Origin of the sequence: Kitasatospora sp. NPDC001540, assembly GCF_042894345.1 — a bacterium.
GTDB lineage: Bacteria > Actinomycetota > Actinomycetes > Streptomycetales > Streptomycetaceae > Kitasatospora > Kitasatospora phosalacinea_C.
Map to the genome: position 1 here is coordinate 126486 of NZ_JBIAVO010000002.1, position 54772 is coordinate 181257.

52 protein-coding genes and 2 pseudogenes (1 of these 54 running past the window's edge) are annotated in these 54772 nt (G+C 74.7%); 29 read left to right on the forward strand and 25 right to left on the reverse strand.

What is annotated here, in order from left to right; translation table 11 throughout:
- Window positions 1–398: 398 nt before the first annotated feature.
- The 3 genes and pseudogenes from ACFY00_RS03500 to ACFY00_RS03510 form a co-directional block, all read right to left on the reverse strand.
- Window positions 399–1901, reverse strand: a complete 1503-nt coding sequence (locus ACFY00_RS03500; protein WP_388026733.1) for an aldehyde dehydrogenase family protein — start codon at window positions 1899–1901, stop codon at window positions 399–401.
- A 148-nt stretch (window positions 1902–2049) separates the two neighbouring features.
- Window positions 2050–2807, reverse strand: a pseudogene (locus ACFY00_RS03505) (chlorophyllase); the annotation flags it as partial.
- A gap of 603 nt (window positions 2808–3410) precedes the next feature.
- Window positions 3411–5900 (reverse strand): ATP-dependent Clp protease ATP-binding subunit, encoded by a 2490-nt coding sequence (locus ACFY00_RS03510; protein WP_388026734.1) that lies wholly within the window; start codon window positions 5898–5900, stop codon window positions 3411–3413.
- 244 nt (window positions 5901–6144) lie between these two features.
- Here ACFY00_RS03510 and ACFY00_RS03515 point away from each other — a divergent pair, with 244 nt between their 5' ends.
- Together ACFY00_RS03515 and ACFY00_RS03520 are read left to right on the forward strand one after the other, a co-directional pair.
- Entirely contained in the window at window positions 6145–7077 is a 933-nt protein-coding gene (locus ACFY00_RS03515; RefSeq protein ID WP_388026736.1) for a polysaccharide deacetylase family protein, read from the forward strand.
- Between the two features lie 26 nt (window positions 7078–7103).
- Window positions 7104–8135, forward strand: coding sequence for a GNAT family N-acetyltransferase (locus ACFY00_RS03520; protein ID WP_388026737.1), 1032 nt, complete (start codon window positions 7104–7106; stop codon window positions 8133–8135).
- A gap of 33 nt (window positions 8136–8168) precedes the next feature.
- On the opposite strand, the gene ACFY00_RS03525 is transcribed toward ACFY00_RS03520, so the two are convergent.
- Window positions 8169–8582: a YchJ family protein gene (locus ACFY00_RS03525; RefSeq protein WP_388026738.1), complete on the reverse strand. Its 414-nt coding sequence runs from the start codon at window positions 8580–8582 to the stop codon at window positions 8169–8171.
- Window positions 8583–8759: 177 nt separating this feature from the next.
- Here ACFY00_RS03525 and ACFY00_RS03530 point away from each other — a divergent pair, with 177 nt between their 5' ends.
- Complete coding sequence (locus ACFY00_RS03530; protein ID WP_388026740.1) at window positions 8760–9254, forward strand: hypothetical protein; 495 nt, start codon at window positions 8760–8762, stop codon at window positions 9252–9254.
- 27 nt (window positions 9255–9281) lie between these two features.
- Here ACFY00_RS03530 and ACFY00_RS03535 read toward each other — a convergent pair whose 3' ends face one another.
- Window positions 9282–9674 (reverse strand): RNA-binding S4 domain-containing protein, encoded by a 393-nt coding sequence (locus ACFY00_RS03535; protein ID WP_388026741.1) that lies wholly within the window; start codon window positions 9672–9674, stop codon window positions 9282–9284.
- Between the two features lie 97 nt (window positions 9675–9771).
- Between ACFY00_RS03535 and ACFY00_RS03540 the strand changes: the two genes are divergently transcribed.
- On the forward strand, window positions 9772–11778 hold the full coding sequence (locus tag ACFY00_RS03540; protein ID WP_388026743.1) for an FAD-dependent oxidoreductase: 2007 nt from the start codon (window positions 9772–9774) through the stop codon (window positions 11776–11778).
- Window positions 11779–11785: 7 nt separating this feature from the next.
- Here the strand turns inward: ACFY00_RS03540 and ACFY00_RS03545 are convergent, their stop codons facing one another.
- Window positions 11786–12376: a hypothetical protein gene (locus ACFY00_RS03545; RefSeq protein WP_388026745.1), complete on the reverse strand. Its 591-nt coding sequence runs from the start codon at window positions 12374–12376 to the stop codon at window positions 11786–11788.
- Between the two features lie 91 nt (window positions 12377–12467).
- Window positions 12468–13346 (reverse strand): S1 family peptidase, encoded by an 879-nt coding sequence (locus ACFY00_RS03550; RefSeq protein ID WP_388026747.1) that lies wholly within the window; start codon window positions 13344–13346, stop codon window positions 12468–12470.
- 273 nt (window positions 13347–13619) lie between these two features.
- On the opposite strand from ACFY00_RS03550, the gene ACFY00_RS03555 reads away from it, so the two are divergent.
- The 5 genes from ACFY00_RS03555 (at window position 13620) to ACFY00_RS03575 (ending at window position 17394) form a co-directional block, all read left to right on the forward strand.
- A complete protein-coding gene (locus ACFY00_RS03555; protein ID WP_388026749.1) occupies window positions 13620–14180 on the forward strand; it encodes a PadR family transcriptional regulator in 561 nt (186 codons plus the stop codon).
- A gap of 66 nt (window positions 14181–14246) precedes the next feature.
- A complete protein-coding gene (locus ACFY00_RS03560) occupies window positions 14247–15338 on the forward strand; it encodes an LLM class flavin-dependent oxidoreductase (RefSeq protein WP_388026751.1) in 1092 nt (363 codons plus the stop codon).
- Window positions 15335–15964 carry an FMN reductase gene (locus ACFY00_RS03565; RefSeq protein WP_388026753.1) on the forward strand — a complete coding sequence of 210 codons (630 nt, stop codon included), beginning with the start codon at window positions 15335–15337 and terminating at the stop codon, window positions 15962–15964. Before ACFY00_RS03560 ends, ACFY00_RS03565 begins: the two co-directional genes overlap by 4 nt.
- A 19-nt stretch (window positions 15965–15983) precedes the next feature.
- Complete coding sequence (locus tag ACFY00_RS03570; RefSeq protein WP_388026755.1) at window positions 15984–16295, forward strand: GNAT family N-acetyltransferase; 312 nt, start codon at window positions 15984–15986, stop codon at window positions 16293–16295.
- Window positions 16296–16578: 283 nt separating this feature from the next.
- Window positions 16579–17394 carry a DUF1028 domain-containing protein gene (locus tag ACFY00_RS03575; RefSeq protein WP_388026757.1) on the forward strand — a complete coding sequence of 272 codons (816 nt, stop codon included), beginning with the start codon at window positions 16579–16581 and terminating at the stop codon, window positions 17392–17394.
- 5 nt (window positions 17395–17399) lie between these two features.
- Here the strand turns inward: ACFY00_RS03575 and ACFY00_RS03580 are convergent, their stop codons facing one another.
- Complete coding sequence (locus ACFY00_RS03580) at window positions 17400–18551, reverse strand: trans-sulfuration enzyme family protein (RefSeq protein WP_388026759.1); 1152 nt, start codon at window positions 18549–18551, stop codon at window positions 17400–17402.
- Between the two features lie 111 nt (window positions 18552–18662).
- Between ACFY00_RS03580 and ACFY00_RS03585 the strand changes: the two genes are divergently transcribed.
- Window positions 18663–19145, forward strand: a complete 483-nt coding sequence (locus ACFY00_RS03585) for an Lrp/AsnC family transcriptional regulator (RefSeq protein WP_388026761.1) — start codon at window positions 18663–18665, stop codon at window positions 19143–19145.
- A 7-nt stretch (window positions 19146–19152) separates the two neighbouring features.
- Here the strand turns inward: ACFY00_RS03585 and ACFY00_RS03590 are convergent, their stop codons facing one another.
- The gene (locus ACFY00_RS03590; protein WP_388026762.1) at window positions 19153–19431 is read right to left on the reverse strand and encodes a hypothetical protein; all 279 of its coding nucleotides are present in this window, start codon (window positions 19429–19431) and stop codon (window positions 19153–19155) included.
- A gap of 207 nt (window positions 19432–19638) precedes the next feature.
- Here ACFY00_RS03590 and ACFY00_RS03595 point away from each other — a divergent pair, with 207 nt between their 5' ends.
- Window positions 19639–20076 (forward strand): ATP-binding protein, encoded by a 438-nt coding sequence (locus ACFY00_RS03595; protein WP_388026763.1) that lies wholly within the window; start codon window positions 19639–19641, stop codon window positions 20074–20076.
- Window positions 20077–20253: 177 nt separating this feature from the next.
- On the opposite strand, the gene ACFY00_RS03600 is transcribed toward ACFY00_RS03595, so the two are convergent.
- Entirely contained in the window at window positions 20254–21243 is a 990-nt protein-coding gene (locus ACFY00_RS03600; RefSeq protein ID WP_388026765.1) for a LacI family DNA-binding transcriptional regulator, read from the reverse strand.
- A gap of 91 nt (window positions 21244–21334) precedes the next feature.
- On the opposite strand from ACFY00_RS03600, the gene ACFY00_RS03605 reads away from it, so the two are divergent.
- The 4 genes from ACFY00_RS03605 (at window position 21335) to ACFY00_RS03620 (ending at window position 27585) form a co-directional block, all read left to right on the forward strand.
- Complete coding sequence (locus ACFY00_RS03605; RefSeq protein WP_388026766.1) at window positions 21335–22255, forward strand: helix-turn-helix domain-containing protein; 921 nt, start codon at window positions 21335–21337, stop codon at window positions 22253–22255.
- Window positions 22256–22586: 331 nt separating this feature from the next.
- Window positions 22587–24341 (forward strand): serine/threonine-protein kinase, encoded by a 1755-nt coding sequence (locus ACFY00_RS03610; RefSeq protein WP_388026768.1) that lies wholly within the window; start codon window positions 22587–22589, stop codon window positions 24339–24341.
- 116 nt (window positions 24342–24457) lie between these two features.
- Window positions 24458–26521 carry an MDR family MFS transporter gene (locus ACFY00_RS03615; protein ID WP_388026770.1) on the forward strand — a complete coding sequence of 688 codons (2064 nt, stop codon included), beginning with the start codon at window positions 24458–24460 and terminating at the stop codon, window positions 26519–26521.
- Window positions 26522–26592: 71 nt separating this feature from the next.
- On the forward strand, window positions 26593–27585 hold the full coding sequence (locus tag ACFY00_RS03620) for a YdcF family protein (protein ID WP_388026772.1): 993 nt from the start codon (window positions 26593–26595) through the stop codon (window positions 27583–27585).
- 79 nt (window positions 27586–27664) lie between these two features.
- On the opposite strand, the pseudogene ACFY00_RS03625 reads toward ACFY00_RS03620, so the two are convergent.
- A pseudogene (locus tag ACFY00_RS03625) lies at window positions 27665–27808 on the reverse strand (zinc-binding dehydrogenase); the annotation flags it as partial.
- A gap of 82 nt (window positions 27809–27890) precedes the next feature.
- On the opposite strand from ACFY00_RS03625, the gene ACFY00_RS03630 reads away from it, so the two are divergent.
- From ACFY00_RS03630 to ACFY00_RS03640, 3 genes are all read left to right on the forward strand, one after another.
- Complete coding sequence (locus ACFY00_RS03630) at window positions 27891–28805, forward strand: LysR family transcriptional regulator (RefSeq protein ID WP_388027352.1); 915 nt, start codon at window positions 27891–27893, stop codon at window positions 28803–28805.
- A gap of 465 nt (window positions 28806–29270) precedes the next feature.
- Complete coding sequence (locus ACFY00_RS03635; RefSeq protein ID WP_388026774.1) at window positions 29271–30104, forward strand: inositol monophosphatase family protein; 834 nt, start codon at window positions 29271–29273, stop codon at window positions 30102–30104.
- 43 nt (window positions 30105–30147) lie between these two features.
- Window positions 30148–30744, forward strand: a complete 597-nt coding sequence (locus ACFY00_RS03640) for an NADPH-dependent F420 reductase (protein ID WP_388026776.1) — start codon at window positions 30148–30150, stop codon at window positions 30742–30744.
- Here ACFY00_RS03640 and ACFY00_RS03645 read toward each other — a convergent pair.
- The 4 genes from ACFY00_RS03645 to ACFY00_RS03660 all read right to left on the reverse strand — a co-directional run bounded on the left by ACFY00_RS03645 (window position 30734) and on the right by ACFY00_RS03660 (window position 33689).
- A complete protein-coding gene (locus ACFY00_RS03645) occupies window positions 30734–31243 on the reverse strand; it encodes a hypothetical protein (protein ID WP_388026778.1) in 510 nt (169 codons plus the stop codon). The genes ACFY00_RS03640 and ACFY00_RS03645 overlap by 11 nt on opposite strands.
- Window positions 31244–31304: 61 nt before the next feature.
- Window positions 31305–32144 carry a helix-turn-helix domain-containing protein gene (locus ACFY00_RS03650; protein WP_388026780.1) on the reverse strand — a complete coding sequence of 280 codons (840 nt, stop codon included), beginning with the start codon at window positions 32142–32144 and terminating at the stop codon, window positions 31305–31307.
- A 253-nt stretch (window positions 32145–32397) separates the two neighbouring features.
- Window positions 32398–33360, reverse strand: a complete 963-nt coding sequence (locus tag ACFY00_RS03655; RefSeq protein ID WP_388026781.1) for an ROK family protein — start codon at window positions 33358–33360, stop codon at window positions 32398–32400.
- A gap of 110 nt (window positions 33361–33470) precedes the next feature.
- Window positions 33471–33689 (reverse strand): hypothetical protein, encoded by a 219-nt coding sequence (locus ACFY00_RS03660; protein WP_388026783.1) that lies wholly within the window; start codon window positions 33687–33689, stop codon window positions 33471–33473.
- 702 nt (window positions 33690–34391) lie between these two features.
- Here ACFY00_RS03660 and ACFY00_RS03665 point away from each other — a divergent pair.
- Window positions 34392–34673 (forward strand): MerR family transcriptional regulator, encoded by a 282-nt coding sequence (locus ACFY00_RS03665; RefSeq protein ID WP_388027354.1) that lies wholly within the window; start codon window positions 34392–34394, stop codon window positions 34671–34673.
- Between the two features lie 163 nt (window positions 34674–34836).
- Here the strand turns inward: ACFY00_RS03665 and ACFY00_RS03670 are convergent, their stop codons facing one another.
- Window positions 34837–35769, reverse strand: coding sequence for a 1-phosphofructokinase family hexose kinase (locus ACFY00_RS03670; RefSeq protein ID WP_388026785.1), 933 nt, complete (start codon window positions 35767–35769; stop codon window positions 34837–34839).
- Window positions 35770–36023: 254 nt separating this feature from the next.
- Here ACFY00_RS03670 and ACFY00_RS03675 point away from each other — a divergent pair, with 254 nt between their 5' ends.
- On the forward strand, window positions 36024–36872 hold the full coding sequence (locus ACFY00_RS03675) for an EamA family transporter (RefSeq protein WP_388026786.1): 849 nt from the start codon (window positions 36024–36026) through the stop codon (window positions 36870–36872).
- A gap of 8 nt (window positions 36873–36880) precedes the next feature.
- Here the strand turns inward: ACFY00_RS03675 and ACFY00_RS03680 are convergent, their stop codons facing one another.
- Window positions 36881–38296 carry a PLP-dependent aminotransferase family protein gene (locus ACFY00_RS03680; RefSeq protein ID WP_388026788.1) on the reverse strand — a complete coding sequence of 472 codons (1416 nt, stop codon included), beginning with the start codon at window positions 38294–38296 and terminating at the stop codon, window positions 36881–36883.
- Between the two features lie 44 nt (window positions 38297–38340).
- Between ACFY00_RS03680 and ACFY00_RS03685 the strand changes: the two genes are divergently transcribed.
- On the forward strand, window positions 38341–39252 hold the full coding sequence (locus ACFY00_RS03685) for a DMT family transporter (RefSeq protein ID WP_388026789.1): 912 nt from the start codon (window positions 38341–38343) through the stop codon (window positions 39250–39252).
- 137 nt (window positions 39253–39389) lie between these two features.
- Here the strand turns inward: ACFY00_RS03685 and ACFY00_RS03690 are convergent, their stop codons facing one another.
- Complete coding sequence (locus ACFY00_RS03690; RefSeq protein ID WP_388026791.1) at window positions 39390–39881, reverse strand: hypothetical protein; 492 nt, start codon at window positions 39879–39881, stop codon at window positions 39390–39392.
- Between the two features lie 217 nt (window positions 39882–40098).
- Between ACFY00_RS03690 and ACFY00_RS03695 the strand changes: the two genes are divergently transcribed.
- Window positions 40099–40650 carry a hypothetical protein gene (locus tag ACFY00_RS03695; RefSeq protein ID WP_388026792.1) on the forward strand — a complete coding sequence of 184 codons (552 nt, stop codon included), beginning with the start codon at window positions 40099–40101 and terminating at the stop codon, window positions 40648–40650.
- On the opposite strand, the gene ACFY00_RS03700 is transcribed toward ACFY00_RS03695, so the two are convergent.
- Complete coding sequence (locus tag ACFY00_RS03700) at window positions 40644–41732, reverse strand: sugar ABC transporter substrate-binding protein (RefSeq protein WP_388026793.1); 1089 nt, start codon at window positions 41730–41732, stop codon at window positions 40644–40646. The two genes, ACFY00_RS03695 and ACFY00_RS03700, sit on opposite strands and share 7 nt — an antisense overlap.
- A 160-nt stretch (window positions 41733–41892) precedes the next feature.
- Window positions 41893–42864 (reverse strand): EamA family transporter, encoded by a 972-nt coding sequence (locus ACFY00_RS03705; protein WP_388026794.1) that lies wholly within the window; start codon window positions 42862–42864, stop codon window positions 41893–41895.
- A 264-nt stretch (window positions 42865–43128) separates the two neighbouring features.
- Between ACFY00_RS03705 and ACFY00_RS03710 the strand changes: the two genes are divergently transcribed.
- The gene (locus tag ACFY00_RS03710; protein WP_388026796.1) at window positions 43129–44661 is read left to right on the forward strand and encodes a lipase maturation factor family protein; all 1533 of its coding nucleotides are present in this window, start codon (window positions 43129–43131) and stop codon (window positions 44659–44661) included.
- A 268-nt stretch (window positions 44662–44929) separates the two neighbouring features.
- Complete coding sequence (locus ACFY00_RS03715) at window positions 44930–46828, forward strand: hypothetical protein (RefSeq protein WP_388026798.1); 1899 nt, start codon at window positions 44930–44932, stop codon at window positions 46826–46828.
- A gap of 61 nt (window positions 46829–46889) precedes the next feature.
- Here the strand turns inward: ACFY00_RS03715 and ACFY00_RS03720 are convergent, their stop codons facing one another.
- Window positions 46890–47351 (reverse strand): nucleoside deaminase, encoded by a 462-nt coding sequence (locus tag ACFY00_RS03720; RefSeq protein WP_388026800.1) that lies wholly within the window; start codon window positions 47349–47351, stop codon window positions 46890–46892.
- Window positions 47352–47476: 125 nt separating this feature from the next.
- Between ACFY00_RS03720 and ACFY00_RS03725 the strand changes: the two genes are divergently transcribed.
- Together ACFY00_RS03725 and ACFY00_RS03730 are read left to right on the forward strand one after the other, a co-directional pair.
- A complete protein-coding gene (locus tag ACFY00_RS03725) occupies window positions 47477–48376 on the forward strand; it encodes an EI24 domain-containing protein (protein ID WP_388026802.1) in 900 nt (299 codons plus the stop codon).
- Between the two features lie 65 nt (window positions 48377–48441).
- Window positions 48442–49680 (forward strand): cytochrome P450, encoded by a 1239-nt coding sequence (locus tag ACFY00_RS03730; protein WP_388026804.1) that lies wholly within the window; start codon window positions 48442–48444, stop codon window positions 49678–49680.
- Between the two features lie 23 nt (window positions 49681–49703).
- Here the strand turns inward: ACFY00_RS03730 and ACFY00_RS03735 are convergent, their stop codons facing one another.
- On the reverse strand, window positions 49704–49961 hold the full coding sequence (locus ACFY00_RS03735) for a Prokaryotic metallothionein (protein WP_344550789.1): 258 nt from the start codon (window positions 49959–49961) through the stop codon (window positions 49704–49706).
- Window positions 49962–50139: 178 nt separating this feature from the next.
- Here ACFY00_RS03735 and ACFY00_RS03740 point away from each other — a divergent pair, with 178 nt between their 5' ends.
- Entirely contained in the window at window positions 50140–50514 is a 375-nt protein-coding gene (locus ACFY00_RS03740) for an antibiotic biosynthesis monooxygenase family protein (protein ID WP_388026806.1), read from the forward strand.
- Window positions 50515–50549: 35 nt separating this feature from the next.
- Here ACFY00_RS03740 and ACFY00_RS03745 read toward each other — a convergent pair whose 3' ends face one another.
- Both ACFY00_RS03745 and ACFY00_RS03750 read right to left on the reverse strand, forming a co-directional pair.
- The gene (locus ACFY00_RS03745) at window positions 50550–51452 is read right to left on the reverse strand and encodes a hypothetical protein (protein WP_388026807.1); all 903 of its coding nucleotides are present in this window, start codon (window positions 51450–51452) and stop codon (window positions 50550–50552) included.
- A gap of 182 nt (window positions 51453–51634) precedes the next feature.
- Window positions 51635–52105: an Lrp/AsnC family transcriptional regulator gene (locus ACFY00_RS03750; protein ID WP_388026809.1), complete on the reverse strand. Its 471-nt coding sequence runs from the start codon at window positions 52103–52105 to the stop codon at window positions 51635–51637.
- A 116-nt stretch (window positions 52106–52221) separates the two neighbouring features.
- On the opposite strand from ACFY00_RS03750, the gene ACFY00_RS03755 reads away from it, so the two are divergent.
- Window positions 52222–52854, forward strand: coding sequence for a LysE family translocator (locus ACFY00_RS03755; RefSeq protein ID WP_388026810.1), 633 nt, complete (start codon window positions 52222–52224; stop codon window positions 52852–52854).
- A gap of 270 nt (window positions 52855–53124) precedes the next feature.
- Here the strand turns inward: ACFY00_RS03755 and ACFY00_RS03760 are convergent, their stop codons facing one another.
- A complete protein-coding gene (locus ACFY00_RS03760) occupies window positions 53125–54417 on the reverse strand; it encodes a PucR family transcriptional regulator (RefSeq protein WP_388026811.1) in 1293 nt (430 codons plus the stop codon).
- 159 nt (window positions 54418–54576) lie between these two features.
- Here ACFY00_RS03760 and ACFY00_RS03765 point away from each other — a divergent pair, with 159 nt between their 5' ends.
- On the forward strand, window positions 54577–54772 hold the beginning of the coding sequence (locus ACFY00_RS03765) for a lipase family protein (RefSeq protein ID WP_388026812.1). The gene runs 1130 nt beyond the window's last position; the window shows 196 of its 1326 coding nt (coding positions 1–196); its start codon is at window positions 54577–54579; its stop codon lies beyond the right edge, outside the window.

Genomic DNA, 54772 nt, shown 5'->3' on the forward strand with positions numbered 1-54772 from the left:
TACCGGCCGTCGGCCAAAAAATGGGGCCCCCCCCCCCCGGCATCGCCCCCCCCGGCCCGGGGCCCCCCCCGCCCCCCCCCCCCGGGGGGGGCGGGGCCCCCGCCCGGCCCCCCCCCGACGACGGGCCGAACGAGCGAGGGAGGCCGAGATGGCGTGGCTGCCGGTGATCGGCGCGGCGCTGTTCGTCGGCGCCCTGCTGGTGACGGGCCTGCGGACGGGCGGCTGACCGAGCAGGAGGGTCGGCAGTCACAACGGATCGTGCGCCGCACCCACACGGTGCGCTTCCGATGGGCGGTGACGCCCTGCGACTGGGGCGGGCAGGCCGAAGGGCGCGGGGCCCGTCGGGCGACGGGCCCCCGCGTGGCGGGCATCGGGTCAGACGCCCGGGGTGGTGGTGTTCACAGGGCGATGCGGACGGTCTTGACCTGGGTGTAGGTGTCGAGTCCTTCCAGGCCGCCCTCGCGGCCCTGGCCGGACTGCTTGTAGCCGCCGAAGGGGAGGTTGCCGGTGCTCATCTCGGCCCAGGTGTTGATCCAGACGGTGCCGGCCTCGATGGCCGCGGCCATGCGGTGTGCGGTGGTGAGGTTGGTGGTCCACACGGAGGCGGCCAGTCCGTAGTCGGTGTCGTTGGCCTGGGCGATGGCGTCGTCGATGTCGGTGAAGGTGGTGATCACGCCGACGGGGCCGAAGATCTCCTCGCGGACGACGCGCATGTCGGGGCGGACGCCGTCGAGGAGGGTGGGGGCGAAGAAGTATCCGCGGTCACCGAAGCGCCCGCCGCCGGTCACCACGTTCGCGCCCTCCCGGCGGGCGATGTCGAGGTAGGAGCTGACGCGTTCGAACTGCGCCTTGGTGGAGAGCGGTCCCACCAGCGTGCCCTGGGTCAGCGGGTCGCCCGGGGTGAACATCTCCATCGTCTTCAGCAGCTTCGCGACGAACTCCTCGCGGATGCCCTCCTCGACGAACACGCGGGACCCGGCGACGCAGACCTGTCCCGCGTTGCCCAGGAAGCCGGCCGCCACGCCGCGGGCCGCGACGTCGAGGTCGGCGTCGGCGAAGACGACCGACGGCGACTTGCCGCCGAGTTCGAGGGTGACGCGCTTGAGGGTGTCGGTGGCCAGGCGCTGGACCAGCTTGCCGGTCGCGGTCGACCCGGTGAAGGCGATCTTCGCGACGCCGGGGTGCGCGACCAGCGCCTGGCCCGCCTCGGAGCCCAGGCCCGTGACGACGTTCACGACACCGGCCGGCAGATCGGTCTCGGCCAGCAGCTCGGCCAGGCGCAGCGTGCTCAGCGAGGCGGTCTCGGCCGGCTTGAGGACGACGGTGTTGCCGGCGGCCAGGGCCGGGGCGAGCTTGCCGGGCAGCTGGCCCATCGGACCGTTCCAGCCCCAGATGATGCCGACGACGCCGAGCGGCTCCTTGCGGGTGTAGGCCATGCGGTCCTTGCCCGCGGGGACGCTCACGCCGGACAGCTTGGTGGGCCAGCCCGCGTAGTAGCGGAAGACCTCACTCGCCTCGGCGAGCATGTGTGCGGTCAGCATGCGGGGCGCGCCCATGTTGACCGAGTCGATGGTGGCCAGTTCGTCGGCGTGCTCCTCGATGACGTCGGCGATCTGGTTCATGATCCGGCCGCGCCGGTCGGGGCTCATGTCCGCCCAGGCGGGATCGGTGAACGCCGCGCGCGCGGCCCGGACCGCGGCGTCGACGTCGGCTGCCTCGCCGCGCGGCACACCGGCCAGCGCCTCCTCGGTGGCCGGGTCGATGTTCGGCAGGGTCCGTCCGGACACCGCGGCGACCTGCCGGCCGCCGATCCACATCAGTCGCTCCCCGGCCCGGACGAACGCGGGGATGTCACCGCGGGCGGTGTCGGCGACGGGCGGGTTGCTCACAGTTGCAGTCATGATCGTTCCTCTTGTGTGAGTGGTCGGCGTTCTCGGGTGGGTGGTTGGCATTCGTACGTCCGCGAGCCGCACTCGGCCGTGTCACCGCGCGGGATCCGCCGCACGATTTCGGACCAGGCCGGCGCAGACGACGAGGACGGTGGCAGCCCAGGAGGTAGGGGGAAATCGCATCGGCGACGCGGGCGACGCGGGCGGGGTCCTCGTCGGTCGTCCCGGCGACCATCTCGCCGACGATGCCGCCCGGGGTGTGCTCGCCCTCGGCGATGGCGAGCGGGCTCTTCGGAGACGGGCTGAGGTGATGGGCGTCGGTGAACCGCTCCGGTCCCCGGGTGGAGAGATCCCCGGGTGGAGAGAGGGGACCGGTCCTTGCCGCCCGCGACGACCAGGGTCGCGGTGGTCGTGGTGGAGCAGTCCGGCCTCATGAACGGAAGGCGTCCGGCGGCGAAAGAGGGGAGCGGGTCGCCGGTTCCGGTGACGTCGATCGGGGCGCCGGCGGTCCGGGCTCCCCATGGGCGGCCGACGACCGTGCGATGTGCGCACGTCCGACGCGGTCCTCCGGGCCGACCTGGCCGAGGGGGTCACCGAGCCCGTCGAGGACCGCGCGGAGGTCGGCGATCCGCACGCGCCAGATGGTGGCGAAGCGCGGGTCGTCCCGGCCGATGCCACGGCGGCGGGAGTCCAGGTGGGCGGGCCGCGCCACGACGGACCCGGCGGCGGCCCGCCGGTCGACCAGGGGCTCGGATCCGTCCGGCGACCAGGCGTTGCCGTGGGAGAACACGATGACCGGCAGGTTCCGGCCCGCGAGGGGGCGGTGACCTTCGCCTGCGGCTCGAAGCCGCGGCCGGGGGCGGGAACGGTGATGGGCTTGACCGAGGCAATCTGTCGGCCGAGGGGGTGGGAAGACATGGGGAGCCCGGGCTTTCTCGTGGGAGGCTCTGTCGCACTTTGACGGAACGCCGTTCCGCCAATTTAGCGGAACGGTGTTCCGCGAGCAAGTGAGGATCCATGTCCGAACCCGTCGGGCCGCGCCAGACGCAGGCGCGGCGCACCCGCAGCGCCGTACTGGCGGCCGTCCCACGGGTCGCGGCCCCGCCGACGCCGACCCGGTGAGGGCTCCCGCCCAGAGCCCTGGGCCCGCAGTCGCGGGAGCCCCGCCGCCAGGCGGTCGTACAGGCGGTCGCCGTGCACGCCCGGGGCGTCGAAACCAGCTTGTCGGTCAGGTGGCCGACGAACGCGCCGTCCCGGACGTGGCCGCGCACCGGCAGCTCGGCGTCGCCCTCCAGGTGCACGGCGCCCGCGGTCAGGTCGGTCGCCCAGCACGACCGGCGCGGGCAGCCGTCGTCCGCGTCGAGGACCGCGCCCTCCACCGTCAGGTCGCCGTCGACGGCCGGCCCGGTGCCGTACGGTTCCAGCGCGTCCAGGTCGAGCGGGCCGGGGACGGACAGCGCGCCGGAGCCCCGTCGGCAGGGGCGTCGGCCGACGGGGCTCCGGGGTCAGGACGGGTCGGGCTCAGGACGCCTCGGGGCGGCCGATCGAGCAGACGAGTTCGCCGTCCTTCGCGTCCGCGACGATCGTGTCGCCGGGGCGCAGGTCGCCGCCGAGCAGCATGGTGGCGAGGCGGTTGTCGAGCTGGGTCTGGATGGTGCGGCGCAGCGGGCGGGCGCCGAACTCGGGCTGGTGGCCCTTGTCCACCAGCCAGTCCTTGGCGGCGGCGGTGACCTCCAGCTCCATCCCCTGGGCCCTCACCCGGCGTTCGGAGTTGGCCAGCATCAGGTCGACGATCCGCAGCAGGTCGTCGGCGTCCAGCGCGTCGAAGACGATGATGTCGTCGATCCGGTTGAGGAACTCGGGCAGGAAGCGCCCGCGCAGCTCCTCCATCAGCCGGTCGCGGATCTCCTCGGTCTCGCCCTTGTGCGAGAGGATCAGCTGCGAGCCGATGTTGGAGGTCATGATGACCACGGTGTTGCGGAAGTCGACGGTGCGGCCCTGCGCGTCGGTCAGCCGCCCGTCGTCGAGGACCTGCAGCAGCGCGTTGAAGACGTCCGGGTGGGCCTTCTCGACCTCGTCGAACAGCAGCACGCTGTACGGGCGGCGGCGCACCGCCTCGGTGAGCTGCCCGGCCTCGTCGTAGCCGACGTACCCGGGCGGGGCGCCGACCAGGCGGGAGACGGTGTGCTTCTCCTGGAACTCGCTCATGTCGAAGCGGACCAGCCGGTCCTCGTCCCCGAAGATCAACTCCGCCAGGGCCTTGGCGAGTTCGGTCTTGCCGACGCCGGTCGGGCCGAGGAAGAGGAAGGAGCCGACCGGCCGGTTCGGGTCGGCCATCCCGGCCCGGCTGCGGCGCACCGCCTCGGAGACCGCGACCACGGCCTTGTCCTGGCCGATCACCCGGTCGTGCAGCTCGTCCTCCAGCTTGAGCAGCCGGGCCTTCTCGTCCTCGGTGAGCTGGGAGACCGGGATGCCGGTCTGCCGGGAGAGCACGTCGGCGATGTCGTCGACGGTCACCGAGACCACGCCCTCGCGGCGCTCCTCGATCTCGGCGCCCTGCGCCTCCAGGTCGGCGATCCGGGTCTTCAGCTCGGAGGCGCGGGAGAAGTCCTCGGCGGCCACCGCCTCGTCCTTCTCGCGGCGCAGCTTGGCGAGTTCGTCCTCGCGGCCGATCACCTCGGTGGAGCGGCCCAGGCCGCGCAGCCGGACCCGCGCCCCGGCCTGGTCGATCAGGTCGATGGCCTTGTCGGGCAGGAAGCGGTCGGAGACGTACCGGTCGGAGAGGTCGGCGGCGGCGCGCAGCGCCTCGTCGGTGAAGCGGACCTGGTGGTGCGCCTCGTAGGAGTCGCGCAGGCCCTCCAGGATCTGCACGGTCTCCTCCACCGAGGGCTCCGGGATCAGCACCGGCTGGAAGCGGCGCTCCAGCGCCGGGTCCTTCTCGATGTGCTTGCGGTACTCGTCGATGGTGGTGGCGCCGATGACGTGCAGCTCGCCGCGGGCCAGCGCGGGCTTGAGCATGTTGCCCGCGTCCATCGCGCCCTCGCCGCCCGCGCCCGCGCCGACCACGGTGTGCAGCTCGTCGATGAACAGCACGGTGGAGTCGGCGGCCTCGCGGACCTCGTCGATGACGTTCTTCAGCCGCTCCTCGAACTCGCCGCGGTACTTGGAGCCCGCGACCAGCCCGGACAGGTCGAGCGAGACCACCCGCCGGTCCTTCAGGGTGGAGGGCACGTCGCCGGAGACGATCCGCTGCGCCAGGCCCTCGACGATCGCGGTCTTGCCGACGCCGGGCTCGCCGATCAGCACCGGGTTGTTCTTCGAGCGGCGGGAGAGGATCTCGACGGTCTGCTCGATCTCCTCGGCCCGGCCGACCACCGGGTCGAGCCGGCCGAGCTTGGCGTCCTCGGTGAGGTCGCGCCCGTACTCGTCCAGGGTCGGCGTCCGGCTCTCCTCCTTCGCGGACGCGCGCTCGCCGCGGGCGGCGGCCTCGGCGCCGCGCTGCAGCCGGGCGGGGTCGGCGCCCTGGGCGTTCAGCAGCCGGCCGACCGCCGAGTCCGGGTCGTCCAGCAGGGCGGCCAGGACGTGCTCGGGGCCGATGTAGGAGACCCCGGCGGCCTGCGAGCGGGCGTGCGCGCCGATCAGGACGCGCTTGGCGGCGGGGGTCAGGCCCGGGTCGACGGACGGGTCGGCCGCACCGGCGGGCAGGCTGCGCTCCAGCACGGCGGCGAGCTGGTCCGGATCGACCCCCGCCCGGGCGAGCAGGCCGCGGGACGGCTCGACCTGCGTCGCGGCCCACAGCAGGTGCGGGGTGTCCAGGTCGGTGCTGCCGTCCTCCTGCGCGCGCAGCTCGGCGCGGGCGATCAGCTCGCGGGCGGACTCGGTCAGCAGCCGTCCGATCGGGACGCGCTGGACGGCGGGCGGGGAGGCGGCCGGGTTCAGGCCGAAGAAGCGGTTGAGCAGGTCGGAGAAGGCGTCGTCGGAGCCGAAAGAGCCGAAGCCGGGCATGGTCATCGTGAGGGCACTCCCCTGGGCGGACGGGCAGCAGTCCCCCCGAACTATGCCAATCCGGGGCGATCGCCGCCCCGCAGGGTGATCCGGACAGGTGGCGGGGCCCGCGCGGAGCCGGTTCCCAGCCGGCTTCCAGGAACTTGGGACAGGCATTACCTCGCCATGGGAGTCTGATGACCTTGGATCCAGCGGGCGCCCGGGCCGACCGTCCGGAACGCCCGCGCGCACCACCCGAGGGGGACGGGCCATGCCGACCGCGGACCGCGCCGCCAGCCGACGGGGCATCGACGCCCTGCTGCGCCGCTCCCCGCTGCAGCCGGTCTTCCGGGCCCGGGCCGCCCGGCGGCTCGCCGTGCTCGCCTACCACGGCATCGACGACCCGGCGGCCTTCCGGGCCCAGATGGAGCGGCTGGCCCGCACCGCCCGCCCGGTCGGCGTGGAGGAGGTCGCCCGGGCCGCCGAGCACCGCCGCCCGCTGCCCGCCCGCAGCGTCCTGGTCACCTTCGACGACGGCGACCGCAGCGTGCTCACCGAGGGGCTGCCCGTGCTGGCCCGGCTCGGCATCCCCGCCGCCGCGTACGTGATCACCGACCTGGTCGGCGGCGACCGGCCGTACTGGTGGACCGAGGCCGCCCACCTGCTCGCCCGCGGCGGCCGCACTCGGGCGCTGCACGGCCTCGACGCACCCGCCGCCGTCCGTCGGCTCAAGACCCTGCCCGACGCCGAACGGCGGCGCGCCCTGGCCGAGTTGCGCGCCACCGCGACCCGGCAGGCGCCCCGGCAGCGGCAGTTGAGCCCCGCGGAGCTGCACACCCTGGCCGACGCCGGGATCGCGATCGGCAACCACACCGCCTCCCACCCCTGCCTGGACCGCTGCAGCGACACCGAGGTCGACGCCCAACTCGTCGCCTCCCACGACAAGTTGACCCAGTGGATGGGCCGCCCGCCGACCACCTTCGCCTACCCCAACGGCAACTACGACCCGCGCGCCGACCGCGTGCTGCGCACCCTCGGGTACCGTACGGGGTTCCTGTTCGACCACCGGCACGCCGAACTGGCCCCGGCCCACCGGCTGCGGATCAGCCGCCTGCGGGTCAACTCGCACACCGGGCGCGACCGCTTCGACACCATCCTGTCCGGGCTGCACCCCGCCGTGCACCGCCTGCGCGGCGGCCGATGACGATGGACGCGGAGGGGGAGCGGACCGTGCCGGAGATCCGACGCACACCCGAGCTGGACGGCGAACTCGTGCACGACTGGCGCGAGTTGGTCGACGACGACCCGGACGGCTCCTGGTTCGCCGGGCCCGACTGGGTGCTCGCCTGGTGGCGCACCCTGGGCGCCGGGCAGCGCGGCGAGATCGCGGTGTGGCGCGGCCCGGACGGCCGGGCCGAGGCCGTGCTGCCGCTCGCCGCCGTCCGGCTGCGGGCCCACCCCCGGCTGCCGCTCGCCGCACCCGCGCTCACCCTGCTCGGCACCGGCGCGGGCGCCGCCGACCACTGCGGGCCCGCCGTCCGCCCGCACCGGCGCGCCGAGGTCGCCGCCCACCTGGCCGACCGCGCGCGCCGCGACACCCTGTGGCTGCCCGGCCTCGACCCGGCCCACGCCGACCTGCTGCCCCCCGGCGCCCGCCCCGTCACCCGCTCCGCCTGCCCGCGCGCCGACCTCACCGACGGCCCCGACCGGCTCGGCTCCCGGGACTTCCGGGCCGCCAACCGCCGCGCCCACCGCCGCCTCGCCGCGGCCGGGGTCAGCTTCCACTGGCTGCCCCCGGGCACCGCCGGGCCGGAGCTGCTGGACGACCTGCTGCGCCTGCACCGGCTGCGCCGCGAAGCCGTCGCGGGCGGCGCCAGCAGCTTCGGCGCCGACCGGCTGCCGCTGCACCGCCAGTTGCTGGGCTCCGCCGCGCCCGGCCGCGGACCGGCCTTCCAGATCGCCCGGCACCGCGACGAGTTGGTCGGCGTGCTGTACGGCTTCCGCTGGGCCGACCGCTTCGCCTACTACCAGACCGGCTGGGACCCGCGCTGGGCCGCCGAGTCGCTGGGCACCGCGCTGGTCGACGCGGCGATCCGCAACTGCGCCGCCGAGGGCGTGCGGACCTTCGACTTCCTGCGCGGCCGGGAGCCGTACAAGTACCGCTTCGGCGCGGTCGACCGCACCGACACCGGCTGGCTGCTGCCGCGCGGGCCCGGCGGGGCGCTGCTCTCGCTCAAGCACCGCCTGCGCGGCGGCAGTTGACGGGACGACAGGGCGTCGCGCCAGGGCGGAGCGTCAGGTATTGACGTCGCCGTCCAGGTAGACCCACTCGCCCTGGTGGCGGACGAAGCGGCTGCGCTCGTGCAGCGCGTCGGCCCGGCCGCCGTCCAGGTAGTGGGCGCGGAACTCGACGGTGCCCTCGGTGTGGAACGGGCCGCCCTCGGCGGAGCCGAGGACCTCCAGGCGCTCCCAGCGCAGCGAGGGGTCGAAGTCGACCGCGGCGGGCCGGGTGTCCGGGTGCCAGGAGCGCAGCAGGTAGGGCTCGTCGCGGACCGCGAAGGCGCTGAACCGGGAGCGCATCAGCTGCTCGGCGCTGCCCGCGGTGGCCTCGCCGCGGTGCAGGCGGCCGCAGCAGTCGGCGTACCGGGCGGGCAGGCCGCAGGGGCAGTCGGTCGGGGCGGTGGGGGCGGGGGTGCGTCGGCGGGCCATGGGGTCCATTATCGCGCGGCCCGCCCCCCGACCTGGCAGTATGATTGTCGACTTTTGTCCGGTTCGTCCCGGCGCGGCGCGGGCATGCCCCCGGGCGGCGCGGGCAGGATGATCGCGTGCCGCGCCCCGGCGCGGCACCGCAGGGGGCGACTGTCGGCGAGGGCGAAGGGAACCGCGATGAGCGACCACCACTACAACGTGCTGCTGCTCGGCTTCACCGACCAGGCGGAGTGCCGCCGGGCCTACGAGGACGCGATGCACCTGCCCGGGCTGCGGCAGGTCGCGGTGCTGGAGCGCGACGCCGAGGGCATCGTCGACATCCCGGAGAGCCACATCCGCGGCGCGGGCGTCCCCACCGTCGGCTCCGGCCTGGTCGGCGGCCTGGTCGGGCTGCTCGGCGGCCCGATCGGCGTGCTGCTGGGCTTCGCCGCGGGCGCGGTGATCGGCAACGCCGCCGAGCAGGCCGAGATGACCGACGGCGGCGCCGGGCTGATCGTGCTCTCCTCCCGGGTCGACAACGGGCGGGCGCTGCTGGTCGTCTACCTGACCGAGCACGAGGAGGGGCCCGCCGACGAGCTGGCCGCCAAGTACGGCGCCTCGGTGGAGCGGATCTCCGCCGAGGAGTTCGCCGAGCAGGTCCGGATCGCCAAGGAGAAGGCGCTGGAGGACTGACGGGGGCGCCCGGAGCGCCCCGGGCCGTCAGAAGTACGGGCGGTAGCCGTCCCTGAGCCGGTCGAGGTCGCGCCGCTCGCGCTTGGTCGGCCGCCCGGCGCCCCGCTCGCGCTGGGCGACGGCGGCCGGGCGCTCCTCGCGCGGCGGCGGCGGAGGGCTGTGGTCCACGTAGCAGGTCTCGGCGACCGGGGCGCCGACCCGCTTGGCGATCGGGCGCACCACCTGGACGATCCGCTCCCGCCCCTCGATCCGCACCCGCACGTCGTCGCCCGGCTTGACGTGCTGCGCGGGCTTCGCGGTCGCCCCGTTCACCTTCACGTGCCCGGCCCGGCAGGCCGCACCCGCCGCCGAGCGGGTCTTGATCAGCCGGACCGCCCAGATCCAGCTGTCGATCCGCACGCTCACCTCGTCCGCACTCATGCCCACGACTCTAGTCGGGCCCAGCTTTTTGCAACTAGTTGCACGGCCGGTCCGCCGCGTCCTACCGTTGGGTAACAAATCCCGACCGGAGGCGTCGATGACCGCTGCGTACCCCCACCTGCTGGCCCCGCTCGACCTGGGCTTCACCACCCTGCCGAACCGGGTGGTGATGGGCTCCATGCACGTCGGCCTGGAGGAGGCCGAGCACGGCTTCGAGCGGATGGCGGCCTTCTACGCGGAGCGCGCCCGCGGCGGCGTCGGCCTGATCGTCACCGGCGGCATCGCCCCCAACGAGGCCGGACGCCCCTGGTCGGGCGGCGCCAAGCTCACCACCGGGGCCGAGGCCGCCGAGCACCGCACCATCACCGACGCCGTGCACGCCGCGGGCGGGAAGATCGCCCTGCAGATCCTGCACTTCGGCCGGTACGCCTACCACCAGGACCTGGTCGCCCCGTCCGCCCTGCAGGCCCCGATCAGCCCGTACGTCCCGCACGAGCTCACCGCCGAGCAGGTCGAGCAGACCATCGAGGACTTCGCCCGCTGCGCCGAACTCGCCCGCTCCGCCGGGTACGACGGCGTGGAGGTGATGGGCTCCGAGGGCTACCTGATCAACGAGTTCGTCGCCGCGCAGACCAACCACCGCACCGACGAGTGGGGCGGCAGCTACGAGAACCGGATGCGCTTCCCGGTGGAGGTCGTCCGGCGGGTGCGCGAGCGGGTCGGGCCGGACTTCATCCTGATCTACCGGCTCTCCATGCTCGACCTCGTCCCCGGCGGCTCCACCTTCGACGAGGTGGTCCGCCTGGCCCGCGAGGTCGAGGCCGCCGGGGCCACCATCATCAACACCGGCATCGGCTGGCACGAGGCCCGCATCCCGACCATCGCCACCTCGGTGCCGCGCGGCGCCTACGCCTGGGTCACCAAGAAGCTGATGGGGCAGGTGGGCGTCCCGCTGGTCACCACCAACCGGATCAACACCCCCGAGCTGGCCGAGGAACTGCTCGCCACCGGGCACGCCGACCTGGTCTCGCTGGCCCGGCCGATGCTCGCCGACCCCGCCTTCGTCAACAAGGCCGCCGCGGGCACCCCCGAGGCCATCAACACCTGCATCGGCTGCAACCAGGCCTGCCTGGACCACACCTTCAGCGCCAAGATCACCTCCTGCCTGGTCAACCCGCGCGCCTGCCACGAGACCGAACTCGTCCTCGCCCCCACCCGCCGCGCCAAGCGGATCGCCGTGGTCGGCGCCGGACCGGCCGGACTCGCCTTCGCCACCTCCGCCGCCGACCGCGGCCACCGCGTCACCCTGTTCGACGCCGCGGACGAGATCGGCGGGCAGCTGAACGTCGCCCGGCGGGTGCCCGGCAAGCAGGAGTTCGACGAGACGCTGCGCTACTACCGGCACGAACTCGCCCGCACCGGCGTCGAGTTGCGCCTGGGCAAGGTCGTCGGCCCGGACGAGCTGACCGGCTGGGACGAGGTGGTGCTGGCCACCGGCGTCACCCCGCGCACCCCGCAGATCGACGGCGTCGACCACCCCAGCGTGCTCGGCTACCTCGACGTCCTACAGGGCGGCGCGCAGGTCGGCGCGAAGGTCGCGGTGATCGGCGCGGGCGGCATCGGCTTCGACGTCGCCGCGTACCTCACCGACCCCGGCGCGGACGCCCCCGACTTCCTCGCGCAGTGGGGCGTCGACCGCGACCACACCGGCCCCGGCGGCCTCGCCGCCCCCGAGCGGCCCGCGAGCCCGCGCCAGGTCTTCCTGCTGCAGCGCAAGGCCGGCAAGGTCGGCGCCGGGCTCGGCAAGACCACCGGCTGGATCCACCGCACCGAACTGCGCCACCGCGGCGTGGTGACCGTCCCCGGCGTCGAGTACCGCCGGATCGACGACGACGGCCTGCACGTCACCGTGGACGGCGAGGAGCGGCTCCTGCCCGTCGACCACGTCGTGCTGTGTGCGGGCCAGGAGCCGCGCCGCGACCTGCTCGACGCCCTGCGCGAGCGCGGCGTCGAACCCCACCTGATCGGCGGCGCCGACCTGGCCGCCGAACTCGACGCCAAGCGCGCCGTCGACCAGGGCACCCGGCTGGCCGCCGCGCTCTGACCGGCCGTCAGCAGTAGGTCAGCGGGCAGCCCCGGCGCAGGCAGTGCTGGGCCGCCCGCAGGTACATCGCGGCGTAGAAGGCGGCGTCCGCGTCCCGGGCCCAGCGCCCGGGGCGGCCGGCCGCCGCCGACGCGCTGCCCGGACCGTCCAGGAACCAGCAGGTCAGGTCCAGGTTGTCGGAGAACTCCGGTAGGTCGGTGGGGAGTTCCAGCGCGGCGGCCAGCCGTTCGGCGAGCGGCAGCACCCGGTGCGCCGATGCCACCAGGGTGTCGTCGGCGTAGGCGGACGGCACCGGCAGCGCGATCTCCTCGTCCAGTGGCACCGGTACCAGCACCGACCAGCCGAGCAGCGTCTCCGTCTCGTCGGGGGTCAGCAGCTCCCGGCACAGGGCGGCGAAGGACTCCATCGGCGGGACGAGCTTCTCCTCGAACGACTGCCCGGACCCGCGGACGACCTCCGCGGGCGGCGGCACCGACAGGTACGGCGGCAGGCCGCGCCGGGCCAGCTCCTCGTTCAGCGCCGAGGCCACGGCGGAGCGCCCGTCCTCCTCCGGGCCGAACCACTCGTCCGCGTCCACGCTCACCAGGTACGTTCCCATGCGCGCAGGCTAGTGCGGCCCGCCGACAGCGCGCCGCCGCCCACCGGGGCCGGGGCTCCGGTGGGCGGCGGCGGGCGGGGGCCGGGGCGGGTCAGTAGAGCGAGACCCCGTACGCGGAGAGGGCCTCGGTGACGGGCTGGAAGAAGGTGGTGCCGCCGCTGGTGCAGTCGCCGCTGCCGCCGGAGGTCAGGCCCAGGGCCTTGGTGCCGTCGTACAGCGGGCCGCCGGAGTCGCCGCCCTCGGCGCAGACGGTGGTCTGGATCAGGCCGCTGACGGTGCCGCCGTCGGAGTAGCGGACGGTGGCGTTCAGGGCGGTGACCTTGCCGCTGTGGGTGCCGGTGGTCGAGCCGGTGCGCTTGACGGCCTCGCCGACGTACGCGTTGGCGGCGGTGAAGCCGCCCGGGTGGCTGAGTGAGGTGTTGGTGTAGCGGACCAGGGCGTAGTCGTTGCCGGGGAAGCTGGATCCGGCGGTGGTGCCGGCCACCGTGGTCTGGCCGGAGTTGGTGTACCAGGTGCTCGCGATGTTGCCGCAGTGCCCGGCGGTCAGGAAGTAGTACGTGCTGCCCTTGACCACGTTGAAGCCCAGCGAGCAGCGGTAGCCGCCGCCGTAGATCGCGGCGCCCGCGGACAGCTTCGGGCTGAAGGTGCCGGGGGTGCGCTCGACCTTCAGGCGGGCGGAGTCCGCCCCGGCGGCCGCGGTGAGGCGGGCCAGCGCGGCCGGGGTGACGGTGCTGTCGGCGGTCACCACGACCTTCCCGGAGGCCGGGTCGGTGTGCCAGGCGATGCCGTTGACGCCGCTGAGCCCGACCGAGTCGCTGACCCGGGCCAGGGCGGCGGTGGCGTCGGGGGCGGCGGTGGCGGCCCCGGCGGCGGGCACCGCGAGGGCGGTCGCCGCGGCGAGGGCGGCGGCGACGGCGAGCAGGCGGACGCCGGTGCGGCGCGGGCGGTCGGTGGTGCGCGTGGTCCTCACAGATCTCCTCCTGGGGGAGTGGGAGAGGCCCTGGGGTAGGGGCCGTGAGGCGCGGGCAGGGGAGGTCGGCACCGGCTCGTGGCCCGGTGCTTGAACTGACCCTGACAGGCGCTATCCGGGAGTATGCGGACGCCCGACGAGGCTGCGCAAGACCCCGTAAGCGCTTTCCCATCCGACCGGTCGGTCGGCAACTCCGGCGCGCGGCCCGCCTGCTGAGCCGACGTCACAGGTCAGCGCCCCACCGGGGCCCGGCCTGCCCGTACGATCGGCCGCATGTCACTGCCGCACGCGATCCTCACCGCCCTGCTGGAGAAGCCGTCCTCGGGGCTGGAGTTGACCCGGCGGTTCGACCGGTCGATCGGGTTCTTCTGGTCGGCCACCCACCAGCAGATCTACCGCGAACTCGGACGCCTGGAGCGCGCGGGCCTGGTCCGGGCGTCCGGCCCGGGGGCGGGGCGCGGGCAGCGCAAGGAGTACGAGGTGCTGCCGGACGGGCGGGCCGAGCTGGCCCGGTGGACCGCCCTGCCGCAGGACCCGAAGCCCGTCCGCGACCCGCTGCTGCTGCGGCTGCGGGCCGCCGCCGTGCTGGGTCTGGACGGACTGGGGGAGGAGCTGGCCCGGCACCGCGAACTGCACCGGGCGCAGCTCGCCGAGTACCTGGAGATCGAGCGGCGGGACTTCCCGCCGGAGGCCGCGGCCGGGGAGAACCGGCTGCAGCACCTGGTGCTGCGCGGCGGCATCCAGCTGGAGTCGTTCTGGCTGGCCTGGCTGGACGAGGCGCTGGGGGAGACGGTGGAAGGGGCGGCGGAGGAGGCGGCGGAGGGCCGGGAATAGGGGCGGGTGGCGTGCCGTTGTCGCGAGTGGTTGAATGTTGAATCAACCTCGAAGGAGTTGAGAGCGGTGCAGTTCGGCATCTTCAGCGTCGGCGACGTGACCACCGACCCCACCAACGGGCGGACCCCGACCGAGCACGAGCGGATCAAGGCCATGGTGGCCATCGCGCTCAAGGCCGAGGAGGTCGGGCTCGACGTGTTCGCCACCGGCGAGCACCACAACCCGCCGTTCGTCCCGTCCTCGCCCACCACCATGCTCGGCTACGTCGCGGCCCGCACGGAGAGGCTGATCCTCTCCACCTCGACCACGCTGATCACCACCAACGACCCGGTGAAGATCGCCGAGGACTTCGCGATGCTCCAGCACCTCGCCGAGGGCCGGGTCGACGTGATGATGGGCCGCGGCAACACCGGCCCGGTCTACCCGTGGTTCGGCAAGGACATCCGCCAGGGCATCCCGCTCGCGGTCGAGAACTACGCCCTGCTGCACCAGCTCTGGCGCGAGGAGAACGTCGACTGGCAGGGCCGCTTCCGCACCCCCCTGCAGTCCTTCACCTCCACCCCGCGCCCGCTCGACGACACCCCGCCGTTCGTCTGGCACGGCTCCATCCGCAGTCCCGAGATCGCCGAACAGGCCGCCTACTACGGCGACGGCTTCTTCGCCAACAACATCTTCTGGCCCAAGGAGCACTTCCAGCGCCTGATCGAGCTCTACCGGGAGCGCTACGCCCACTACGGCCACGGCACCCCCGAGCAGGCGATCGTCGGCCTCGGCGGCCAGGTCTTCATGCGGAAGAACTCCCAGGACGCCGTCCGCGAGTTCCGCCCGTACTTCGACAACGCCCCCGTCTACGGCCACGGCCCCTCGCTGGAGGAGTTCACCGCGCAGACCCCGCTCACCGTCGGCAGCCCGCAGGAGGTCATCGAGAAGACGCTCGCCTTCCGCGACACCTTCGGCGACTACCAGCGCCAGCTCTTCCTGATGGACCACGCCGGGCTCCCGCTCAAGACCGTCCTGGAACAGCTCGACCTGCTCGGCGAGGAGGTCGTCCCGGTGCTGCGCGCCGAGTTCGCCAAGAACCGCCCGGCCGAGGTGCCGGACGGGCCCACCCACGCCGCGCGCGTGGCCGCCAGGGAGACGGAGGTGGCGTCGAAGTGAGCGCCCTCAAGCTCGTCGTGGTGACGGCCGGGCTCAGCGTCCCCTCCTCCACCCGGCTGCTCGCCGACCGCCTCGCCGAGGCCACCGCCCGCGACCTGCGCGAGGCCGGGCGGGAGGCGGACGTCCAGGTCGTCGAACTGCGCGCGCTCGCCCGCGACATCGCCGACAACCTGGTCACCGGCTTCCCCCCGCCCGCGCTGCGCGACGCCGTCCGGGCGGTGGAGGAGGCGGACGGGGTCATCGCCGTCACGCCGATCTTCTCCGCGTCCTACAGCGGGCTGTTCAAGTCCTTCGTGGACGTGCTCGACAAGGACGCGCTGACCGGCAAGCCCGTGCTGATCGCCGCCACCGGCGGCACCGCCCGGCACAGCCTCGCCCTCGAACACGCGATGCGACCGCTGTTCGCCTACCTGCGCGCCGTGGTCGTCCCCACCGCGGTCTTCGCCGCCTCCGAGGACTGGGGCGCGAACGGCGCCGACGGCTCGCTCGCCGCACGGATCGCCCGCGCGGCGGGCGAACTCGCCGAGAGCCTGGTCGGCCGCCCCGCCACCCCTCGCGCCCGGGCGGCCGAGCACGAGCAGGTCGTCCCCTTCGCCCAGCAACTCGCGGCGCTGCGCGCCCGCTGACACCCGAGGAGTCACCGCCATGGAACCCCAGGTCCGCGACAACGCCGAACAGTCCCGGTTCGAGATCAGCACCGACGCCGGGCCCGCCGGCTTCGCCGAGTACCAGCTCCGCGACGAGGGACGCACCGTCGCCTTCGTGCACACCGTCATCGACCCCGCCTTCGAGGGCCAGGGCCTCGGCGGCAAGCTGGCCCGCGCCGCGCTGGACGCCGTCCGCGAGCGCGGCGCGAGCGTCCTGCCGTACTGCCCGTTCATCCGCGGCTGGATCGCCAAGCACCCGGAGTACGTGGAGCTGGTGCCGGAGGGGAAGCGGGCCAAGTTCGACCTCTGAGACGCCTCGCCCGGGCCGGAACCGGGAGGCGAAACCGGGAGGTGCAACCAGGGGCGCGGGGAGCTGCGCGCAGAGGAAGGAGCACGTCGGCAAGATCGCGGGACAGTGCAGGTTCTCGTCCTGCTTCGCGATCCGGCTGTGCGTGCTCGCTCGGCCGCGCAGTTCCCCGCGCCCCTGCTTTCGCCTCCCGGTTCCGCTCTCCCCGCTCGGATCTCTTGCCGGAGCTTGCCGGGTCGGTGCAGGGCGTGGACGAACGGCCCGGTGAGGGCTATCGTCGCGGCTCGTGACCTTCTCCATCGTGGCCCGGCAGGGCACCGCGTTCGGTGTCGCCGTGGCGAGCAAGTTCCTGTCGGTCGGTGCGCTGGTGCCCGCGGCCGAGGTCGGGGTGGGTGCGCTGGCGACGCAGGCGTGGGCCAACGTCGCGTACCGGCCGCAGGGGATGGCCGTGCTGCGCAGCGGAGTGGCGGCGGCCGGGGTGCTGGCGGCGCTGCTCGCGGCGGACGAAGGGCGGGCGCACCGGCAGGTGGGGGTGGTCGGGCCCGCGGGGGACGGGGTGACGTACACGGGGGCGGAGTGCCTGTTGTGGGCCGGGGGCGTCGCCGGGGACGGGTACGCGATCCAGGGGAACATCCTCACCGGGCCCGAGGTGGTGCGGGACATGGAGGCGGCCTGGCTGGCCGCCGCCCGGCTGCCGTTCGCGGACCGGCTGGTGGCCGCCCTCGCGGCGGGCGACGCGGCGGGCGGGGACGCCCGCGGGCGGCAGAGCGCCGCGCTGTACGTGGTGGAGCCGGGGCGGGGGGTCGGCGGCTGGGGCGACACCGCGTACGACCTGCGGGTGGACGACCACGCGGAGCCGGTCGCCGAGCTGCGCCGGCTGCTGGCCGTGCACGAGGTGCTGCACGGGGTCCCGGACCCGGCGCAGCTGCTCCCGCTGGAGGGGGAACTCGCGTCCGAGGTACGGGAGTTGCTCGGCGGGCTGGGGTACGACTCGCTGGACCGCTGGGCGGGGGTGGAGAACCTGGAGGGCCGTCTCGTCGCGGGCCGGATCGACCCGGTGGTCCTCGACCACCTGCGGACGGCCTCCAGGGCGGCGGGCTGAGGCGGCTACCGCAGCAGGGCCTTGGCCAGGTCGGCGATCAGGTCGTCCGGGTCCTCCAGTCCGACGGACAGTCGCAGCAGGGCCGGGGTCGGCTTGTGGGCGGCGGCGACCGGGCGGTGGGTGAGCGAGGCGGGGTGCTGGATCAGGGTGTCGACGCCGCCGAGCGAGACCGCGTGGGTGATCAGTTCGCAGCGCTCGGCGACCGCCGCGGCGTGCTCGAAGCCGCCGATGGTCTCGAAGGCCAGGGTGCTGCCGCCGCCGAGGAGTTGGCGTCCGAGCAGGGGCGAGCCGGAGCGGCCGGGGTAGTGCACGGCGGCGACCCCGGGCTGTTCGGCCAGCCAGTCGGCGATCCGGGCGGCGGAGGCGGAGGCGGCGCGCACCCGCAGCGGCAGGGTCTGCAGGCCGCGGTGCAGCAGGTAGCCGGCCAGCGGGTGCAGGACCGCGCCGGTGACGGCCCGGACCCGGCGCAGCCGCCGCGCCCAGTCGGGGGTGCAGGCGACCGCTCCGGCGAGCACGTCGCCGTGGCCGCCGATCGACTTGGTCGCGGAGTGCAGCACCAGGGTGGCGCCGAACGCGGCGGGCCGCTGCAGGACGGGGGTGGCGAAGGTGTTGTCGACCAGCAGCGGCACCTCGCCGCAGCGTTCGGCGACGGCGGTCAGGTCGAGCAGGTCGAGGGTGGGGTTGCCGGGGGTCTCGACCAGGACGAGCCCGGTGTCGGGGCGCAGGGCGGCGGCGAGGGTGCCGGGGGCGGCCCAGGTCACCTCGGTGCCGAGCAGGCCGGAGTCCAACAGGTGGTCGGAGCCGCCGTACAGCGGGCGCAGCGCGACCACGTGCCGTCGGCCCTCCGCGGCGGCGGCGAGCAGGCAGGCCGAGAGCGCGGCCATACCGGAGGAGAAGGCCACCGCCTCGGCGCAGCCCTCCAGTTCGGCGAGGGCCTGTTCGAAGCGGGCGACGGTGGGGTTCCACAGCCGCTGGTAGACCAGGCCGCCCTCGGCGGGCGGCCGTTCGCCGGTGGCCAGCGCCTGGTAGGCGTCGCCGCCGGTGGGGAGGTCCGGTACCGGGTAGGTGGTGGACAGGTCGAGCGGGGGGACGTGCGTGCCGAGGCGGGCGAGGTCGTCGCGGCCGGCGTGCACGGCTCGGGTGTCGAGTCGGCTCATGGCCGTTGATGGTGAAGTTGAAAGCGTCGAATGGCCAGAGCGGCGGCAGATGATTCGGTGCGGGCCCGGGCGCTCTTGCGAATGTTCGGCACGGACGGTCACGCTGGGGGCGTGCCGAACATTCCACGGGCCCGTGCGGCGGAGCTCGACGCGGTCGACCGGGCGATCGTCCGGGCGCTGCTGGCGAACGCCCGGACGCCCAACAACGCACTGGCGGAGCAGGTCGGGGTCGCCCCGTCCACCTGCCTGGCGCGGGTACGGGCGCTGCGCGAGCGCGGGGTGATCGCGGGCTACCACGCGGAGGTGGACCTGCCCTCGGTCGGACTGCCGCTGCAGGCGATGATCTCGGTGCGGCTGCGGGCGCACACCCGGGAGCAGAACGGCAGCTTCCGGGCCGCGGCGCCCGAACTGCCGGGCGTGCTGGCGGTGTTCCACATGGCGGGCAGCGACGACTACCTGCTGCACGTGGCGGTGGCCGACCCGGAGGCGCTGCGCTGCTTCGTGGTCGACCACCTGACGGCCCACCCGGCGGTCGCGCAGACCCGCACCAACCTGGTGTTCGAGCGCGTCCCGGGCGGCGGCCCGGCCGTCTGACGCGACGTCAACCCGCCTTCTCACAGCCGTGATCGACGCCCTGCAGCCCGGACTGGAAGCGGGCCCGGGCGTTCGGCTCGCCCATCGGCCGGGCGGTCCGGCGGGTCATGGTGCGCCGGGTGGCGCCCGGGCTGCGGGCGATCACCGCGTCCTTCGCGCCCGCGGTCGTCATCGCGAGCAACTCCCGCTCCCCGTCGCCGGGTTCGTCGCTCAGCCGGTCGGCGGTCGGCGGAGCGACGCGCTCCGGCGAGCCCGGGCCGAGGGGTCCCAGCAGGTCGGTGGGCATGATCCCCGGGGTGGGACCGGCATTGGCGAGTTGTGGCCACTGTCCAGCATCCGCCGCCGCAAGTGGGGCCGTCCGGCCTTACCGTACTGGGTATCGGTAATCTGTCCGGTTCCTTCGGACGGGGCAGGGCTGCCGAGCCCCGACGCGGCCGGACGACGGCGCCCTCCCGCTCCCGCCCGGTCGCCCCCGTTCGTGAAGGGACCGACCATGGCTGTCGCGGACCCACCCCAGACCGTGCGCTACTGCCTGAGCCTGGCGACCGTCCCCGCGTCCGTGCCGGAGGCGCGCCGCGGAGTGCGGACCGAACTGGCCGCCCGCGGGATGGACGCGGACCACCCACTGACCGACACGGTGCTGCTGGTGGTCAGCGAACTGGTCACCAACGCGGTCCGTCACGCGGCCCCACGATCACCCCGTACCACGCTCCAACTCGACTTCTGCGCAGGCGAACTGGCGATCCGGGTGCACGACCGCCACCCGCACTGCCCGCAGCCCCCCGAGGTGCCGCACCAGGACGGCAGCGGCGGCTGGGGCCTGTCCCTGGTGCAGGAGTTGGCAGCGCTGGCGGGCGGCGGCACGGAGACCGTCGCGGACGAGGACGGCGGCGGCAAGACCATGCTGGTGCGGCTGCCGCTGGAGCCCTGACGGGCTCCCGGGAACGGCTGGCGCGGGGCCGACGCCGCGTCCCGGCGGACGCCGGTTGGGAAGACGATCGTCGGACGACCCCGCAGCCTCCACTCTGCTGCACGACATGCGTTATTGCAAGCCAGTCGCAATAAGGCGGGCGCGACTCCCCGCGGCCGGACCGCCGCCCACCACCCGCTACTCGCGCGCAGGGCGCAGCACCAGTCGGGTCGGGACGGTCTCCGTGCGCGGCGGCGTGCCGTCCCCGTCCAGCCGGGCCAGCGCCAGCCGGGCCGCCGTGGCGCCCAGCAGCGCCGGGGCCTGGGCGACGGCCGACAGCGGCGGGTCCAGCACCTCCGCCAGCGGCAGGTCGTCGAAGGACAGCAGCGCCACGTCCCGCCGCCCCGAGCGGCCCAGGGCCAGCAGGGCGCCCGTCGCCGCGTTCACGTTCGACGCGAACAGCGCCGTCGGGGGCTCCGGCAGGGCCAGCAGCGCCAGCGCCGCCCGCTCCGCCTCCGCGGCCGTCCGCGCCCCCGCCACCAGCTCCGCCGGGGCGGGCAGGCCCGCCGCCGCCAGCGCCTCCCGCCAGCCCGCCAGCCGCTCCCGCCGGGTGTACAGCGACGCGGGCAGGTCGCCCAGGAAGCCCACCCGCCGGTGCCCCGCCCCCAGCAGGTGCGCCACCCCCTCCCGGGCCCCCGCCCGGTTCGAGGACACCACGCAGTCCGCCCCCGGCCCCGGCCGGTCCAGGTACACCAGCGGCACCCCCACCGCCCGCGCCGCCGCCAGGGTCTCCCCGCCGCCGCCCGCGGGCACCACCAGCAGCGCACTCGTCCGCCGCGCCAGGAACGCCCCCACCACCTCCGCCTCGCGCGCCGCGTCCCCGCCCGAGCACCCCAGCAGCACCGTCAGCCCGCGCCCGCGCACCGCCCCCTCCACCCCGTCCGCCAGCGCCCCGAAGAACGGGTTGCCCAGGTCCGGCAGCACCAGCCCGACCGTCGAGTCCGGCCCGCCGGTGCGGATGCTGCGCGCCATCAGGTTCGGCCGGAACCCCAGCCGCCGCACCGCCGCCAGCACCCGTTCCCGGGTCGCCGCCGCCACCGGCCCGTCCCCGTTCAGCACCCGCGACACCGTCTTCGCGCTCACCCCCGCCTCGCCCGCCACGTCGTGCAAGGTCGGCCGCCGCTCCATCCCGACTCCCTCCGCCTGGTGCTGTCGACCGTACAACCGCCCTCCCGGCGGAAGATCAACCGGAGGTAGCCTGGCAGCGGATGTGGTGACGATGCGAGCGAACGAACCCCAGGCGTCCGGGACGGCGATCCCCGAGGTCCCGTTCACCGCGCCACCCGGCGGACCGGTCGGCGTCGAAGTCATGACGCTCGCCGAACTCCGCGCCCGCCGGGCCGCCGGGACCGGCGTCTTCCACCGGCCGCAGCGCCCCGCCTTCCACCACCTGCTCACCCTCGACCACGGCACCCTGCACCACACCGTCGACTTCACCGCCCACACCGTCGAACCCGGCAGCTGGCTCTGGGTCCGGCCCGGACAGGTCCAGCAGTGGGGCGAGCTCGACGGCGCGGACGGCCTCCTGGTGCTGTTCGAACCCGGCTTCCCCGACCCCGCGACGGTGGCCGCCGCCCGGCTCGACGACCCCTTCGCCGCCGCGGTCCTGCACACCGACGGGCCGGAACGCGAAGCGCTCGGGCACGCGGTGCGGCACCTCCACCGCGAGTACGCCTCCGGCGCGGACCTGCCCGCCGAGATCCACCACGCGCTGCTCCGGCACCTGCTCGCCGCGCTGCTGCTCCGGCTCGCCAACCCGCCCGCGCCGTGCGGCAGCGCCGCGGCCGAACCCGGCGAGACCTACCGGCGCTTCCGGCAGGCCGTCGAGCACCACTTCACCCGCACCCGGCGGGTCGAGGACTACGCGAAGTACCTCGGCTACTCCCCGCGCACCCTCTCCCGCGCCACCCTCGCCGCGGCGGGCGTGGGCGCCAAGGAGTTCGTCGACCGCCGAGTCGTCCTGGAGGCCAAGCGCCTGCTCGCCCACAGCGAGAGCTCCGCCGCCCGCATCGCCGACCACCTGGGCTTCGCCGACGCGGCCAACTTCGCCAAGTTCTTCCACCAGCGCACGGGCACCACCCCGACCGCCTTCCGCGCGGCGGTCCGGGGGGTGGCGGGGGAGGGGCTTTCGGTGGGGTGAGGGGCGCCTTCGGCGGGATGGGGGGAGGGGGAAGAGCGGTCCGGGGGGTGGCGGGGGAGGGGCCTTTGGTGGGGTGAGGGGCGCCTTCGGCGGGGTGGGGGGAGGGGGAGAGAGCGGTCCGGTGGCGGGGGGAGGTGTCTCGGGTGGGGCGGGGAGGGGGAGTTGGGGGTGGTGGGCTGTTGCCGAGTAACCGTCAGGTTCCGATCCGGTCCGGAACGGGTGGAGCGCTGCCGGGGGGCGTGGTGGAGGCCCTATGGTGCCTCGTGAAGATCCCGTGAGTGGCGTCGGGGCACGTCCCGGTGGGCGGCGAGCAGTCTAGGAGCGCGGAACGTTGGAGAGTCTCGGCGAGGGCGATCCGCAGGTCGTCGGGCCGTACCGGTTGGTGGGGCGGCTGGGGGCCGGTGGGATGGGGGAGGTGTTCCTCGGGCGCACGGCGGGCGGGCGGACGGTGGCGGTGAAGACGGTCCGCCAGGAGTTCGCCGCGGACCGGGAGTTCCGGCAGCGCTTCCGGCAGGAGGTGGCGGCGGCGCGGCGGGTCGGCGGGCGGTGGACCGCGCCGGTGCTGGACGCGGACACCGAGGGGCCGCAGCCGTGGGTGGCCACGGGGTACGTCGCGGGGCCCTCGCTGACGGAGGCGGTGCAACGGTTCGGCGCCCTGCCGCCGGACACGGTGCGGGCGTTGGGCACGGGCCTGGCCGACGCGCTGGAGGCGGTGCACGCGCTGGGGCTGTTGCACCGGGACGTGAAGCCGTCGAACGTGCTGCTGGCGCTGGACGGGCCGCGGCTGATCGACTTCGGCATCTCCCGCGCGCTGGACGCGACCTCCGCGCTGACCCGCTCGGGGTACGTGGTGGGTTCGCCGGGCTTCATGTCGCCGGAACAGGCCAAGGGACGCCCCTCCGGCCCGGCGGGCGACGTGTTCGGGCTCGGTGCGGTGCTGGCCTTCGCCGCGACCGGCCGGGCCCCGTTCGGCGAGCAGGACAGCGCGGCCGGGCTGCTCTACCGGATCGTCCACGAGGAGCCGGAGCTCGGCGGCCTGGACGGCGACCTGCTGGGCCTGGTGCGGGCGTGCCTGGACAAGGACCCGGAGCGCAGGCCGACCCCGGCGCAGGTCCGGGAGCGGCTGGAGCGGAGCGCCGCCGGGCTGACCCGGCTCGGCGAGCGGGGCTGGCTGCCGGGCGCGGTCTCGGAGGAGGTGGCGCGGATGGCCGTCGCGCTGCTGGACCTGGAGTCGCGGCCCGACCCGGTGCAGCCGCCCCCGCCGACCGTCCTGGCCGCCCCGACCCCGCAGGCCCCGACCCAGGCCCCACAGGCCCCGCAGGCCCCGCCGACCGCCCCCACCGCCCCGTACCCGGCGCCGCCGTCCTTCGGCCCGCCGCCGGACCCGTACGCCGGGCGGACGCCCCCGGGCGCGTACCCCGCCCCGGGCGCGAACCCGTACGCCGGGCAGACGCCGCCGGGCGGGTACCCGTACCCCGTGGTGGTGCAGCAGCCGTCGAAGCGGCGGGCGGGACCGCTGGTGGCGACCGGGGTGGTCGCGGCGGTGCTGGCGGGGCTGGGGGTGTGGGCCGCGACGGGCGGGCCGGGCGGGTCGGGGGAGGCGACGGGCAAGCCGACCGTGACGGCGGCCCCGACCTCCGGGAGGAGCGACGGACCGGCGAGCCCCACGCCGGCCGGACACGACAGCAAGAAGGCCGAGGCCCCGCCCTCGCCCTCGCCCTCGGCGGAGCGGCAGGACGGGGACGCGGTCGCGGAGGCGTTCCTGGGCACCTTCGAGGGGACGGTCAGCTCGGGGGGCAACGGGCTGCAGATCGTCATGCGGTTCACCGTCCACCAGGGCGCGGTCGGCGACTCGATCGCCTACGTGGAGACCGACGGCGGCCTGGGCACCGGCCAGGTGATGTGCACCAACGAGGCGTCCCTGGTCTCCGCGAGCAAGACCCGCCTGACCGCCCGGACCGTCGTCGGCACCGTCAGCGCGGGCTGCACCCCGCTCACCGGCGACGGCGTCCTCACCCCGAACAAGGACGGCTCGCTGCACTTCGTCCAGCAGGGTTTCACCGGCGACCTCCAGCGCAACTCCTGACGGGGACGGGCCCGTTCCGCGCGGGCCCGTCCACTGGTCGCACCATCGGCTGGTCCTGCACCGGCCGATCGGGGTGTCGGATCGGTCAGAACGGGACGAAATGTGACGATGCCAGGGTGACCACCTCCAGCGAAGTCAGCCAGGCAGCCCCGCCCGTCCTCGACCGGCGGCAGCGGAACGTCGTGTTCGGCACCATCATGCTGGGCATGCTGCTGGCCGCACTCGACCAGACCATCGTCGGCACCGCGCTGCCCACCATCGTGGCCGACCTCGGCGGAGCCTCCCACATGTCCTGGGTGGTGACCTCCTACCTGCTCGCGGAGACCGTCACCACCGCGCTGGTCGGCAAGATGGGCGACCTGTTCGGCCGCAAGGTGGTCTTCCAGGTCTCCGCGATCGTCTTCATCCTCGGCTCCTTCCTGTGCGGCCTGTCCACCAACATGCTGCTGCTGATCGTCTGGCGGGCCGTCCAGGGCGTCGGCGCGGGCGGCCTGATGGTCACCTCGATGGCGCTGATCGCCGACGTCATCCCGCTGCGCGAGCGCGGCAAGTACCAGGGCGCGATCGGCGCGGTCTTCGGCGTGGCCACCGTGGTCGGCCCGCTGCTCGGCGGCCTGTTCACCGACCACCTGTCCTGGCGCTGGGCGTTCTACGTGAACGTGCCGATCGCGATCGTGGTGGTCGTCGCCGCGGCCCGGAACATCCCGGTGGTCAAGTCCGGCGTCCGCCCGGTCATCGACTACCTGGGCATCACCCTGGTCGCGATCGGCGCCAGCGCCCTGATCCTGGCCACCAGTTGGGGCGGCAACGAGTACGCCTGGGGCTCGCCCGTGATCATCGGCCTGTTCGTGGCCGGGGTCGTCGCGCTCGCCCTGTTCTGCTGGGCCGAGACCCGGGCCGCCCAACCCACCCTGCCGATGCGGCTGTTCCGCAACCAGGTGTTCACCGTCTGCTCGATCCTCAGCTTCATCGTCGGCTTCGCGATGCTCGGCGCGCTGACCTTCCTGCCGACCTTCCTGCAGTACGTCGACGGCGACTCGGCGACCGTCTCCGGCGTGCGCACCCTGCCGATGGTGCTCGGCCTGCTGATCGCCTCGATCTTCTCCGGCAACGTGGTCTCCAAGACCGGCAAGTACCGGTTCTTCCCGATCATCGGCTCGGTGGTGATGGGCGTCGGCCTCTACCTGCTCTCGCTGCTGGACGTCGGCACCAGCGCCTGGCTCGCCAGCGTCTACATGTTCGTGCTCGGCACCGGCATCGGCCTGTGCATGCAGGTGCTCACCATCGCCGTGCAGAACACCGTCGACTACACCGACCTGGGCACCGCCACCTCCGGCGTCACCTTCTTCCGCACCCTCGGCTCCTCGTTCGGCACCGCCGTCTTCGGCACCATCTACGCCAACTCGCTGAAGACCAACCTGACCGCCGCCGTCACCCGGACCGCGCAGACCACCGGCGCCGACCCGCAGCAGCTCGCCGCCGCCGCGCAGAGCCCGCACGGCGTCCACGAACTGCCCCCCGAGCAGGCCGCGCCGGTCATCCAGGCGTACGCCGACTCGCTGCACACCGTCTTCCTGTGGACCGTCCCGGTCGCCCTGGTCGGCTTCGTCGTCGCGCTCTTCCTCAAGCAGGTCAAGCTCCGCGACTCCGCCCGGGCCAGCTCCTCCGACATGGGCGAGGGCTTCGCCCAGCCGTCCTCCGGCGACTCCTCCAAGGTCCTCGAACTCGCCGTCGCCAAACTCCTCGGCACCGCCGGGCTCGACACCGCCCGACAGGTCGTCGACACCTCCGGCACCCGGCTCGACGTGGCCGGCTCCTGGGCCGTCATGCAGGTCGAACTCTTCACCCGCACCGTCGGCCACGCCAGCCTCAACCTGATCGCCGCCCGCCGCCGGATCCCCCCGGAGGTCCTCCAGCCGGTCTTCGACCGGATGGTCGTCGAAGGCTTCCTCGAGGCCCACAACGGCTTCTACCAGCACACCGAGGCGGGCAGCCGGGAGGCCGCGACCATCACCCGCGCCTGGTCCGACTGGCTCAACCGCCGCCTGGAGGAGGACCGCGGCCGCCCGCGCAGCGCCGAACTGCGCGCCGCCGCCGACGCCATCGCCAAGCGCATGATCGCCGAGGACCTCGCCGAGGGGCTCCCGGAGAAGGGCGGCGTGCTCTCCGGCCGCCGCTGACGGCCCCTCACCCCGCCCCGCCGTCGATCCACGGCGGGGCGGGAGGCCCGTCCTCTCCTAGGCTTGCCCCCATGCTCCTGTACGCCCTCGCGCTCCTCTTCCTCCTGCTGTTCGGCGTCGGCGTGCTGCGCGACCGGCGGCGCTTCGGCAACGCCGTCTGCCTCGGACTCGCCGTCGCCCTGTTCGCCCTCGCCCTGCTCGGCACCCTCCACCGGGCCGACTCGGCCGCCGCCGAGACCGTCCTGGTCGTCGTGGTGCTCGTCCCCGCGCTGGGCAGCGTGGTGCTGGCCGGGCTGCTCATCGCCAACGGCCTCAAGATGCTCCGCAAGGAGGGCCGCAGCCTCGGCAACCTGCTCGCCCTGCTGTGCGGACTGGGCATCCTGGCCGTCATCGCCCTGCTGCTGGCCGCGACCCGGGCCGACTCCGAGGCGCTGGTGGTGGTCGCCCGCACCGTCTTCGTGCTCGCCTGCTACCTCTCCTTCCTGTTCGCCTGCTTCGTCGGCTACGCCTACCTCTACGGCCGCCTCACCCCCCGCGAGGACGTCGACTACGTGGTCGTCCTCGGCACCGGCCTGCGCGACGGCAGCCGCGTCCCGCCGCTGCTCGCCAGCCGCCTGGAACGCGCCCGCCGCCTGTACGACCGGCAGGTCGACCGCGGCCGCTCCCCGCTGCTGCTGGTCTCCGGCGGCAAGGGCTCCGACGAGCAGCTCCCCGAGGCCCAGGCGATGGCCGACCACCTGGTCGAACGCGGCTTCCCCGCCGACCGGATCGTCCGCGAGGACCGCTCCCGCACCACCGAGGAGAACCTCCGCTTCAGCCACGCGATCATGGCCGCCGCCGACCCCGACTACCGCTGCGTCGTCGTCACCAACAACTTCCACGCCTTCCGCGCCGCCGTCTTCGCCCGCCGCGAGGGCGTCCGCGGCCACGTCGTCGGCTCGCCCACCGCCGCGTACTTCTGGCCCAGCGCCACCATCCGCGAGTTCGTCGCCGTGCTCGTCATCTACCGCTGGGCCAACCTCGCGGTGGGCGCGCTGCTGGTGCTGGAGTCGCTGAGCCTCTGAGCCGCCGGCCCCGATCGCTCCCGAGCAGCGTTGCGGTCCCGGGGCGGGCGGGTCGGCGCGCCCGCGCCGGGCCCTCGCTTCAGAGGCGGATCACGATCTTTCCGCGGTTGCGTCCGCGTTCGGCGTGCGCGTGGGCGTCGACGATCTGCTCCAGGCGGTAGGTCCGTTCGACGCGGGGCGTGTAGCGGCCTCGCCAGCCCGGTTCCGCGGCTGCGGACAGGAGGCCGGTGCCTCCTCCCGGGAGGACGAGTCCCGCCGTTGACGACCGGCGCACGGCCGCCACTCCTATAGTCACTGTCGTGCAACTGGACCTGAACCTGCTCACCGCCCTGGACGCGCTGCTGGAAGAGGGCAGTGTGGCCGGAGCCGCGGAGCGGCTCCACGTCACCGCCCCGGCGATGAGCCGCTCGCTGGGCCGCATCCGCAAGGCCACCGGCGACCAGATCCTGGTGCGCACCGGACGCCACATGACGCCCACCCCTCGCGCGCTGGCCATGCGCACCGAGGTCCACGCCCTGGTGCAGCAGGCCCACCGGCTGCTGTCCTCCCGTACGGACCTCGACCTGGCGGGCCTGGAGCGGGTGTTCACCGTTCGCCTGCACGACGCCCTCACCACCGCCTGCGGGACCGCCCTCGTCGCCGCGGTCCACCGCCAGGCCCCGAAGGTGAAGATGCGCCTCACGGTCGAGCCCGGCCACGACACCCCCGAGCTGCGCCGCGGCGAGGTCGACGTGGCCTCCAGCGCCGCACCGCCGCCCCAGCCCGACATCCGTCACCGCCTCATCGGCCAGGACAGGATCATCCTCGCCGTCCGGGCGGGGCACCCGCTCGCCGAAGGGCCGCTGACCGTCGAGCGGTACGCGGCGGCCGACCACGTGACCGTCTCCCGGCGCGGAAGCCTGCGCGACCGGGTCGACGACGTCGTGGCCGCCCTCGGGCACGAGCGCCGTGTCATCGTCTCCGCCCCAGCGACGGACACCGCCCTGCAGCTCGCCCGTGACGCCGACGTCGTGGTCACCCTCCCCGACGCGGTCACCCGCTCCGCCCGCGAGCAGCTGGGTCTGACCACGCTGCCGCTGCCGTTCGACCTGCCGCCCGTGCCCCTCTACCTGCTCTGGCACCAGCGGTACGACGACGACCCCGCCCACACCTGGCTGCTCAACCTGGCAACCCGCACCCTCCAGGGCCTGTTCACCGCGCCGGACACCGCCGACCAGTAGCGTTTCGTCAGGGCAACGGCCCGGCGGCGCCGGATGCCGCACGGTCCGACCCGGTGCGGCCGAGCCTCCGCCGATCGGCGGCGAACCCGGTTCCTCCACCCCCACCGGCGAACGCGACGAACGACGACGCCGCCCGCGCCGTCCCGCGGGCGGGCGAGGGCCTGCCGACCGCCTTCTCCTGCACCGCTCACGCCGACAGCACGCAGCTCGACCGGTGCCCGTCGCCTTCGGCGCCGTGCCGTGCCGTGCCGTTGAGCATCCCGGCCATCGCCGCACGTCGTCCGCCAGGAGCTTGCCGGGCGGCGGGGAGGCGGCAATTTCAATTGCACGAGAGTCATTCCAGCAGTGCCTTACATGCACTTGAGGTTAATCATCGCCCCCTCTACCTTCGAAATGCAGGCGCGGACGGAACACGGGTTCGCCCGCTCCGCTCGACCACCCCCCTCCTCAGACGGGAGCACCACCATGTCCGAGACCCTCCGGGCGACCGAAATCGCCGCGCCCACCGGCTCCGCGTCCGACACCGGCCTGCTCGCGCAGACCGCTGACGCCGTGCGCGCGGCGGGCTCCGTACTGCGGGAGCGGTTCGGCGACGTGGTCACCTACCGGACCCGCGAAGAGCTGATGAGCGCGCTCGCCGCCAACGACGACGCGGCCCTCGCCATCCTGCGCCCCGCCCTCACGGGGCTGCGCCCGGACGCCGGCTGGGTGGAGGACGAGCTGGACGGCGGGGCGCTGCCGCCCGGCGAGTGGTGGGTCGTGGACCCGGCGGAGGGCAACGTCAACCACCTGCACGCCCTGCCGGAGTGGGCGGTGACCGCCACCCTCGTCCGCGACAACCGGCCGGTGCTCACCGTGGTCCACCTGCCGCTGACCGGCGAGACCTACACCGCGCTCACCGGCGCCGGCGCCCACCTCGACGGCCGGCCCCTGCGCGTCTCCCCGACCACGGACCTCGGTCTGGGCCTGGTGGCCACCAGCCAGGCCCGGCCGGACGAGGACGAGGAGGTCGTGCGGCGCATCGGCTCCTCCATCACCGCGATGCTCTCCGACGCGCTCGTGGTGCGCACCTCGGTGCCCGCGACCCTGCACCTGCTGAACGTGGCCGCCGGCCGGATCGACGCCTTCTGGCAGTTCGCCGGCGCCCGCGCGGACCTGCTGCCCGGCGCGCTGCTCGTCACCGAGGCCGGCGGCCGGATCACCGACGCCGAGGGCCGCCCCTGGACCCCGCGGAGCGACAGCTTCCTGGCCGCCGCGCCCGGCGTCCACGCCCGGGCCGTCATCACGCTCTCCCGCTGACCACCCGCCACGACCCGCACCCACGACAAGGAAGCAGGACAACATGACCACGATCGCAGTCCTCGGTAACGGCCGCGTCGGCGGCAACCTCGCCCGGGCGCTCATCCGGGCGGGCCATGAAGTGACCGCGGTGGACCGCGAACCGGGCGCCGCCGCCGACGCCGCCAGGACGGCACAGGTCGTCATCAACGCGACCCCGGGCGCCGGATCCCTGGAGCGCCTCGCGGACCTGCGGGCCGAACTGGCCGGGAAGATCCTCGTCGACGTCTCCAACGCCACCCTCGACGGACCGGACGGGCTGCCCGCCGACCTGATCTACCCCGGTTCGAGCCTGGCCGAGCGACTCCAGGAGGCACTCCCCGAAACGCGCGTCGTCAAGACGCTCAACACGATGCTCTTCCCCGTGATGACCGCGCCCGCCGCGCTCGCCCAGGCGCCGACCGCCTTCCTCTCCGGCGACGACCCGCAGGCCAAGAAGACCGTGGGTGACCTGCTCGCCGACCTCGGCTGGCAGCAGGAGTGGATCACGGACCTCGGCGGGATCGAGACCGCCCGCGCCACGGAGGCCGCGATCCTGTTCGTCCCGCACGTCATCCGGGCCAGCGGCTTCACGCCCTTCGCCGTCTCGATCAGCCGCTGAGGGGCCGGGGCGACTTCGCCGGAAGGGGCCGGGGCGGCTCCACCGGAGGACGGACGGCCCTCAGCCCGTCGATCCGGTCCCGGACGCCCGCCGCGGTGGCGTCGGCCAGAGTGGCGGTCGGGGTGTTGCCGCTCTGGTCCTTCGACGCCCACAGGTCCACCCCGACCGCCCGGCCGCGCGACAGCCGCCGGGCCGCGCCGATCAGCACCGCGCCGCGGCCGCAGCCGCAGCCCAGATCCAGCAGCCGCTCGTCGCCGCGCAGCTCCAGGGCGTCCAACTCGCGCTCCCACAACCGGAGTTTGCCGTGCAACGTGGTGTGCAGGTGCACCCCCGGCTGCACCAGCAGCCCGGTCCCCAGCGCGGCCACCGCCGTCCGGCCGCGGAACGGGCGGGCCGCGGCCGCGAGCGTGCAGGCCGCACCGGGGGCGGAGGTCGAGGCGACGAAACCGGGCGCGTCGACGCCGTACCGGGACAGGGCGGTGAACGGGTTCTCGGTCATGTCCGCAGTCTCGCGGCGCGGGCCGGGCCGGGTCTTGGCCGAATGTTCCGCGGGGGGCGCGTCAGTTGTGCAGGTAGCCGGGGGCCGACCAGGCGACCCCGTCCACCGACAGCCACGGCTCGCGCGCCACCGCGGACGGCGTCAGTCCGGCGAAGTCGGCGACCTCCCGGTGCAGGTGTGACTGGTCCGCGTAGCCCGTCTCCGCCGCGACGGCCGCCGGGTGGCCGCCCGCCGCCAGGCGGTGCGCCGCGTGGTCGAAGCGCACCAGCCGGGCCGCCTGCTTCGGTCCCAGGCCCACCTGGGACCGGAAGCGCGACCACAGGCGCTTGCGGCTCCATCCGACCTCCGCCGCCAGCGCGTCCACCCGCGAGGTGCCGTGCGAACGTGCCAACTCGGCCCACACGTACGCCACTTCCGGATCCACCGGGCGGCCCTCGGTGCGGCGGGCGGCCAGCGCCCCGGCCACCAGGGCGAAACGCTCCTCCCAGGAGGCCGCCGCCCGCAGCCGCTCCTCCCACCGGGCGGCGTCCCGGCCCCACACCTCGTCCAGCCCGGCCAGCGGGCCGCCCTCCACCGCGAAACCGCCCAGCACCGCGTGCGCCACCACCGGCGACAGGCGCACCTGCAGGCACTGCACGTCCCGCCCGGCGCCCCGCAAGCCGCCCTGCGGGCCGCCTCGGGACAACCCGACCACCGCGCTGCCGCGCACCTCCCGCCCGCCGTCCGTGACCAGCAGCGGCTCCGCCCCCAGGTCGATCGCCAACGTCACCGCCGGGAACGGCACCACCCCCAGGTCCGCCGGGCCCCGCGCCCGGAACCCGGCCATCGCCACCCCGGGCAGCCGCCAGGACGGCGACGGCGTTGCGATCTTCCACAGCGCCGAGGGCGCGAGCGGCTGCATGGCTCCAGGGTAGGCAGGCGCTGGGGAGGGTGCGTATTCAGGGGCCCGGGGAACGGCGGGCTCGGGGCTGCTGGCGGTGCACTGCCGGTGCGTGCCGTTGCTTCGGGTTCTGTTACGGCGGCCCGAAGCAGCACGGACTTTCCGGTGGGCTCCGGCCGTCAGCAGCTCGGACTCGCCGTTCCCCGAGCCCCTGACGGGGCCAGTGCGCAGCACGGACTCGCCGTTCCCCGAGCCCCTGACGGGGGCTCTCTGCCTACGCGCGGAGGGCGGCCGCTGCCGCGCCGATCAGGCCCGCGTCGGGGCCGAAGTGGGCGGGGTGGAGGTGGAGGCCGCGGGTGAAGGGGAGGCCGCTGTAGTGGGTGAGGTGGCGGGCGAGGGGGTCGAAGAGGAGCGGGCCGGACTGGGCGACGCCGCCGCCGATCACGACGGCCTGGAGCTCGACCAGGGCGGCGGTGCCCGCGATCGCGGCGGCCAGGGCCCGGGCGGCGAGGTCGAAGGCGGTCAGGGCGGCGCCGTCGCCGGTGCGGGCGGAGTCGGCCACGGCGCGGGCGGTGAGCGGGCCGCCCTCGGTGGGGCGCCAGCCGGCCGCGCGGGCGTGGCGGACGATCGCGGGGCCGCTGGCCAGCCCTTCCAGGCAGCCGCGTCCGCCGCAGGGGCAGGGGTCGCCGTCCCACTGGACGCTGACGTGGCCGATGTGCCCGGCGTTGCCGCTCGGGCCCGGGCGCACCCGGCCGTCGAGGACCAGGCCGCCGCCGACGCCGGTGGACACCACCATGCACAGCGCGTCGCGGTACCCGGCGGCGGCACCCAGCCAGTGCTCGGCCTCGGCGAGCGCCACCCCGTCGCCGAGCAGACGCACCGGCAGCGCGCCGCGGTCCGCGAGCCGCTCCGCGATGCGCCGCGTCAGCGGGAAGTCGCGCCAGGAGGGGATGTTGACCGGGGAGACCGTGCCCGCCGCGGTGTCGACCGGCCCCGCGCTGCCCACGCCCACCGCCGTGACGCCGGGCCAGGCCGGATGCCCGGCCAGGTCGTCCAGCACCCGGGCGACGCCCGCGAACACCGCCTCGGCGTCCTCGTCCGCGGCCGTCGGGTGCTCGGTGCGGGCCAGCAGTTCGCCGCCGCCGGTGACGATCGCACCGGCGGTCTTCGTCCCGCCCAGGTCGACCGCGGCCACCAGGGGGGAGGGGAACGGCGGGGACGGAACGGCGGCGGCCATGGCGCAGAGCTCCTGACATGTCCGACTCGGGGTGACTTGTCGGACTGGCCAGGCTACCGGAAGCCGCAGGTCGGCGGCCGGGAGCGGGCCGGGGCGGGGCGCCGCGCGGCCTACCGGGAGTCCGGCCGTCGGCTGCGGCGGCGGGGGTCGAGCGCGTCGCGCAGGGCGGTCAGGTCGGTGATGGTGACCTGTTCGGCGAACCGGGCCAGGAGGCGGCGCAGGCTCCGCTCGTCCCGGTCGCGGACGGCTTCGGCGAGGGCGGTCACCAGCGAGGTCCGCTCCTGCGGGTCGGACGCCCGCCCCTGACCTGCCGTCTTCGGTTCTTCCACCGGTCGCCCTCTCGTCCGTGCTGCTGCTCGTGGTCCTGGCCGGGTTCCCGCGCGTTCCGTCCCGTATCCTGCGGAGCGCAGACTACCTGTCTCTCGAACACCGAAAAATCTATCGTGGCTGCAGTAGACATTGGCTCGTCGCGGGGTTAGCGTTTCTCTCGTAAGCGCAGTGAAGAGATGGCCCGGCAGACACGAACTGGCGGGAAGCATTGAGAAGTTCGCAGGTCGGCACGGTTGTGGGGTCCTGAAGCCAGCGTGTGTGCAGTGAGGCGACAGGGCCGACGACCGGGCCGGGCGGCCCGCAGTGATCAGGGGCTGCCGTCGAGCAGTACCAGCAGTTCGCAGTACCAGTCCACGAAGAGGAAGAACGGAGGGACAGAGCGCCATCAGGATCGCCCGGCCCGTGATGCCTTTCACCCGGGCGGACACCGCAGACCCCCTTTGAGCACGAGGACGGTGGTTTTCGGTCACGCATACGCGATCCCCGCAGGTCCCCTCCCCCGGGGCAGTGCGGAACAAGGAACCCGGCCCAGGCCGGTAGATGGTGTTGTTTCCCCTTCGGGGCCCCGGAGCCGCTACGGCGCCGGGGCCCCTCGACGCGTTCCCGGAACCAAGAGAGGTGCAGTGACTACGACGACCGACAACTCCCACACCCCGGACCCAGGCAGCTCGTTCGACGACGACGACTACCCCGCGTACACCATGGGCCGTGCCGCCGAGATGACCGGCACCACCCCCGGCTTCCTGCGGTCCCTGGGCGACCAGGGCCTCATCACCCCGCTGCGCTCCGAGGGCGGCCACCGCCGCTACTCCCGCTACCAGTTGCGCATCGCGATGCGCGCCCGCGACCTCGTCGACCAGGGCACCTCCATCGACGCGGCCTGCCGCATCATCATCCTCGAGGACCAGCTCGAAGAGGCCCTGCGCATCAACGAGCAACTGCGCAGCCGTCGGACCGGCCCGGAATCCGCCGCCGACACCTGATCCCGCACCCACTCGCCCGACCGGACAGGCCCGCGGTGAGCGCCGTTCGCTCACCGCACCGGGCCCGCCGGGCGGAGGGGGCATCAGACCCGCGCCGTCGCCCGGGCCGATCGGACCTCCGTGCCCCCGGCGTGCGGTGCGGCGGGGTGGTCGGCGGGTGGGGTCACGGGGTGGAGGAGGCCGGGCTGCCGACCCGGACGGCGGTCAGGGTGGCGCGCAGGCGGCGGTAGGCGGGGGCGTCGAAGTGGCCGGCCCGGGGGTGGAGGACGGTGGCGGCGGAGAGGGCGACCGCGTCGGGCAGGACGGCGGGCCAGCCCGCGTTGCCGGAGAGGCCCGCGGCGAGGGCGGCGACCACGGAGTCGCCCGCCCCGGTGGGGTTGCCGGTGACGGCGGCGGGCGGGGTGCAGCGCCAGGCGCCCCGGCGGTCGACGGCGAGCAGCCCGTCGGGGCCGAGCGAGGCGAGCACCGACTCGGCGCCGCGGCGGATCAGCACCCGGGCGGCGTCCCGGGGGTCGGGCAGGCCGGTGGCGGCGGTGAGTTCGGCGGCGTTCGGCTTGATCACGGTGGGGCGGGCGGGGAGTGCGGCGAGCAGCGCCGGGCCGTCCGCGTCGAGCACCACGGGCAGGTGGAACTGCCTTCCGAGGGCGACGAGTTGGCCGTAGCCGTCGGCGGGCGCGCCGGGCGGCAGGCTGCCGGACAGGACCAGGACGGCGGCCTGCGGCAACTGCCGGGCGGTCTCGCCGAGCAGGGCGTCCCACTCGACGGCGGTCAGCGCCGGGCCGGGTTCGTTGAGCACGGTGGCGTCGGCGCCGTCCGCGACGGTGACGGTGCGCCGGGTGTCGCCGCCGACCGGCACCTCGACGTGGTCGAGCCCGGCGGCGGCCAGGTCGGCGCGCACCGTCTCCCCGGTGGGCCCGCCGAGCGGCAGGACGCAGCGCACCGGCCGCCCCAGTGCGGCGAGCACCCGGGCCACGTTGACGCCCTTGCCGCCCGCCTGGGCGGCCACGTCGGCGACCCGGTGGCTGGTGTGCGGGCGGAAGCCGGGGACGGCGTAGGTGACGTCCAGCGCCGGATTCGGGGTGACGGTCAGGATCACGGCGGACGCCCCCCAGGGTGTGCGTCGGAACGGTCATCGGAGGAGATGCTTGAGTGAAGCTGCGTGATCATATCGGGTTTCGCGCAAATTCGAGCACTGATGGGGGATTTGTGAAGGTCTGGGGGGAGGTGCGGTCGTTCGAACGGTGGTCGGCGGGGTGGTGAACGTTCGGGAGCGGGAATCGGCGGGGGTGCTTCGGGCGGTAAGTTGGCTGTACATCTTTCGGGGACCGCCCGTACGGGGAGGGGGAGCCGGTGACCCAGGGCGCCGTTCCGGTCGTGGTGCTGGCCGCCGCGCTGCTGCACGCCGTGTGGAACGCGCTGGTGCACGGGGTGCGCGACCGGCTGGCCGGGCTCGCGCAGATGAACCTGGTGTTCGTGGCCTTCGGCGCGGTGCTCGCGCTGTTCGTCCGGCCGCCCGGCCAGGCCGCCCTGCCGTACCTGCTGGCCTCCACCGTGCTCCAGGTCGGCTACCAGTTGCTGCTGGCCCGCGCCTACGGGCTCGGCGACTTCGGGCAGATGTACCCGATCGCCCGGGGCACCTCCCCGACGGTGGTCGCCCTGCTCTCCGCCACCGTCCTGCACCGTCCGCTGCCCGCCGGGCAGTTCGCCGCCGTCGCGGTGATCTCGCTCGGCCTGGCCGGCCTGACACTGGTCGGCGGCCTTCCCGGGCGGGCCCAACTCCCGGCGATCGCCGCCGCCTCGGGCAACGGCGTCCTGATCGCCGGGTACACCGTGGTGGACGCGGGCGGGGTCCGCGCCGCCGACTCGCCCGCCGGGTACATCGCCTGGATGTTCGCCCTGCAGGGCCTGGCCGTGCTCGCCGCGGTGGCCGCCGTCCGCGGCCGCACCCTGCTGCCCGCCCTGCGCGAGGGCCGTGCCACCGGGGTCGCGGGCGGGCTGATGTCGCTCACCGCGTACGGGCTGGTGGTCTGGGCGCAGACCGTCGGCGACCTGCCCACCATCGCCGCGCTGCGCGAGACCTCGATCGTCATCGCCGCGCTGATCGGCGCCCTGGTCCTGCGCGAACGGCTCGGCGGCCTGCGGCTGGCCGCCAGCGCGACCGTCCTGGCGGGCATCGCGCTGCTGGAGTTCGCGCACTGAGCGGGAGTTCAGCCCAGGGACTCCAGGGCGGCGCCCAAGTGGCGGGCCGCGGTGGTGAGTTGGGCGTGGGTCTCGGCGGCGGCGAAGCCGGCCCGGACGCGGGGGGCGGGTTCGGCGGTGAAGTAGTTGGCGCCGGGGGAGAGGAGGACGCCGTGACGCAGGGCGGCGGTGGCGAGGGCGGACGGGTCGAGCTGGGCGGGCAGCGGCAGCCACAGGTGGAAGCCGCCGCGGGGCAGGCCGGGCGGCAGCAGGGCGGGGGCGTGCCGGGCCAGGGCGCTGGCGAAGGTCTGCCGTCGGTCGGCCAACTCCCTCGCCAACGTGCGCAGGTGACGCGGCCAGTCGGGGGAGGTGACCAGTTCGAGGGCGGCCTCCTGGAGCGGGCGGGGCACGAAGAAGGAGTCCACCGCCTGGACGGAGCGCAGCCGGGCCAGCGCCGGACCGCGGGCCACCAGCGCGCCCACCCGCAGGCTCGGCGAGGCCGCCTTGGTCAGCGAACGGACGTGCACCACCGTGCCGTCCGGGTCGTCCGCGGCCAGCGGCGGCGGCAGTTCGCCCGCGTCGGCGTGCGCGAGCAGCCGGGCGAAGTCGTCCTCCACCACGAACGCCCCGGCCTGCTTGGCCGCCGCCAGCACGGCCCGGCGCCGCTCGACGGGCAGAACGGCGCCGGTCGGGTTCTGGAACAGCGGCTGGCAGACGAACAGCCGCGCCCCCGACACCGCGAACGCCTCCGCCAGCCGCTCCGGGATCACCCCGTCCGCGTCCACCGGCACCGGCACCGGCCGCAGCCCCGCCGCCCGGGCGATCGCCAACAGGCCCGGATAGGTGGGCGATTCGACCAGGACGGGCGCGCCGGGCGGTGCCAGCGAACGCAGCGCGCAGGTCAGCGCGCTCTGCCCGCCCGCGGTGACCAGCACCTCCGCCGCCGTCACCCCGCCGCCCACCTCGCGGGCGAACCAGCCGCGCAGCTCCGGCAGCCCCTCCAGCGGCGGCCGCCCCCACGCGCCCGGACGGCGGCCCGCCCGGGCCAGCGCGGCCGCCAGCGCCCGCTCCGGCAGCAGCGAGGCGTGCGGGTAGCCGCTGTTCAGGTCGGCCACCTCCGGCGGGGCCATCGCCAGCGCCGCCAGCACCCCCGAGGCGTCCACCACCCGGGCGGGCGGCGCGCCCGCCTCCGCGCTGAGCGCCACCTCCTGCCAGGAGAAGTCGCCCTGCGCGGCGGGCGCGGGCCGCGGCCGGGCCCGGAACACCCCCGCGCCCGGCCGGGACACCACCACGCCCTCCGCGACCAGCTCCCGGATCGCCCGCGACACCGAGACCGGGCTGACCCGGTAGCGCTCCACCAGCTCCCTGCTACTGGGGATCCGCTCCCCGGGTGAGTAGCGCAGCACGGTGGTGCGCAGCGCGTCCGTCAGCTCCTGCACGCTCATCGTCGGCCCTTCCGGCGCGCGGGCGGCAACTGCTACCGTCCTGTATGACAGCACAGAATAGCGCTACTGGACTCCGCCCGATAGCGGTCGGGCCGCTCGGCGGCACCGCACAGGCCGCCCTCGGGGTGCTCGCCTTCTCCTTCAGCTTCCCCGCCACCGCCTGGGCCCTGGAGGGCTTCGGCCCCTGGACGGTCACCGGCCTGCGCGGCGTCCTCGCCGCGCTGCTGGCGGGCGCCTGCCTGCTCGCCACCGGCGCCCGCGTCCCGCCCCGCTCCGCCTGGCCCGCGCTGGCGGCCGTCGCGGTGGGCAGCGCGGTCGGCTTCCCGCTGCTGTCCACGCTCGCGCTGCGGCTCTCCTCTACCGCGCACTCCGCGGTGGTGATCGGCCTGCTGCCGCTGGCCACCGCCACGGTCGGCGCCCTGCGGGCCGGGGCCCGGCCGCCCCGGGCGTTCTGGCTCGCCGCGACCGCCGGGGCGGCCGCCGTGCTGGCCTTCACCGTCCAGCAGAGCGGCGGCGCCGGGCTGACCACCGCCGACCTGTACCTGTTCGGGGCGCTGCTGCTCTGCGCCTTCGGCTACGCGGAGGGCGGGCGACTGGCCCGCGACCTGCCCGGCTGGCAGGTGATCGGCTGGGGCGTGCTCGCCGCGCTGCCCGTCAACGTGCTCACGGACGCGCTCGCCCTCACCTTCGAACCCGTGCACGGCACCTGGCACGGCGTCACCGGACTGGCCTACCTGGCCGCGGTCTCCCAGTTCGGCGGCTTCGTGGTCTGGTACCGCGGCATGGCCGCCATCGGCGTTCCGCGCGCCAGCCAACTCCAGCTCGCCCAGCCGCTGTTGACGCTCTGCTGGGCCGTCCTGCTGCTCGCCGAGACGCTCCCCGCCACCGCCCTCCCGACCGCCCTCGCCGTGGTCGCCTGCATCGCGGTCACCCAACGCGCGGGGCGGCGGCGGTAGGCGGGAAGAGGGGGAGGCGTGGTCGCCTGGGCGGCGGGCCGGAGGGGAGGGGAGAAGAGCGGGAGGGGGAGGGGGAGGGCGGCTAGGACGGCGGCCCGGTCCGGGGCGCGGAAGAAGGCGTACGCAGGGGGTGGGGGTCATTCGGCGATGGCGCAGTACAGGTGCTGGCCGTCCTGCTGGGCGCGGCGGGCCAGGACGCCCAACTGGTGGATCAGGCGCATGAGTTCGATCCGTTCCACGCCCTTGAGTTCGTCGGTGCGGTTCCACTGGCTGGTGAGCTGGGGCAGCCGCTTGCGCTGGATGCCCGCCAGGGCGTCGCGGGTCTCGTCGGAGAGTTCGACCACCCACGGGCCGGTCATCCAGGGGTCGTCGAGGTCGACGGCGGTGGCCGGGGCCTCGGGGTGCCAGGGCTGCAGGCCGGTGGGCCAGACCGAGCGGTCCGGGCCCTCCTTGACCGGGGAGCCCTCGCCGCGCAGGGCGGCCACCAGGTGGGGGAGCGAGACGGTGGGGTCGATCCCGCGGGCCTGCACCGATTCGAAGGCCTCGGCGGGCGGCCGCTGCCCGTGCCGCATCACCCGCTGCACGGCGGCCTCGTCGGCGGCCCGGAAGTAATCGGTCCGCAGGTCCATGTCGCACGCTCCCCATCGTTCGGCAAGGCGCCCAGTGCATCACAGTCCGCGCGGCGGCGGGTGCCGGGTCGCCGTCCTGTGATCTGCCTCGCACTCGTCAGCGGGGTGTTCCAGCAGAGAAGTTCGGGTACTGGCTTTCGGTCGTGAGTCCTGTGCCGACCGTCGGGCGGAGCCCGCGAACCGCCCGGGGCCGCGGAGCCGCCCGAGGCCGCTGCGCGTGCTGCTGGGGGCGTCCGTGCTGGCCAACACCGGGGACGGGGTGCTGCTCGGCTCGGTCGGCGTCGGCACCGCGGTCGGTTCGCTCACCGCGCACCGGGCCGAACGCCGCTTCGGCGGCGCGCCGGTGCTGTGCGCGACCCGGCTCGGCCGGGGGCTGGTGTTCGTCGGGCCGGTGTTCCTGCGCGGGGTGCCGCTGTTCGCGGCGATGACCGTCGGCAGTTGCCTGGGCGGCATGTGGGGCGTGCTCACCGTGACGCTCCGCCAGCGGTTGACGCCGCCGGAGGTGCGCGGCGCGGTCGGCGGCGCCTACCGCGCGGTGATCATGAGCGCGATGCCGGCCGGGGCGGCCGTCGGCCTGCTGCTGCAGCGCCTGCTGGGCACGCCCGGCACCTTCCTGCTGTTCGGCGCCGCGATGGTGGTGCTGGCCGTCCCGGTGTGGCGGGCGGTCACCGCCGAGCGGGCGGGGACGGGTGCCGGTCCGGGGCCGGAGGAGGAGCGGGCGGGGCGGCACCCCCGCACAAGGAGCCGCGCCGCCCGCTCCGGTCAGTAGCTGCCGGGGACCCCGGCGTCCTTGCAGGCCTTGGCGAACTGCGGGGTGCAGATCTCCTCGGCCTTGTAGAGGCCGCCGTCGATGACCGTCTCGACGACCTTGGCCTTGGTGACGACGATCGGGGTGAGCAGCATCGAGGGGATCTGCAGGCCGTTCGACTCGGTCATGGTGGAGGCGACCGCGGTGATGTCGATGCCCTTCACCAGGTAGACCGCCATGTTGGCGGCCGCGTCGGCCTCCGGCTGGTACGGCTTGTAGATCGTGTACGCCTGCTCGCCGGTGAGGACCCGGCGGACAGCGTCGAGCGAGGCGTCCTGCCCGCCGACCGGCACGTCGGTGCGGCCGGCCTTGTGCAGCTCGTCGATGATCGCGCCGGCCATGCCGTCGTTCGCCGAGTACACGGCCTGGAAGCCGTTCTTGCCGAGCTTGGAGATCGCCTCGTCCATCTTCGCGGCGGCGACCTCCGGCTTCCACTCGCCGGACTGCTCGTACGCGATCCGCTTGACCTTGCCGTCCAGCGACTTGTGGGCGCCGGTCTTGAAGTCGGCGGCGTTGGGGTCGGTCTCGGCACCGTTGATCATGACGACCTCGGCGTCGGCAGCGCGCTTGCCCAGCGCCTCCAGCAGTGCCTGGCCCTGGAGTTCGCCGGTGCGCTGGTTGTCGAAGGAGATGTAGGCGGCGACGTTCCCGGCGGCCAGCCGGTCGTACGCGATGACCTTGGTGCCCTTGCGGGTGGCCTCCTCGACCCAGGGCGCGGTGACGGCGGCGTTCACCGGGTCGAGCAGGATCACCTTGACCCCGCGGGAGAGGAGCGCGTCGAACTGCTCCTTCTGCACCTTCTCGTCGCCGTCGGCGTTGGCGTAGTCCAGGGTGCACTTGGTGCACATCCCGGTGACGGACGCTTCGATCAGTGGTTTGTCGAACGCCTCGTAGCGGGTGGACGAGGAGCGTTCGGGCAACAGCAGTCCGATGGACTGGTTGCCCGTGGACGACGAGGGCTTGTCGTTCCCGCAGGCGGCGAGCGACAGCGCCATCGACACGGCGGCCGTGCCGATGACGAGTCGACGCGTCATCGAGTTCATGGTGGGTGGTGCCTCCCTGACAGCGCCGTGTCCCTACGGCGAGGTGAGGGGAGTCAAGCCCACCTCTCGTATGTCGTCAAGAAGTAAATCATTGGTCAGGGTGATTCGACCAAGTCGTTACCTTCTTGAATGCATAACGGGAGGTTCGCTCACGGAGCGTTCAGCGTTCGTTACGCGCGACCAGGAACACCCCGCCGACCACGATCGCGCCCCCGACCAGGATCGGCCAGGTCAGCGCCTCGGACAGAAAGAGCCAGCCCAGGAACACCGCGACCACCGGATTGACGTACGCGTAGGTCGCCACCAGGGGAAGCGGTGCGCGCTGCAACAGCCAGGCGTAAGACGTGAACGCGACAATGGAGCCGAACAGCACCAGGTACACCAGCCCGCTCCACGAGGCCGCCGAAACCGCCCCCGGATCGAAACCGTCCGGCTCGCCGCGGGCGAACGACAGCGCCAGCGCGCCCAGCGAACCCGCCAGCATCTCGTACACGCTCGCCACGAACGGGTCCTGCGGCATCGGCAGCCGGCCCGCCAGCACCGAACCCAGCGCCCACACCACCGCCGCGCCCACCACCAGCAGCAGCCCCGACAGGCCCACCTCGCCGGTCAGCCCCGGCGCGGTCAGCACCACCAGGCCCGCCAGGCCCAGCAGCACGCCCGCCAGCGTCGCCCCGCCCGTCCGCGCCCCGAACGCCCGGCGCAGCAGCACCACCCACAGCGGCACGCTCGCCACCATCAGCGCCGCCAGCCCCGACGGCACCGTCCGCTCGGCCAGCACCACCATCCCGTTGCCACCGACCAGCAGCAGCACGCCCACCAGGAAGGCGGAGCCGAACTGGCGCCGCGTCACCCGCAGCGCGCGCCACCCCTTGCGGACCGCCAGGCCCGCGCCCAGCAGCAGCGTCGCCGCGCCGAAGCGCAGCGCGCCCGACAGCAGCGGCGGCATCGTCTCCACCACCACCCGGATCGCCAGGTAGGTCGACCCCCACACCACGTACACGATGCCCAGTGCCGCCCACACCGCCGCCCCGAGCCCGGCCGGGCGGTCGGCGGCGGCCCGCGGCGCCGTCGCCGCGGGCGGACAGTCGGGGGCGGCGTCGGCGGGGGAGTGTGGAGCTGGCGTGGACACGGGCGTCTCCTCTGCTTGGTCCTGACAGGTGGCGTACGGCGGAATGACACCACACTCCGTCCGGCCCCCGACAGCCGGTTGCGCGCGTCCGGAGCGGCACCGGCCGGTGAACCGCGGCACCTACCGGTGAACGCCGCCCGCCGCACGCCGGACAGGGCCGACCGGATGAACCGGCGCACCACCGCGCCCCCAGCCGCCCCGCCCCGGGCGCGCCGAGTGGTAGGGATGGGGACGGCCCGAGCAGCCGACCGGAGGAGCGGCCGCATGGCGTGGTTCGCCGCCCCCGAGTACCGGCTCGCCCGCGAGCTGTTCCTGCGCCTGCTCGCCCTCGTCTACGCCTGTGGATTCCTCGCCGCCGCCCGGCAGTTCCGCGCCCTGCTCGGCAGCCGCGGCATGCTCCCGATCCCGCGCTTCCTGGCCCGCGTCCCGTTCCGCCGCGCCCCCAGCCTGTTCCACTGGCACTACGGCGACCGCCTCTACGCCGCCCTCGCCCGGACCGGCCTGCTGCTCTCCCTCGCCCTGCTCGCCGGAGCCGCGAACCCGCTGCCGCTGGGCGCGGCGATGGCCCTGTGGGCGCTGCTCTGGGTGCTCTACCTGTCGATCGTCAACACCGGGCAGACCTGGTACGCCTTCGGGTGGGAGTCCCTGCTGCTGGAGGCGGGGGCGCTGGCCGTCCTCCTTGGCAACGACCGCGTCGCCCCGCCGCTGCCCCTGCTGTGGCTGCTGCGCTGGCTGCTGTTCCGGGTCGAGTTCGGCGCCGGACTGATCAAGTGGCGCGGCGACGCGTGCTGGCGCGAGTTCACCTGCCTCTACCACCACCACGAGACCCAGCCCATGCCCGGACCGCTCAGCTGGTTCTTCCACCACCTGCCCCGCCCCCTGCACAAGGTCGAGGCCGCCGCCAACCACGTCGTCCAACTCGCCGTCCCCTTCGGCCTGTTCCTCCCCCAGCCGATCGCCTCCGCCGCCGCCCTGCTGATGATCGTCACCCAGCTGTGGCTGATCGCCTCCGGCAACTTCGCCTGGCTCAACTGGCTCACCGTCGCCCTCGCCCTGTCCGTCCTCGACACCGGCACCCTGCGCCACGCCCTGCCACTGGGTCCCGACCCCGCGTACGGACCCCAACCCGCCTGGTACCAGGGGATGGTGGCCGCCTACGTGCTGCTGGTGCTCGTCCTGTCCTGGCGGCCCCTGCGCAACCTGCTCTCCCCGCGCCAGCAGATGAACCGCTCCTGGGACCGCCTCCACCTGGTCAACAGCTACGGCGCGTTCGGCTCCGTCAACCGCGACCGGTACGAGGTCGTCATCGCGGGCACCCGCGACGCGCGCGGCGCGGACGGCTGGCAGGAGTACGAGTTCCACGGCAAGCCCGGCGAACCGCGGCGCCTGCCACGGCAGTTCGCGCCCTACCACCTGCGCCTCGACTGGCTGATGTGGTTCGCCGCGATCTCCCCCTCCTACGCCCGCCCCTGGTTCCTCCCGCTGCTCGCCCGCCTGCTCACCAATGACCCCGACACCCTGCGCCTGCTGCGCCGCAACCCCTTCCCCGACGCCCCGCCCGCCCTCGTCCGCGCCGAACTCCACCACTACCGCTTCACCGACGCCCGCGAACTCCGCACCACCGGGGCCTGGTGGCACCGCCGCCGCGTCCGCAGCTACCAGCGGCCGGTCGGGCTCGACGAGCTGCGCGCGTACGTGCCGCGGGGCGGGGAGCGCGGCGAAGGGCGGGGCGGGGAGCGCGGCGGGGGACGCGGTAGGGAGCGCGGCGAGGGGCGGAGAGGGCGGGGAGGAGCATGATGACCCCACCCAACTCCCGGCCCCCACCCGGCCGGGGCGTACTGTCGGTGCCGCTCCTTACCGTACGGACCGTGCGGGCGGGCCCCGCGCCCCCCGGCAGCGGTCCGCCACGGGCCACCGCGGCCCGGCGGAACCCACGGAGGTCCGGCGCGTGCACGGCTCGAACGCGCACCCGTATTCTGGCCTCCCGCGACGCCACCGCCGCCGCAACCACCCCACCCGCCCCGCAAGTCCCACTGCCCGCCAAACGCCACGAACCGGACTTCACATGACAGTGCGCACCCTGAACGACGCCGACGACGCCGCGTCCGAGACCGCGTCCGCGACGGACGGCGAGACCCGCCAGAGCACCCGTGAGGAACTCGGCCGCTTCGCCGAGCAGGGCGGCTTCGCCCTCACCGCGGACGCCAACCCCTGGCTGGAGGCCGCCGAGACCCTCACCGGCCCCGAGGACGCCCGCGCCGCCTCCACCGTCCTCGCCGAACTCCGCAGCCGCGACACCCGCGCCGTGAGCCGGGCCGCCAACGCCATCGCCACCAAGGCCGGCCTCGACATCCCCGACACCCTCGGCGGCCTCACCACCCTGCTCGACCTCCTCCAGCGCGTCCACGCCACCTCCGCGACGCTGCGCACCGAGGCCTACGAGCAGGACCTCGCCGAACTCGCCGCCGCCACCGGCAGCGCCGCCTACCGCAAGGAGAACGGCGCCAAGCTCGGCTGGAACCGCCGCCGCCAGCTCCGCGGCCAGGCCCGCGCCCTCGCCGCGGCCGGCACCCGCCCGGGCCGCGCGGAGCTGCACGCCGCCCTGGTCGCCGCCGCGGCGGCCCACCGCGACTGGACCGCCCTCTCCAACGGCACCTCCCGCCCCTCCGTCCCCGTCGACGGAGCCCTCCTCACCGAGACCGCCAACGTCGTCGAATCCCTCGCCGACGCGGTCCGCTCCCTCGCCCGCCTCCTCCCCGAGCGCGCCCTCGACGCCCTCCCGCTCACCGAACTCGCCGACCTCGTCGACCGCCTCGCCGCCGACGAAGGCACCCTCTACCGGCTCTCCGCGCTGCGCCAGCTGCGACTGGAACTCGCCGAGCAGGGGCTCACCGAGCTGCTGGGGGAGCTGAACGAGCGGCAGGCCGACAAGGACGCTGCGCTGGCCGCGTACGACCGGCACGTCGCCGCGAAGGCCGCGCTGGCGGCGGGGCCGCGACAGGGCGAGGCTGCGGTGGCGGTCGAGGCTGCGGCCGAGGCCGAGGCCGAGGTTGCGGTCGAGGAGACGGTGGAGGAGGTCGCGGAGACCGAGGTCGTGGTTGCGGTCGAGGCTGCTGAGACCGAGCCGGAGGTTGAGGCGGTCGTCGAGGAGACGGTTGCCGAGGTCGAGGCTGAGGCTGCGGTGGTCGACGAGGTCGTGGTTGAGGCCGAGGCTGCTGCTGAGGAGCCGGAGGCCGTTGAGGCTGAGGCGCCGGTTGCCGAGACCGAGCCTGAGGTGGAGGTCGTTGCCGAGGTGGTGGCGGTCGAGCCGGAGCTCGAGGTTGCTGCCGAGCCGGAGTCGGAGCCGGAGGCCGTTGTGGCTGTTGAGGCGCCGGTTGCCGAGGTCGAGGTGGAGGCGGTTGCCGAGGAAGCCCCGGTGGCTGTCGAGGAGTCGGTGGTTTCGGTGGTTGAGGTCGAGCCGGAGGCCGTTGTGGCCGAGGCGGAGGCCGTTGTTGCCGAGGTTGCTGCCGAGCCGGAGTCGGAGCCGGAGGCCGTCGTGGCTGCTGAGGCAGCGGTCGCCGAGCCTGAGGCGGAGGTTGTTGCCGAGGTCGAGGCTGAGGCCCCGGTGGCTGTCGAGGAGTCGGTGGTTGAGGTCGAGCCGGAGGCCGTTGTGGCTGAGGCGGAGGCCGTTGTTGCCGAGGTCGCTGCCGAGCTGGAGTCGGAGCCGGAGGCCGTCGTGGCCGAGGAGCCTGCTGCTGTCACGGTGGTGGCGGGGTGGGCGAAGCCCGAGGTGGTGCCGGGGAAGCCGATCGCCGCGTACTCCGCGGAGGAACTGGTCGCGCTGGTGGGCTGGTTGGACTCGGACGGGGAGAAGCGCAGTGACGACGAGTTGCTGCGGGCGGCGATGAAGGAGCTCGGGTTCGCCCGGCTCGGGCCGCGGATCAAGGAGGCGCTGGGCGCCGCGGTGGCCTCCGTCCGGGGCTGACGTCTCGTCAAGTAGTGCGCTCCCGCCCGCCGTTGCGCTCCGTGCGCAGCGGCGGGCGGGGTCATTCGCCGATGTCCTCGTGCCAGAGGTCGGGGCGGGCGGTGACGAAGTCGGTCATCAGGCGTACGCAGCGCGGGTCGTCGAGCAGGGTGATGCCGGTGCCGTGGGCGGCGAGCCAGTCGTGGCCGCCGGTGAAGGTGGTGGATTCGCCGATGACGACGTGGCCGATGCCGAACTGGCGGACCAGGCCGGAGCAGTACCAGCAGGGCGAGAGGGTGGTGACCATCACCGTGTCGCGGTAGCCGCGCAGGCGTCCGGCGGCGCGGAAGGCCGAGGTTTCGGCGTGCAGGGACGGGTCGCCGTCCTGGACCCGCCGGTTGTGTCCGCGGCCGAGCAGGCGCCCGTCCCGGTGGAACAGGGCCGCTCCGATCGGGATGCCGCCCTCGGCGAGTCCGGCCTCGGCCTCCGCCACCGCGACGTCCAGCCACGCCCAGGCCCGTTCCGCCGTCACCTGACCGTCCATCGGCCACCTCCTCGCCGTTCACTCTTCCCACCCGCCCGCCGCGTCGCACCCCGCCACGCCGTCGGCCTCCCGGTGGCGAGCGGGCCGGTGCCCGGTGGGTTTGACGGTTCCTTTAAGGTGCGGGGATGCGAGATTTCGGGGCGGGACTGCGGTTCCTGTTCAACGGGCAGCGGTGGGTGGCGCGGCACGGGCGGTGGTGGGGCTTCGGGATGATCCCGGCGCTGATCGCCCTGGTCGGGTACGTGGCCGCGCTGGTGGTGCTGGTCGTGTACGCGGGGGACCTGGCCGAGTGGGCCACGCCGTTCGCGGACGGGTGGAGCGAACTGTGGCGGGACGCGGTGCGGACGGTCGTCGCGGTGGTGGCGGTCGGCGCGGGCGGGCTGCTGGCGATGCTGACGTTCACGATGGTGACGCTGCTGATCGGCGAGCCGTTCTACGAGTCGCTGTCGGCGAAGGTCGAGGACACCGAGGGCGGCGGCCCGCCGGAGCCGGACGTGCCGCTCTGGCGGGAGCTGTGGGTGGCGGCGCGGGACAGCCTCGCGGTGCTGCTGCGGGCCGCGGCGTTCGGGATCGTGCTGTTCCTGTGCGGGTTCATCCCGGTGGTGGGGCAGACCGTGGTCCCGGTGCTGGCGGTGTGCGTGTCCGGGTTCTACCTGACCGTCGAGCTGACCGGCACGCCGCTGCAGAAGCGCGGCCTGTCGCAGAAGGAGCGGCTGCGGCTGCTGCGCTCCCGGCTGCCGATGACGCTCGGTTTCGGGACCGGCCTGACGCTGCTGTTCCTCGTCCCGGGCGTGACGGTGCTGGCGATGCCCGGCGCGGTGGCCGGTGCGACGCTGCTGGCGCGGGAGGTCTCCCCGTACGAGGTGGAGGACGGCGAGGGCGAGGACGGCGACGGGGGCGAGGGCGACCAGCAGGGCCCCTACCCGTACCAGGACCCGTACCAGGGCGGGAACCCGTACCGGCAGGGCCCGTACGGCAAGCCGCCCGGCCCGAACCCGTACGCCGTCGACCCGCAGGTCGGATGATCGAACCCATTACCGACCGCTACGGCGATTTGACGTGGTGTCACCGGCTGCGCGATAACGTCCCCATGGCCGTACCCGCATCCGTGGACGCCGCCCCGCGCGGTATCGATCTCGGCGACCCCGCGTTCTGGCGGCTGCCGGAGGAGGCGCGCGTCGCGGCGTTCGCCCGGCTGCGCGAGCGGTCCGGGCCGGTGGGGTTCACCGACCGGGCGACGGGGCGGCGGTGCTGGGCGCTGGTCCGGCACGCGGACGTGACGGCGGCGAGCCGGGCGCCCGAGGTGTACCTGTCCGGGCCGGGGGTGACCACGCCGGAGCCGGCCCGGTGGGTGCGGGCGGTGTTCGGCGACTCGATGGTCAACCTGGACGACCCCCGGCACGCCGACCTGCGCCGGGTGGTCGGCCGGGCGTTCACGCCGCGGCTGCTGGCCGAGGTCGAGCGGGACGTCCGGGAGACCGCCGTCGAACTGGTCGACCGGCTGGAGCGGGAGCGCCCCGCCGACTTCGTCCCCGCCGTCGCGGCCGAGCTCCCGTTCCGGGTGATCTGCACGATGATGGGCATCCCGCCGGAGCGGCGCCGCCGGATCCTGGCCCGGACGAACCTCGCCGCCGCCCCCTCCGGAGTGGCCCGCGGCGTGCTGCGGGTGCCCGGGCGGAGCCTGCGGGCGCTGGCCGCGATGCAGCTGACGGTGGCCGCGCTGGGCCGCGAGCGCCGCCGCCGCCCGACCGGCGACCTGATCTCCGCCCTGGTCACCGCCGACGTGGACGGCCGCCGCCTGAACTCCCGCGAACTCGGCGCGTTCTTCTCGCTGCTGCTGGTCGCGGGCGTGGAGACCACCCGCAACGCGCTCGCCCACGGGCTGCACCTGCTGACCGTCCACCCCGAGCAGCGGGCCCTGCTGCTGGGCGACCTCGACGCCCACCTGGGCGGCGCGGTGGAGGAGATCGTCCGGTACTCCACGCCGATCGTCCAGTTCCGCCGCACCGTCGCCGTCGACCACCGGCTGTCCGGGATCCGGCTCGCCGCGGGCGACAAGGTGGTGCTGTTCTACGGCTCCGCCAACCGCGACGACGCGGTCTTCCGCGACCCCGACGCCTTCGACATCACCCGCTCGCCCAACCCCCACCTCGGCTTCGGCGGCGGCGGCCCGCACTTCTGCCTGGGCGCCCACCTGGCCCGCCAGGAGATGCGCGTCATGCTGCGCGAGCTGTTCACCCGCCTCCCGGAGATCCGCTCCACCGCCGCGCCCGAGACCGTCCCGTCCTCCTTCGACCACCGCGTCCGCTCGCTGCCGTTCACGTTCTGACGGCGAGCGGACGCGCGCCGGGGTCAGGACGGGTGGCTGCCCACCGTGTCGTGGATGTCCGCGCCCATCACGCTGTTGGCGCGGGCGCAGTGGGCGCCGCAGAAGAAGCGCCCGGCGACCTCGACGCCGTGGCCGACGATGCGGACGGTGCACTGCTCGCAGCGCGGGGCGAGCTTCTCCATCGCGCACTCGAAACTGTCGAAGACGTAGGTGTCGCCGGTGATCGTCTTGATCTCGAAGGACAGCCAGTAGTCGTTCTGGCACACCACGCAGACCGCCATGTCGGGCTCCTCTCGCCGTACGGGTCCACCGCCGAGTCTCGGGGCGGGACGGGCGGGCGGCAATCGGCGGCGGTCCGAACGGAGAGCCGGCGGACAGAACGGGACGGACACGGATGAAAAAACGTTGTGCCGTTCGATAATGGTCAGCAGGGTCCGGGGTTCAGCCGAGGAGGCCGAGATGATCATCCGAATCTGGGAGGCGCAGGTCGCCCCGCGCCGGGCCGAGGACTTCTGCGCCAGGCTCGCCTCGACCGTGCTGCCGAGCCTCGGCCGGTGGGACGGCTTCCTCGGCGGCGAACTGCTCCGGGCCTGCACCGACGGCGACCACCGGGTGCAGATGATCACCCGCTGGCGCGACGAGGAGGCCCTGCGGGCGTACGCCGGGCCGATGTGGCGGATCCGGCCGGTCTGGTCCGAGGGCGAGCTGCACGAACTGGAGCACCCGCCGACGGTCGTCCACTTCCACTCGTTGAGCCGCCTGGACACCGCCGCCGACCGGCCCGCCGGGCACTCTGCCGGGCAGTCCGACGGTCAGCCCGCGGCGGCGGGCTGACCGGAGCGGCGGGCCGGTCGGGCCGGTCGGCGGGGTCAGCTGGTGGCGCCCTTGGTGTCGGCCTTGATGCCGAGGGCCTTCAGCCACTGCTGGCAGTTCTCGCAGGGCGTGCGCTTGAACCAGGACCGGGCGTCGCGGCCGCGGGCGTCCATCGCGACGATCCAACTGTCGGGGAACGCGACGGGCTGGTTGAGGAAGGCGGCCACCACCTGGGCCTCGGTGGTGAACCCCTGCTCGTGGATGAACCAGTCCAGCGCGTGCACCTCGGCGCAGTTGCCCACCGTCCAGTTCTCCAGCCGGTCGGTGCGGTGACTGACCACCGCGTACGTCAGGTTCAGCAGGCCGCTGCCGTCGTTGCGGCCCCGGTAGACCCGGCCGCCGGCGACCAGGATCGCCCGGACCGCCGCCTCGGTGCCCTGCGGGGCGTTCTCGCGCAGGGCCTTGGCCAGCTCCTCGGCCAGGATCTCCGCGTTGCCGCGCTGCACGGGCGGGGCCGGGGCCGGCCGCTGCGCGGGCTGCTGGGCGGCGAGCCGGGCCGCGTCATTCTCCTTGAGGCGGGCGACCAGCACCTTGCGCAGCGCGGCGACGGCCGCGAACGCCTCCTCCCCCTCGCCCTGTGACCAGGCGAAGAGCCTCTTCCGGGCCTCCCGGCCGGCCAACTGCCCCGGGCCGGTGGTCAGTTCGAGCACCTTCCGGCGCACCGCCCTCACGTGGGCGGCCAGCGTCGACGGCGACAGCTCGGTCAGCGGACGCTCGTACTCCAACTGGGTCAGCGACCGCGACAGGACACCGGCCAGCGCCTGCAGCTCGGCCAGCGCCTGGGCGTCGTCGGGCGTCTGCCCGGGGGGCTGCCGCAGGTAGGCGGTCTCGGCGCCGGTCAGACCGGTCAGCACGGCGTCCGCCGTGTCCGAGGGCTTCGGAACGGGGGCTTGGTACACGGCAACCTCCGGATGTAGCTGCGGAGTTGCGACCGTACTCGGCCGGGCCGCCGGTCGGGGCGGAGATCACCGGAACCCGATCCGTCAATCCGACGGGAGGCGGTGGATCGGAGCCCGGCGGGGCCCGGGAGCGCCGGTCGCGCGCCGCCATCCGTCAGCCGCGCGCCGTCAGCCGCGGGCCGTCAGCCGCGGGCCGCAGGCTCCACCGGGATGCCCGCGTCGGCCTTCACCTGCTTCATCGTCAGGTGCGAGTGCACCTGCGCGATGCCCGGCAGCCCGGAGAGCACGTCCGTGACGAAGCGCTCGTACGCGGCCAGGTCGGCCACCGCGACCCGCAGCAGGTAGTCCGGGTCGCCGAACAGGCGGTGCGCCTCCACCACCTCCGGCAGCTCCGCCACCCGGCGCTCGAACTCGCTGACGGTGGCCCGGTCCTCGTGCCGCATCACCACCGTCACGAACGGCTGGAAGCCGCGACCGACGGCCGCCGGATCGAGCAGCGCCCGGTAGCCGCGGACCACGCCGCGCTCCTCCAGGTGGCGCACCCGGCGCAGGCACGGGGACGGGGTCAGGCCCACCCGCTCGGCCAGCTCGGCGTTGCTGATCCGGCCGTCCTGCTGGAGCTCGTGGAGGATTCTGCGGTCAAGGCGGTCCATGGCGCAACATTCTGCCAGAGACCTTCCTTGACCAGCGGAAACGGGACATCGGCTGCCAAGCGTGGACCGCTAGCGTCCAGGTGCTGAGATTTCCGCCCCCCGGACCCGAAGGTGCCATGGACCCGCACGCCCTGCTGCTCTTCCTCGGCGTCGACGTGCTGCTGGTCTGCACGCCCGGCCCCGACTGGCTCTACATCGTCGCCCGCGGCCTCGGCCAGGGCCGCCGCGCCGCACTCACCGCCGTCGTCGGCGTCTGCGCCGGGTACGCCGTCCACACCCTGCTCTCCGCCGCCGGACTCGCCGCCGCCCTGCGCGCCGTCCCCGCCCTGCTGCCCGCGCTGCGGCTGGCCGGCGCGGGCTACCTCGCCCTGCTGGCCGTCGGCACGCTGCTCACCCTCCGCCGCGGCGGGAGCGGCCGCGCACCGGTCGCTGCGGGCGGGTCGCAGCCGGGGCGGACGGTGCTGCGGCAGTCGCTGCTGACCGCCCTGCTCAACCCCAAGGGGCTGCTGCTCTACCTGTCGCTCGTCCCGCAGTTCGTCACCCCGGACGGGAGCCTCCCCGTCGGCGGACAGGTCGCGGCGCTCGGCGCGGTCAACGTCCTGTGCTGCGCCGCCGTCTACTCGGCCGTCGCCCTGGGCGCGGCCCGCCTCGGCGGGCGGCTCGGGGCGAGCCCGGCCGCGGCGCGACGCCTGTCGGCGGTCTCGGCGGTCCTGCTGCTGGCGGTCGCGGGGGTGACGGCGGCGGCGTGAAGGTGGACGGGAGTACGCGCTCAGGGGCCCGGGAGGCGCGTATTCAGGGGCTCGGGGAACGGCGAGTCCGTGCTGCTGGCGGCCGGAGCCCATCGGAATGTCCGTGCTGCTTCGGGTCGTAGGAACAGAACCCGAAGCCACGGCACGCACGAGCGGTGCACCGCCAGCAGCCCCGAGCCCGCCGTTCCCCGGGCCCCTGATGGTGCGTGCCCGTGTGCCCGACAGTTCCCCGAGCCCCTGAATACGCGCCCTCTGCATGCGTGCTCGCGCTCAGGGCGCCGTGTCGTGGGCTGCCAGGGCCGCTCGCAGGGTGAGGAGGTCGGGGCCGCGGACGGCGTCGAGGCCGGTGAGGTCGGCGGTGCGGCGCAGGCGGTAGTCGACGGTGTTGGGGTGCACCTGGAGGGCGGCGGCGGTGCGGCGGCGGTCGAGGCCGCAGGTGAGGAACGCCCGTAGGGTGTCGAGGAGTTCGGGGCGCCCCGCGAGGGGGGTGAGCAGGGCGGCGAGGGCGTCGCGGGCCGGGCCGGGGCGACTGAGCTGGTACTCGACCAGGACGTCGGTGAGCAGGTGCGGGCCGGGGCCGCGGCCGGTGGCCTCGGCGACCCGGCGGACGTCGGCGGCGAGGCGGGCGGCGTCGGCGACCTGCTCGGGGGTGGCGGTGGTGGCGCCGGCGGTCAGCTCGGCGCCGCAGGCGCGGGCGAGGCGGTCGAGCAGGGCGGCCAGGGCGGCGCGGTCGGGGGTCGGGTCGGGGGAGGCGGCGGGGAGCAGGACGGGGCCGCCGTCGGCGGCCAGCGCGGCCAGCGGCACGCCGTCCGTGCGGCGCTCCAACTCGGCGCGCAGGCGCCGGAGTTTGCGACGGGCGGCGACCGAGCGGTTGACGCCGGGGCGGGACTCGTCGGGGTGCGGGCCGATCGCCAGCGAGAGCACCAGGTAGCGGGCGGGCAGCCGGATGCCCGCCCGGTCGGCGGCGGCCCGCGGGTCGCCGCCCTCCAGCAGGCGGGAGAGCAGGGCCTGCCGGGAGACCTGTTCGTCGCCGAGCGCGGCCTGCCTCTCCTGCACGTACCCGGCGGCGACGGCGCAGCTGACCACGCGCAGGTAGCCGAGCAGGCGGTCCTGGGCGGTGGCGACGTCGGGCAGGTCGGTGGGGGCGGCCTCGGCGAGCAGGCGGGCGGCGCACAGTTGGGCGCCCAGGTGGTAGGCGCCGACCACCGACTCCAGCGGGACGCCCTCGTCGGCGCGGCGGGCCGCGGACTCGCGGATCCGGGCGAGCTCGGGTTCGCCGGGCAGTTCGCCGGTGCGCACCACCTCGACGAACGCCCGGATGCCGCGCTCGACCTGGCGGGTGATCTCGCCGCGCAACTGTTCGGGCGGCAGCGCGTGGTAGTCGGGGAGCCGGTCCAGCAGCCGGACCATCACCTCGGTGGCGAGGGCGGGGGCCAGCGCGAGCAGTCGCCGGTGGACCGGTCGGCCGCCGAACCTGGGCCCGTCGGCGGGGAGTCCGTCGGCGGGGAGTTCGCGGGGGAGTTCGACGGGGGCGGGTGCGGGTCCGGCGTTGGGTGCGGTCACAATCCACCTCGCGATTCTCTGGGCGGCGGCCCGGCGACGGGGCCGGTCGGCGCGTTCATGATGGTTCCCCGGAGGTTACCTACCCGTAGGTAACTCCCGCGATCCCCCACCTTGTTCAGGTCGCGCGCCCCCACCCCCCAGTCAGAGACGGGAACCGCCATGAACCGAGCCGCCCGGCTGATCGCCACCGCCCTCGCCGCCGCCGCGGTCGCCACCGCCGCCCCCGTGGTCACCGCCGCCACCGCCGCGAGCGCCACCGACCCGTTCTACGCGTACGACGGCGCCGCCCCGCTGTCCTCGATCGCGCCCGGCACGGTCCTCAGGACCCGCACCCTCTCGTACCACCTGCTCGGCC

Excerpts from the sequence above, each read along its gene's own strand:
- ACFY00_RS03500 (WP_388026733.1), bottom strand. The coding sequence starts at position 1,901 with ATGACTGCAACTGTGAGCAACCCGCCCGTCGCCGACACCGCCCGCGGT.
- ACFY00_RS03510 (WP_388026734.1), bottom strand. The coding sequence starts at position 5,900 with ATGACCATGCCCGGCTTCGGCTCTTTCGGCTCCGACGACGCCTTCTCC.
- ACFY00_RS03515 (WP_388026736.1), top strand. The coding sequence starts at position 6,145 with ATGCCGACCGCGGACCGCGCCGCCAGCCGACGGGGCATCGACGCCCTG.
- ACFY00_RS03525 (WP_388026738.1), bottom strand. The coding sequence starts at position 8,582 with ATGGCCCGCCGACGCACCCCCGCCCCCACCGCCCCGACCGACTGCCCC.
- ACFY00_RS03530 (WP_388026740.1), top strand. The coding sequence starts at position 8,760 with ATGAGCGACCACCACTACAACGTGCTGCTGCTCGGCTTCACCGACCAG.
- ACFY00_RS03535 (WP_388026741.1), bottom strand. The coding sequence starts at position 9,674 with ATGAGTGCGGACGAGGTGAGCGTGCGGATCGACAGCTGGATCTGGGCG.
- ACFY00_RS03540 (WP_388026743.1), top strand. The coding sequence starts at position 9,772 with ATGACCGCTGCGTACCCCCACCTGCTGGCCCCGCTCGACCTGGGCTTC.
- ACFY00_RS03545 (WP_388026745.1), bottom strand. The coding sequence starts at position 12,376 with ATGGGAACGTACCTGGTGAGCGTGGACGCGGACGAGTGGTTCGGCCCG.
- ACFY00_RS03555 (WP_388026749.1), top strand. The coding sequence starts at position 13,620 with ATGTCACTGCCGCACGCGATCCTCACCGCCCTGCTGGAGAAGCCGTCC.
- ACFY00_RS03570 (WP_388026755.1), top strand. The coding sequence starts at position 15,984 with ATGGAACCCCAGGTCCGCGACAACGCCGAACAGTCCCGGTTCGAGATC.
- ACFY00_RS03580 (WP_388026759.1), bottom strand. The coding sequence starts at position 18,551 with ATGAGCCGACTCGACACCCGAGCCGTGCACGCCGGCCGCGACGACCTC.
- ACFY00_RS03590 (WP_388026762.1), bottom strand. The coding sequence starts at position 19,431 with ATGCCCACCGACCTGCTGGGACCCCTCGGCCCGGGCTCGCCGGAGCGC.
- ACFY00_RS03595 (WP_388026763.1), top strand. The coding sequence starts at position 19,639 with ATGGCTGTCGCGGACCCACCCCAGACCGTGCGCTACTGCCTGAGCCTG.
- ACFY00_RS03600 (WP_388026765.1), bottom strand. The coding sequence starts at position 21,243 with ATGGAGCGGCGGCCGACCTTGCACGACGTGGCGGGCGAGGCGGGGGTG.
- ACFY00_RS03605 (WP_388026766.1), top strand. The coding sequence starts at position 21,335 with ATGCGAGCGAACGAACCCCAGGCGTCCGGGACGGCGATCCCCGAGGTC.
- ACFY00_RS03620 (WP_388026772.1), top strand. The coding sequence starts at position 26,593 with ATGCTCCTGTACGCCCTCGCGCTCCTCTTCCTCCTGCTGTTCGGCGTC.
- ACFY00_RS03635 (WP_388026774.1), top strand. The coding sequence starts at position 29,271 with ATGTCCGAGACCCTCCGGGCGACCGAAATCGCCGCGCCCACCGGCTCC.
- ACFY00_RS03640 (WP_388026776.1), top strand. The coding sequence starts at position 30,148 with ATGACCACGATCGCAGTCCTCGGTAACGGCCGCGTCGGCGGCAACCTC.
- ACFY00_RS03645 (WP_388026778.1), bottom strand. The coding sequence starts at position 31,243 with ATGACCGAGAACCCGTTCACCGCCCTGTCCCGGTACGGCGTCGACGCG.
- ACFY00_RS03650 (WP_388026780.1), bottom strand. The coding sequence starts at position 32,144 with ATGCAGCCGCTCGCGCCCTCGGCGCTGTGGAAGATCGCAACGCCGTCG.
- ACFY00_RS03655 (WP_388026781.1), bottom strand. The coding sequence starts at position 33,360 with ATGGCCGCCGCCGTTCCGTCCCCGCCGTTCCCCTCCCCCCTGGTGGCC.
- ACFY00_RS03665 (WP_388027354.1), top strand. The coding sequence starts at position 34,392 with ATGGGCCGTGCCGCCGAGATGACCGGCACCACCCCCGGCTTCCTGCGG.
- ACFY00_RS03680 (WP_388026788.1), bottom strand. The coding sequence starts at position 38,296 with ATGAGCGTGCAGGAGCTGACGGACGCGCTGCGCACCACCGTGCTGCGC.
- ACFY00_RS03685 (WP_388026789.1), top strand. The coding sequence starts at position 38,341 with ATGACAGCACAGAATAGCGCTACTGGACTCCGCCCGATAGCGGTCGGG.
- ACFY00_RS03690 (WP_388026791.1), bottom strand. The coding sequence starts at position 39,881 with ATGGACCTGCGGACCGATTACTTCCGGGCCGCCGACGAGGCCGCCGTG.
- ACFY00_RS03700 (WP_388026793.1), bottom strand. The coding sequence starts at position 41,732 with ATGAACTCGATGACGCGTCGACTCGTCATCGGCACGGCCGCCGTGTCG.
- ACFY00_RS03710 (WP_388026796.1), top strand. The coding sequence starts at position 43,129 with ATGGCGTGGTTCGCCGCCCCCGAGTACCGGCTCGCCCGCGAGCTGTTC.
- ACFY00_RS03715 (WP_388026798.1), top strand. The coding sequence starts at position 44,930 with ATGACAGTGCGCACCCTGAACGACGCCGACGACGCCGCGTCCGAGACC.
- ACFY00_RS03720 (WP_388026800.1), bottom strand. The coding sequence starts at position 47,351 with ATGGACGGTCAGGTGACGGCGGAACGGGCCTGGGCGTGGCTGGACGTC.
- ACFY00_RS03725 (WP_388026802.1), top strand. The coding sequence starts at position 47,477 with ATGCGAGATTTCGGGGCGGGACTGCGGTTCCTGTTCAACGGGCAGCGG.
- ACFY00_RS03730 (WP_388026804.1), top strand. The coding sequence starts at position 48,442 with ATGGCCGTACCCGCATCCGTGGACGCCGCCCCGCGCGGTATCGATCTC.
- ACFY00_RS03735 (WP_344550789.1), bottom strand. The coding sequence starts at position 49,961 with ATGGCGGTCTGCGTGGTGTGCCAGAACGACTACTGGCTGTCCTTCGAG.
- ACFY00_RS03740 (WP_388026806.1), top strand. The coding sequence starts at position 50,140 with ATGATCATCCGAATCTGGGAGGCGCAGGTCGCCCCGCGCCGGGCCGAG.
- ACFY00_RS03750 (WP_388026809.1), bottom strand. The coding sequence starts at position 52,105 with ATGGACCGCCTTGACCGCAGAATCCTCCACGAGCTCCAGCAGGACGGC.
- ACFY00_RS03755 (WP_388026810.1), top strand. The coding sequence starts at position 52,222 with ATGGACCCGCACGCCCTGCTGCTCTTCCTCGGCGTCGACGTGCTGCTG.